Raw genomic sequence first — 56392 nt, 5'->3', positions numbered from 1 at the left:
GGATTTACAGTTTCATTCTGTGGTTGCTGACGGCGGCCTTTGTCGTCGTATTTGGCGGTGACCTTGAGGACGCCAGCCTGCTGCGCCCTTACCGTTTCGAAGGGGCCGGGCTTATCGGTTTTGCCGCCGGCCTGGTGGTGCTCTATGCGACCCTGGCCATACAGGTGAAACGCTGGCATGATCGTAACAAATCATGGCTGTGGGTACTGATTACCCTGATCCCGTTTATTGGTTGGCTGTGGGTCTTTATCGAGTGCGGCTTCTTTGAGGGTACACGCGGTGCCAACCGTTTTGGCCCATCGCCAAAGGACTGAGTTTTACGCCCTGCCGGAATGACTACTCAGATGTTCCGGCGATATACCAATGGCCTTTAGCGCTTTCTGCCAGATCAGAGACGGATCGCGGGCAAAGATAATGTCATGGCTGGCGGGGGCCACCAGCCATGTATTTTCACGAATTTCAGCCTCAAGCTGGCCCGCACCCCAGCCGGCAAACCCCAGCGCCACGACCGCCTTGGACGGCCCCTTGTCTTTGGATAAATCCTCTAGAATATCGCGCGATACCGTAAGCCCCAGACCTTCGCTCAGATCAAGGTCTTCGGGACTGACATTCAGCGGCAAGGTAACATCATCAAGGAAGTAATCGAGGCTGTGCAGGACGAAACCCCGTTCGTTCTGCACCGGCCCGCCGCTGAAAATCCGGCGTTGATTGACGTGATCGTGCGGACTGGGGATGCCGAGTTCCTCAAGCATACGCCCGAAATCAAGCCCGATAATCGGCTGATTGAGCACAAGGCCCATGCTCGATTCGGCGTCATGTTGACACAGATAGATGACGCTGTGATCGAAGTTCGCGTCTTCGAGACCCGGCATGGCGATCAGCAGCTTGCCTTGCAGGGAGTCCGGTTCGAGGGTGGGGGCAGGTGTCTCGCTCATGCCCCTAAGATGGGGGCATAAGATGACGCTGGCAAGGCGAAACATAACGCAAAGAAGGTAATCAGACTTCATCTTCATACTTCCCCATCTGTGATGGGGAAGGTGGCTTTGGCATCGATTGATGCCAAAGACGGATGGGGGTTCTGGCTTACTTGTTATAAAGTCAGCCCCCCAGCACCTGAAATATTATGCTGCCAACTCGCCCTTTATGCCCTGATCCAGCAGGGCAATGGTGCGCTGAAGGCCGAAGATGGCCACAAACGAGCCAAAACGCGGCCCCTGTGATTGCCCCAGCAGCACCTCATAAAGGGCCTGAAACCACGCCCTGAGTGGCTCGAAGCCATGTGCCTTACCGACCTCGAACACAAGGTTCTGAATGGTTTCGGCATCGCGGGTTTCGGGATCAAGCGCGGCAAAACGGTCGCGCAGGTCAACCAATGCCGCTTTTTCCTGATCGCTCGGCAGACGGAAGGTCTTTGAGGGCTTCACGAAGTCCTCAAAATAGTTGAGCGCATAACCCGCCAGACGATCCAGCACCGGCTCGGAGTCCGGCGTCGCCCCCGGAATATAGGCCTTGAGGAAGCCCCACAGGGTGTCCTTGTCGGAGGCATTGGCCGCCGACACCAGATTGAGCATCAGGCCAAAGGTCACCGGCGGAGATTTAATCGCCGTATCGCCTTTCAGGACAAACCACACCGGATTTTCGATCTGCTTGGCCGGTTCCTGATTAGGATAGGCGTCCAGTTGCTGGAAAAATTCGTCGGTCGCCCGCGGGATGACGTCAAAATACAGCTTTTTGGCTGATTTCGGCGACTGGAACATATAGTAGGCGAGACTTTCCGGTGCGCCATAACGCAGCCAGTCTTCCATGGTCAGGCCATTGCCCTTGGACTTGGAAATCTTCTGACCGGCCTCATCGAGGAACAGTTCGTAATTGAAGCCTTCCGGCGGGGTGCCACCCAGGACCTTACAGACCTGAGACGAAACCTTGACGGAATCGATCAGATCCTTGCCGGCCATTTCGTAATCGACGCCCAGAGCCGCCCAGCGCATAGCCCAGTCAGGCTTCCACTGCATCTTGACGTGGCCACCGGTAACCGGAACTTCAAAGCGTTCGCCGTTTTCTTCAAACACAATCGTACCCTTCGACAGATTGCGTTCTAAGGTCGGCACCTGAAGCACATGGCCGGTCTTGGGCGAAATCGGCAGGAAGGGTGAATAGGTGGCGCGACGATCCGGCCCCAAGGTCGGCAGCATGACCTTCTGGATATCATCGAAACGCTCAAGCGCCGTTAGAAGCGCCTGATCGAACTCACCGGACTTATAGCTGTCGGTCGAGGACTTGAACTCATATTCAAACCCGAAACCATCGAGAAATGCCCTGAGCCGTGCATTGTTGTGCGCACCAAACGACTCATGCGTGCCAAACGGATCACGCACCACCGTCAGAGGCTTATACAGATCCTCATGCAGGATTTCAGGGTTAGGGATGCCTTCGGGCACCTTGCGCAGACCGTCCATATCGTCGGAAAAGGCCACGAGGCGCGTCGCCCAGTGTCCGCCGGTCAGAAGCGTAAAGGCCTGACGCACCATGGTTGTGCGGGCCACCTCGCCAAAGGTGCCGATATGCGGCAGACCCGACGGGCCATAACCGGTTTCAAACAGAACCGGACGGTTAAGCCCCTCAAAGGCCTTGAGCGCCTCATCGGTTTTTCCGGCCTCAATCAGGGCCTTGGCCTGTTTCTGGTCTTCAAAGCTTTTCAGACGCGTTTTCAGCAGGCGCGCAATCAGATTGCGGGCTTGCTCGTAAGGCCATGCACGGCCTGTTTGCGCGAGAAGGGTAAGCTCAGAAGACATGAAAAAAGCCTGATCTTTCTTTGAAAATGAAAAGAAGGATCAGGCTTTAAGCTTTGTGTTGCGCCGCGTCAATTCCATTGGGGCAAAAGCGCATTACCCGCTTTATCTTCTCCCTCCTGCTCTGCGGGAGGGTGGCGCCTTGCGTCAGCAAGGTGACGGAGGGTTTTATACGCAGGAACGGGGGGCTAAGCTTAAGCCTCCACAATGCCTTTCTCGGTCAGGAGCGTCTTCAACTCACCTGACTGGAACAGTTCGCGCACGATGTCGGCACCGCCGATAAACTCTTCCTTGATATAAAGCTGGGGAATGGTCGGCCAGTCGGTATAGGCCTTGATGCCTTCGCGTAAGCCTTCGTCCTGAAGCACATCCACACCGGCAAATTCGACGCCTAAGTGATCCAGCACCTGCACCACAAGTGACGAGAAGCCGCAGCGTGGCTGATCAGGGCTGCCCTTCATAAACACGACGACCGGATTATTCTGGACGGTCTGTTCGATGAACTGGCGGATTTCAGGCTGAATGTCTTGGCTCACGACGGTTTAACTCCGGCAAAGGTTTTGTCCGATATAGGCGTCGCTGCTAGTGAAATCCAGAGGCGTTAGTGTCGCAGATCAGCCTTTTTGCTTTTTTATCGGCTGTATCACGTTTGGGTCACGGGTTCTGGGCTGAGAACCGCGCCATTTCGATCTGGGCCGGAACACTGGGGGGCATGTTACGTTCGGTCACCTCTGCCAGCGCCTGAAGCGCCTCAGGCGTCTCGGGGCTGATGAGCACAGAGGTCAGGCACGGCTGGCTTAAGGTATAGGCCAGACAAAGTTCTTCCGCATTCCAGGCGGGTGTCTGATGCAAAAAGGCATAGGTGCCGCTGCCGGCCAATGGATCGGCCGCCTTGAAACGGAACAGACCGCGCCGTGCCCCGCGAGGCACGATATCCGACGCCCTGTGATAGGCCTGCGGGAAATAGTCATGGCCAATGATGTTCATGCTTTTGGATATGGCGTGATCGAGCAGGTGGCGTTTATCCCAGTTGGTATCAAGATCGAAAACCGTTTTCAGTATATCGAAGCGCCCATGATCAACGACGGCCCGTATGCGGTCGGTATTGGCCGACGCCCCCAGATAACGAATCAGACGGGCGTCCATAAGCCCTTCAAGAAAAATCCATGAAGACTCAGGTATTTTATCGAAACCGTTCGCATGGAACATTAACAGATCAATGGTGCCAAAACCATAATCCTGCACCAGTGCCCGCAACCGTTCGCGCAGGGTGCGCAGCGCGTAATCACTCACCGGGTCCTGACTGAGATCGGCATGGGCATTAAACGACAAAAACAGAAGCTTGCGGTCAATCCCGTCAAAGGCCTCGGCCACGCCCCTGAGGAAGTCCGGCTCGCTACAGTCAAAATGATAGGTATTGATGCCGTTCTCAAGCGCCGCCAGTATCAGCTTCTGGACATGCTGACGCCCACGGCCAAAGGCCTCCGGCCCAAGGCTCAGGCCCAGACTGGACAGGGCGGTGCCTGATTGTCCCAACGGGCGATAGCGCATGGTTACGGCGCGCGGGTTTCAAGCGCCAGCGCGTGCAAGGCCCCGCCCATGATATCACTTAAGGCGGCATAGACCTTCTGATGCTGCCTGACCTTTGGCATTCCGGCAAAACCGGCATCGGAAATATAGGCCTTGTAGTGGTCACCGTCTCCCGCCAGATCCTCGACGACAATATCCGCTTCGGGGAAGGCGGCTTTCAAACGGGCTTCCAGTTCGCTTTGGGCAACAGGCATGTCAGGCTTTCTAAACAAACGCGATGAATACGAACCTTACCATACCAAGGTTTAGAACTTGGTTAAACGCCCGTTTGCGCTGTAATTAACAGTCCGGCTGTCAAATGGGGCAAGTTGGGTTACTATGCCGCATAACTGAGGGGACGGATGTTATGAACGGTATGAAAACCATCGCCATAGCCACGATAGTGTCATTCATCGCGCAAGGCTGCGCCGCGCAAGGCTGTGCGCCGCCTGAAACCACGCTTGATAGGGCCATAACTCAGACACGTGACGCTGTGCGCTTGGGCCAAACGCAGGATTTCCTCACGCTTATCGGCCCTGACGGTCTTACAATTGGTTCCGAAGGCGGCGCCTTAAGCCAGACCGACCTTGCCACCGAACTGAATAACCGTCAGGGTCTCTATTGTGATCTGTTTAGCTGCAATGGCCGTAAGGGGCGCCTGAACAGCCTCATGACATCGGGTAATGCCTCCAAGGTCATCAGCAAGGCGCGCAACGGCGATGTTTTTGCCGTAGTGACCCTGCACCGCGGACATGCGACGGATGAGACGGAACTGCACTATGCCTATGTTGACTGCCGCTGGCAGCTTCTGGCCATTGGTACATTATAAGGACTTTTTACGTGGCCCTGACGGACGAACCCATAAAAAAGAAACGCCCCCTGATGACGGTGCTGAAAATCACGCTGGTGATCATCCCGACGGCGCTGTTCAGCATCTGGGGCTATCAGCAATATGAGAGATACAAAGGCGTTCAGGTCTATAAGACGGCGTTTCAGTATGAACTGGAATATGCCGAACTGGGGGTTCTGAACTCACAGGTCTTTGTGGCGCGCGCCTATGACGAAGGCTTCCAGACCGAGATCAACAAGGCCGAAGCCGTCAAATGGTACACCAAGGCCGCGACCCAGAGCCATGCCGAAGCCCAGTACCAGCTGGGTCAGCATTATCTGAATGGCGAAGGTGTGCCGCGTGATGACCGCGAAGGCTATATCTGGGTACAGCGGGCTTCCTTTAAGGAATATGCACCGGCAGAATACCGTCTGGGGCAATTGCTGTGCGAAGGGCGCGGCATTGAAGCCAACTGCGCCGATGGCATAAAACAGATCGAAAAAGCTGCCGGTCGCAACTATCCGGCGGCGCAGATTGAACTGGCGGAACGGCTGGAAAAAGGCGAGGGGATAGAGGCCGATCCGGTCAGGGCCTATGTGCTCTATGCCCTGGCCCATGATGCGCGCCATGCCGATGAAAAAACGCTGCCGCCGTCACCGGACCTGCAACGGCTAGAGCTTCGCCTGACGCCGGAACAACTGGCCGCTGCCCAAAGCGAATTTGAAGCCAGGCGCCTTCCGCGCAACGCAAAAAGACGCTTCCTGTTCTAAACCCGCAATTGAAGACGCCTTATACCTCGGGGCTAACGGGTGCAGGGCCTGAGGCCCTGCTAGTAATTCCGCGAATATCTGAGATTTACCGCCGTCCCTGAAGTCGATCCGGTCTGGGTCAGCACACTCAAGGTGCGTGACAGGGCGATCTCAAGCTGCGTCGCCGTGAAGCCCTTGGCGTCGGTGACGATCTCAATATAGATATTATTGGTCAGATACTGACCCGCCGCCAGTGATGTACCGCGCCCCGCCGCATCATCGGCCCCCAGCACCCTGAGGCGATCAATCCCCGTAGCGGTCCTGAGCTTGCCCAGCGGATTAAGCCCGCCACCGCCACCCTGAAGGCTGTTGAGTGACGCCGCCAGTTGCAGGGCCTGAGTGGCCGACAGGTTGGTGACGCTTTCCCCGAACAGAATACGCGCCAGCACCTCATCCTGTGGCAGGGACGGTATGGAACCAAAGGTGATCTGCGGATTCTGTGCCAAACCATCAATATTGATAGTTCCGGTAATGTCATCGACTTCGGCGGTCGCCAGTATCTCGATTTTCGGATTGGTCAGATTGCCGCCGTCAAAGGTGATTTCACCCTTTTCAATATCAAACTCCCGTCCGCCAAAGGCATAGGTGCCGCGCACGACAGTCATATTGCCGGCGACGCGCGGGGTCACGGTCGTGCCCCTGACGCGCATATCCGTCTTCCATTCGGACTCAAGGCCCATGCCATTGACGAAGATCTGGTTATCGGCACGAATACGTATATCGAGGTTCCAAAGTTGCGGTGCGCTTCGGGTTTCGGTCTGACGCGGCGGCTGTGCGCCACGGATGCGCACGCCCTCAAGCTCGGACACCTGCGATGCGCTTTGCAAAACCACCTCATAACGCAACTCAGGCAGACGCAGATCGCCCCTGATCCACGGGCCATCCTGTGTCGAATTGGTGATGTCGAGGTTCCCGGAAACGGTCGAACTGATGGCCTCCGAATTGGCGATGCGAGCATTATTCAGCTTGGCATTAAGCCGCAGCGGGAAGTCATCGGCAGCCGCCAGACTGATGAAGCCAGACGCCTCAACCGTACCTTCGCCCGCGCGTCCATCAAAGCGTTGCAGATCAAGCTGATCCTGATTGAAACGGCCCTCAAGTGTGATCTGGCGGATGCGTGTGCCAAAGGTCAGGTTTTCATAGGTCAGGTTGTTGCCGCGCACCTGTCCATTAAGGCGAGGGGCATTGATCGACCCTGAGACATCCGCCGCCAGAGCGACATTGCCGCTCATCTGCTGATCGGCCAGACCGGCCAGTGAGAACAGGGCCGAGGCGGGGCCATTAAAGCGCAGGCCGCCGCTCAGGCTGCCTGACATCAGTTGATCAACCCACGCCCCTTCACCACCCGGTGCAATAGTGGCGTCAAATCGGCCAATGGCTGAACCCCGTTGACGCAGGACACCACGGGCGCGGGTACGCTCTCCATTGAGCGTCGCCTCAAGCTGCATATCAAGGGGCGTGGAAATACTGCCGACGGTGGCGCGGGTCAGATTGTCAAAGCTCAGGCGCACCTGTCCGGTCGGGAAGGCGTTGCCTCGCTGGGTGTAATCGACGCTGCCCGTCGCGGTGCCGCTAATGCCCAGATCAGGCCTGACCATATTGGCGAGGCTCAGATCAAAGCTGTCGAACCGCGCCTGAACCTTAAGTTCCTCACCGAAACGCCCGGCCAGATTGACCTTGCCGCGCGGCGTGGCCAGAACAGTCGGGGCCAACACCCAGTCGTCGCCACGCTTGACGATGCGGGCCGGTTTCTCCAGCGAGAACGGCACGCCGCTGGCGTCGCCTTTGGCAGCCACCGTGATGACATCCCCACTGAGACGCGCATTGGCCGCCAGATCAAACGGCGCACCCTTGTCGCCGCTGGCCACCATCTTGATAGTGCCGTCGGTGCCTTTGAGGTCGATTTTCGCACGGCCTTTAGACAGCCACATATCCTGATAGCTGACTTCCGCCAGTTGCACATCGGCGGTAATCAGCGCCTGATCCTCAAGTCGGGCCGTGGCCTCAATAATGGCGCGACCGACGACGATTTCGGTTTCGCCCGGTGTACGGAAATTAGTGGCACGGGCTGATATTTTCGCACCCTGCACCTCACCGAAGGCCAGCAGGTTGGCCGTGCCGTTAATACCCGTCCCCGTAAGGGTCAGGGTGCCGGTGAAGGGGCCGGTATTGCTCTGGACAATGGTGCCTGCGGCATCAATCCCGGCAACGCGGGCCTGAGTGACATCAATGGTCAATGGCCCCTGACCGGTGCGCACCAGCACGTCAGCCAAAAGCGGACCATAGGCAGACTCACCTTCGGCGGTCACGTGATAGCCGTTAGTCTGGGTCTCAAGACGCGCCACCAGATTTTCGATCTGAAGCCCCAGCCCCGGACGCTCGGCACGCAATACGGCCGTCGGCGCTTTAATATTGCCGCCGACCTCAGCCGCCAGAGGGCCATAGGCCTCAGACTGCGCCGTCAGATTGAACCGCAAATTGCCATTCTGGAAATAACGTCCGCTGGCCGAAGTGAGTCTGAAATCCGGCGCATTGAGCGTCAGTCGTTGCAGAATAATGTCACCATTGGCGGCGGTATTGACCGCACCGGAGAACTTCGCATTCCCTCCAAGGAAACCGGCAAGGCCCGAATTATCGATGCGCACGGTCTGGCCATCGACCTTGCCCACCAGACCAAAGCCGCCCCCCGGAAGGGTCTTCAGATCGGCATCGATCACAAGATTCACAATGCCTATGCCATCAATCAAGTATTGATTAATGCGGCCTTTCAAGGCCCCCTGATAGATGCCTTCGCCCAGATCAGCGATCACAATGGCCGTGGCATTGATCTTGTCCGAACGTATCCTAAGATTATCGCTGAGTAGCATATCGCCATCCAGCGCCAAATCACCGTCAATCGTGACATTGCTGACCAGGGATTCCGCAGCGGCATTGAGACCCGTAATATGTTTGGCACGCGCTTTGACCGGAATTTTGACATGGTCACCATCAATGCGTGAGCGGCCTTCGGCATGCAGTTCGTGCACGACGATGTCATTAAAGCCGATGGTCTTCGCATCGATCTTGTAATCAATCAGCGGGCGTTTGAACGGGCCATCGAGATAAAAATCAGCCGAGACATCATTGCCATTAAGGCCCTTGGTGATCGTGGCGGGCTTGAGGACATCGGCCCGAAGCGTCAGTTTGTCGAAACGGCTTTTCCCCAGATCGACCGCGCCTTTGGCCGCCAGTCTCAGACCGTCGGACGCCAGTGACACCTGACCATCGGCACGGCGATCCTTGAAGGTAGTCGATAAGTCTATGGCCAGAGCCGGTGCAAACAGCGCCTGCATCGACGGCCCCAGAATACGGTCGGGATGGGCAATGCCCTTGACGCCAAACAGGCCATCACGCGCCGTCAGCGTCAGGTCCGCCAGAGACTGTTCCCCCAGAGTGCCGAGAAGCTTACCATCCCAGCGCTTCCAGTCACCCTTGCCCTCAAGCGAGGCATTCAGCGGGGCCTCAAGCTTCAGAAGCGGCACAATGGCCCCGTCAGCAGGCGCGTTAATACGCGCCGACAGATCAAGCCGGTTATCATCGGGCGCAGCATCGAGTTTCAGTACGGCGCGATCCCCGCGGTCCCCGTTAAGGGCGGCGTCAATCTGAGCGCGGCCTTTCTTAAGGTGCGCGTGGCCGTTAAGCGTCAGGGTCTGGGCTTCACCGGTCACCGCTTGGCCGAGATATATCTGTTTGATCTCGACCTTTTGCGCATCAATGCGAATATCCGGCAGCTTAAACGGTTCGGACTCTTTCTTTTCCGAGGCAATCAGTTCGGGCAGACGCAATAATTCCACGCGATCCGACGATAACTCGCGAACATCGACATGCTTGCCCACCAGCGCAAAGGGCCGCCAGTCGAGCCTTATGGCTTTGGATTGAAAAAACACCCCGCGCGGATCGGACAGCTTCAGATCACGCACGGTCATGTCGCCATAGATCGACCCGTCTATGCGCCCGACCGCGATCTTCAGGCCATTGGCTGGCTTTTGCGACGCGACCATATTGACGATGAAGCGCTTGCCCGGTGCCGTATCCAGCGCCACAAGCCCGATAGCCGTCAGCCCCAGAAGCCCACCCACAATCCCGCCGCCCCACATAAACGCTTTTTTCACCGGAAAGCGCTTTTTCGGCTTTTTTTCCGGCTCACGCTTCGGCGCGGGCAGATCGTCTTCAGGGCCAGAGGCGGGGGGAACAGGGGTCAAGGTGTCGTTATCGGTCATGATCAGAAAGCCTGTCCTATACCGACATAAAGCGATACCGGTGATTCCCCGTCACGGCGGCTGATGGGGGTGGCAATATCGACGCGCAAGGGGCCGAAATTGGTGTAATAACGCGCCCCGATGCCGACCCCGAAGCGGATGTCTGAAAATTCGGGGAATTCGGCGTGATAGACCTGACCGGCATCAACAAATGGCACAATGCCTAAGTTACCGCCCAGAAAATCCTTGAAGCGATAACGCACTTCGAACGCCAGTTCGACGGCACTGCGCCCGCCGGTCGGGTCATTATTGATGTCACGCGGGCCAAGCTCCTGATAGCCGAAGCCGCGCACCGAACCACCGCCACCGGCATAGAGCCTCCGCGATGGCGCAATCGCTGTCAGATCAGCTCCATAGATCGACCCAAGTCGGGCGCGAGTCGCCAGAACCAGTTGCGGAGATACCTCGCGGTAATAGCTGATGTCACCGACATTAACGAAGAAATTGCCGCCTCCGCCACTCAATGAGACAAACGGCGTTGCCTGCACACCGGCACGGAAACCACGCGACGGATTAAGCAGGTCATTGGTGACATCATAGCCAATTTTGGTCGGCAGCGAGGCATAGAAATAGTTGTCGCGCAGGTTCTGCGTCGTATTCAGGTCAAAGGCTTTTTCCTGCGTCGCCAGAATTTCCGCCCCATAGCTCCAGGTCCATTTCTTCTGCCAAAGGGGCGTAGAGACGCGAGACACACTGCCACTCAGCGACAGTGTCATGGCCTCATAGGAATCATAGGTCTGATTGGCAAAGCTGAGGCCCGCCTGCACCGTGCGGTCACGACGCTTGGCATTTGAGCGACGGAAAGACGCCCCAAGCCCCTGTTCCTGCGTCCCCACCACGGCGCTGAAGATCACCGCACCCTCAGGCGGGAAACGGTTTCTGTGCGTCCATCTGACTTCAGTCCGCAGACCCTGACCGGTCGAGAAACCGATATCACCCGCCAGCGTGCGCGGCTTACCGGCATTCTGCGTCACCTTAAGCGTGACATAGGCCGTACCATCTTCGGCGGTTTCACCCGACAATTCCGGCTCAACCCCGACCGAGGCAAACAGGCCGGTGGCGGTCATGGCTTCCCGCAGGTCATCGACCATGCGCACATCATAAAGATCGCCGCTCTCAAACCGGCTTAAGGTGCGAATATGATCGGCCTTGAAAACCGGATCACCCTCCAGCCTTATGCCATTAAAGCGGCTGCGCGGGCCGGTGGTGACCGGCAGCGTATAGTCACCCTTACGGGTCTGTGGATCGATCACCACATCCCTCAGCCCCAGTTGCGCAAACGGATAGCCCTGCTGCGGCAGGGTCAGGGTGACATTGGCCTCGGCGGATTTGATGAGATCGGCATCAATGGCGTCCCCCGGATTTAGCGGCAAGGCGTCACGGATCAGAGTGGGCGGCTCGGTCGGATCAGCCTCAATAGCGATAGACGACAGCGTGTAGATTTCGCCGGGGACGACCGAAATGACCGCCGTTGCGCGGCTTTCGGGATTATCGGCACTCGGCAGGTCGATGCGCGAACGAACCACAGCATCATAATAGCCATGCGATTTCAGCAACCGCAGCGCCAGAATTTCATCTTCCTGTAAACGGGCGCGAAGCTGGCTCAGATTACCTGCCGTACCCTTGCCATCCCTCAGAACACTAAGGTCTTTGAAGGCACGGTCGATATGAGTGGCATGAAAACCTTCGAAGCGCGTGTCATACCGGACCGGCGGCGGCGTATCAGAATCATTATTGGCCACGACCTCGGCGTCCGGTGCCGCCGTCAGGTCATAGGTCTCAAGCGGCGGCAGGGCGGCCTCAAGCGCCGGATCACTGAGTGGCGGCGCTTCAGGTAATTCAAGATCAGTTAATTCGGCGGTAGTCTCATCTGTCGGTGGCAAAAGCGCATCGACCGGCGAAGGGGTGGTGTCAAGCCCATCATCTGTCACCAGATCCGTTTCCGGCTCCAGATCGGGAAGTGCCGCCTCAAAGCTTTCGTCATCAAGGATCGGGGTTTCCGGCTCGGCATCGGTAACCGCCCCGGAATCAGTCCCGGAATTAGTAACGTCCAGTGGCGACGCCGATTGCGACTGTGCCCCTGCCGGAGACAGGGCGGAAACGATCAGACAGGCCAGTATATACGCGCGCAAGATGATATTACCTGATGAGTTCAGCCCGAAACTTAACTGGATTCTTTACATCCACCTCTGAAAAAGGACGGATAGGGTCTGAGGTCAAATAAAAAAATGATGGGAATTGCAAGCCTGACCCGCCGCAACGCCCTTAAATTATCTAACTATAGCGCGCCAAACTCAGGTCAGCGGTCTCGATCTCAGGTGTCTGACCGCTCACCAGATCACTTAAGACCCGCCCCGAACCGCAGGACATGGTCCAGCCCAGCGTGCCGTGGCCGGTATTAAGATAAAGGTTATCATAAGCCGTGCGACCAATCACCGGCGTACCGTCAGGCGTCATGGGACGCAATCCCGTCCAGTATTCCCCCGCTGACAGGTCCGCCGCGCCTTCAAACAGATCATTGACGACATAACTTAAGGTATCGGTGCGCGCCTTCGGCAGATCATGGCTGAAACCGGCAATTTCAGCCATGCCGCCCACGCGCACCCTTTGCCCGAGACGGGTCATGGCTACCTTGTGCGCCTCATCCATGACGGTTGATACCGGCGCACGCGCCTCATTCAGCACCGGTGCCGTCAGGGAATAGCCCTTGACCGGATAGACCGGCAGCCTGAGCCCCAAAGGCCTGATCAGGCGCGGCGTATAACTCCCCATACAGCCGACAAAGACATCGGCCTCTATATCGCCTTCCGAGGTCTCAATCGCCCTGATGCGCCCGCTTTCCGTTTTGAACCGGTGAATATCGACGCCGTAACGAAACGACACACCCCGTTCCACGGCTTTTTCCGCCAGCGCATTGGTGAACATAAAGCAATCGCCGGTCTCATCTTCCGGCAAACGCAGGCCACCGACAAGCTTGTCTTTGGCAATGCCGGGTTCGGCTTGCAAACAGCCATCGGCATCAAGGATTTCAAACGGCACACCCCGCTGACGCAGGACCTCCGTGTCCTTCGCCATATGATCGAATTGCCTCTGGGTGCGGAAAACCTCAAGCGTCCCTAAGGCGCGATGGTCGAACTGAATACCGGTTTCCTCGCGTAAGGCTCTGTGGCAATCCCGCGAATAGTCGGCAATGCGCACCATCCGGTCTTTATTGACGGCATAACGGCCTGCCGTACAGTTGCCGAGCATCTGCAACAGCCAGCCCAGAGTGCGTGGATCAAGCGTCGGACGAAGTATCAGCGGGGCCCGCTTCATGAACAGCCAGCGTATGGCCTTAAGCGGCACATCCGGCGCCGCCCAGGGAGACGAATAGCCGTAGGACAGTTCACCGGCATTGGCGAAACTCGTTTGCAGGGCGGGGCCTGCCTCGCGCTCAAGCACGGTGACCTCATGACCGGCCTTGGCCAGATACCAGGCCGAGGTCACACCGGTAACACCGGCCCCTAAGACAACGACCTTCATGACACCCCTCCGCTGTACTGACGCTGATAACGTCGCCCCAGTCCGGTCAGTATCTCATAGGCAATCGTACCGGCATCCGCCGCCAGTTCATCAAGGCTCTGATGCGGCCCGATCACTTCGACATAATCCCCTATGCCCAGCGCACCTTCGGGCAGGGCGCTGATATCAACAATGATGCTGTCCATTGATACCCGGCCTGTAATCGGCAGCCTGATGCCATTAAACCAGACGCTGCCCCTATTGCTCAGGGCGCGCGGCAGGCCATCGGCATAGCCCGCCGACAGGGTTGCCAGACGCATTTCCGTTTCAGCCGTCGCCGTACCGCCATAGCCGATTTGCGTCCCCGCGGGTACCGTGCGGGTCTGGATAACGGCGACATGCAGGCTTATGACCGGCTTCATGGGTGAGGGCCGCTCTGCGTTGGGGGCGCCGCCATAAAGCGCAATGCCCGGCCGGACGAGCGCCTGACGATAATCACCCCCCATAAAAATCCCGCCGGAATTGGCAAAACAGACCGGCACGTCCGGAAACAGGGCCGTCATTTCGCCAAGCACACTCAACTGCGCATCGTTTGCCGGATTGTCCGGTTCGTCGGCACAGGCCAGATGGCTCATCAGATAGCGCAGATCGAAATATTTGAGGACGTCAGGGCTTTCGGCCAGAGCGTGGGCCTCATCTGGTGACAAACCAAGCCGCGACATGCCGGTATCAAACTGTAAAACCGCAGGCAGGAACTTGCCGGTATCCCGCGCGGCGTTTGCCCAGTTTTCAATCTGCTGTGGGCTGTTGAGCACGGGAATAAATCCATGTTCAGCACAAAGCGTTTCCGATCCGGGCAGCAGGCCGTTGAGGATATAAATATGAACATCATCCGCCAGCAAAGGATGCAAATCGAAGGCTTCACGGGCGATGGCGACAAAGAAATCGCGGCAACCGGCCTCATAGAGGGTGCGTGTCACTTCCGACGCCCCCAGACCGTAGGCATTGGCCTTGACGACCGCACTGGTTTTCGCAGGCGCGGCACGTTCTGACAGGGCTATGTAATTGTCGCGCAAAGCCCCCAGATCGATACCGAGATATCCCCCGGCACCGCCATTTAATTCAGCGGGTAATCCATCTGGCGTTTTAAGACTCATAGCCGTATTCCATTGTCGCACAAGGCGTGGGTGACTCTTCAGGGATATACCTCCCCATTTTAATGGGGAGGGGGACCGCGATCCGTGAGGATCGGGGTGGTGGGGTAACTTACTTTCTTCCGAAAGCAAGCCAGACTCGCCATCCGCCTTTAGTCGCCGCACATATTCGGAGCCATCCTACGCCTGAAACAGTCGTAAGTTACGGCATTTTACGCCTTATTTTTTCAGATTATCTGCTTAAGCGGCAAATTTAAGCGTGAAAATGACGGAATTTACCGCCCCTCAGACAAGGTCATCGCGCTCACGTGCCGTGGGCTCATAAACCTTTGTCCCCATATAGATTTCCGAATCGAACTCACCTTCGGTCTTGGCGACCGCCAGCGCCACCACCGCATCGGAAGCCACATTGACGGTGGTGCGGGCCATGTCCATGATCCGGTCAACCGGCAGGACAAAGGCAAGGATCATCGCCACCTGTTCGGGCGTGACGCCAAAGGTCGACATGACAATGGCCATGAGGAACAGTGAGGCCGACGGGATGCTGGCCGTGCCGATCGACACCAGCGACGCGGTCACAAGAATGATGGCATATTCCGCTGGCCCCAAGTGGTAGCCAAAGGCCTGAGCGGCAAAGCAGGCCAGTATGCCCTGATATAGCGCTGTACCATCCATGTTGATGACGGCCCCGAGCGGCAGGGTTGAACCGGCAATCGATTGTGGCACCCCCAGCTTCTGCGTGGTGCAGTTCATGGTGACGGGCAGGGCGGCGGAACTTGAGGCGGTGGAATAGGCCACGGCCTGCGCATCGGCCATGCCAAAGAAAAAGCGCCACAGCGGCAGTTTCAGCCACAGCTTGATAATGCCCCCATAGACCAGAAGCATATAGGTGATCAGCGCCAGATAGACACAGGCGATCAGCTTGAAGACCGAGGCAAAAATCTCAATGCCCTGACTGGCGACCGTATAGGCCATAAGGGCAAAAACCCCCAAAGGCGCAAACTCCATGACGATCTGGGTGACCTTCAGAATGGCCTCGGAGGCGGCGGTAAACACATCGGCTACCGGTATGGCTGACGGGCCACACAGGATGATACCGATGCCGAACAGGATCGAAAAGAAGATGAGCGATAAGACATCGCCCTTAACCATGGCTTCGACCGGATTTTGCGGCACAATAGCCAGAAGTCGCTCGGATATGGTCATTGGCTCAAAAGCCACCGCACCGGCACCGACATCCGTCAGCACCAGACCGCTGCCGGGTTGAAGAACCGTCCCAAAGGTCAGACCGATACTGACGGCAATCAGGGTCATGACCACATAGAGCAGCAGGGTTTTTACCCCGACCGTCCCCAGACGTTTCGGATCACCCAGTTGCACAATACCGGCCACCAGCGTGGTCATAATCAGCGGCACAATGATCATGCGCAACAGGCGGATAAACAGGTCACCAAACGGGCCAAGCCAGGTCTTGATCCAGCCTGCCGCCACGGCCTGCGCCTGATCCGGCGCGATACCGATATGCAGGCCCCATGCTTTCAGACCGGCCTGAAGCCCCAGACCGAGTACAATACCGGCCACCAGTGCCATAAAGACGCGTCCCCAAAGGGGAATGGCAAACCACCAGCGGATCATAGGGGGACTCCGTATTGAGACTTGGGCCACGATACTGCCTGAGCGGTTCTGGCGCGTCGAGAGGGGGAGGGGTAAAAAGCGTGCCTGCGCACAATTTTACCGGTCAGGCGTTCGGATGCTTGCGTGAGAAGATCCACTGCCTGTCATCTGACGCTTCCGGCACGAAGCGATAGCCTTCGTAATCAAAGCCCTTAGCCGCTTCGGGATCGGTAATACGATTGTCGATGACATAACGCGCCATCAGGCCGCGCGCCTTTTTGGCAAAAAAGGAAATCATCTGCGTCTTGTCGCCCTTGATCTCAAGGAATTTGACATTCACCACCTTGAGCTTAAGGCCCTTGGTCAGGGCGGCGCGGGCATATTCCTGACTGGCGAGGTTGAGCACCGTATCCGTACCGGCAGATTTGGCATCTTCGCTGAGTTGTGTGGCGATGCGCTCGCCCCAGAAGGCATAGAGGCTGTTACCTTTAGTTGTCTTCAAAGATGTCCCCATCTCCAGACGATAGGGCCGGATCGCATCCAGCGGTCGCAGGACGCCATAAAGACCGGATAATATCCGCACATGCTGCTGGGCGAAGTCCAGACCTGCGGCATCCAGTTCGCGGGCTTTCAGACCCGTATAGACATCTCCGTCAAACAACATGGCCGCCGGTGTCACCGCCTGATCGTCGAAATGGGCAAAGCGTGCGCGGTTCAGTTCGGCCAGATTGTCAGATATCCCCATCAACGCCTTTAAATCGGCTGATTTCAGCTTTTTTGTCACTTTTAGCAGGGTTTCTGTCTCTTTCCCCAGACGGGGTGCACTGGTGGAAATGTCTTTAGAAACAGGGGCTTCGTTAAGTGACTTGGCAGGGGACAGGAGGATAAGCATGTGTTTTGCACTATTTTAAAAAAGGTCAGGCAGATCAGGTGTTTAGTTGTATGATGAATTTAAAGACGTTTTTGCATCATTCGTATCGATTTTAACCAGAAACTAACCTCAGAGACCTATGTTACGTCAAAAGATGGGGCGAAACATATGTCAAGGGGTACAGTACTCGTACTGGAAGATAGCCGTGTTCAGGCGCAATTGATATCAAAGATGCTGGAAAATTGTCAGTGGTCAAGCGTTCTGAGCTTTGACCACAAGATGGCTTTTTCTACCCTAAGGTCCTGTCAGGTCGACCTTTTATTGCTTGATGTCTATGTCGAAGGCGGCAACACGCTGATGCACATGCCTGAGATACGTCAACTGGCACCGGGCGTACCTGTGGCCATTATGACCGCAGGCGGCGCAGGCGGTTCCGCGCTGAACGAAACGCTCAATGCCGCCAGACGCGCTCAGGCGGATTTCGTGCTGCAAAAGCCGTTCACGCCGGATGACATGCGCATCATCCTTGAGGAAGCTATCCGCATGCGCGGTGCGCCGATCAAGCCTACGCATGTGCTTGTCGTTGATGACTGTCGCGTGGTGCGCAAACTGGCCGGTATGGCCTTGGCCGCAAAGGGATATCGTGTGTCCGAGGCCCGCAGTATGGAAGAGGCTTTTGAGCGTATAGACATTGCCCATGTCGACATTGTTATCACCGATATTTTCATGCCGGGCATGGGCGGCATCGAGGGGATACAGATCATTCGTTCGACCTGGCCCGAGGTCAGTGTCATCGCCATGTCTGCCGGTATTGAGCAAAAGGTCAACCACACCCAGGCCCTGTCGGCGGCGCGTCATATTGGGGCCAATGCCCAGTTGCCCAAGCCGTTCACCGCTTCGGACCTGACCATACTGGTTGAGGTGGTTATGGCTGAAAAATATCTGGCGGCATAAGGGATTTGTGGCCGATTATGCGCTTTTCGACTCGTTAACACTCTCAGGATACAGTGTTATTCACAGGATAGTCCTGACGGGCATATCGGAGCAACTAAGAACGCCGATCCGTCACGGAAAAACCAATAATGCCAATTTCGGCAAGCGGTACAGGACAGGGGGCCGCAATATATGAGTTTGGGCAGCGTACTTGTCCTTGATAGTGACCGCGAACAGGCACGAACCGTTTCGCGTCTGCTGGGGCAGCAAAACTGGACATCTGTTCTGAGCTTCAATCAGGATATGGCCCTTAAACTGTTACGAAACAGTCGCTTCCACCTTCTGATGTTCGATTCCTATGTCGACGGGCAAAACATTATCAGCCACATCGACGCCATCAAGGGACAGGCGTCGGATACGCCTCTGGCGATCATGGCCCATGCCTGGCAAGGGGCCAAGGCGCTAAAGGCGGCGCAGGAAACCGCTAAGGCGGCAGGGGCTGATTTTATGATCACCAAGCCGCTGCATCCGGACAGGCTTAAGAACCTGCTTCAGGAAACCAACGCCTATCATCGGGCGCGTCGCACCGAATTTCATGTGCTGGTGATTGATCCGGATATTGACCTGCGTAACCATCTGGCGGCGGTGCTGAAACAGGTCGGCTATAAGGTCTCTGTCGCCGATAATATGGAAGACGCCTTTTTCGATCACAATCTCGGGCTGATAGACGCCGTTCTGACGGCCATTCTTATACCGGGTATTGGCGGCGTCGAAGGCATCGCTCAGATACGCAAGGATTTCCCGCACATACGCACCGTTGCCATGTCTCAGGGCATTGATGACAAGATCGGGGCCATGCATGTTCTGGCAGCCGCCAAGGAAGTCGGGGCTGAGATATTATTACCCAAGCCCTTTGTCATGCCTGAGTTGCTGAATGCCATGGCGACGGTATCGCGCGACAAGATTCAGGCCAAGGCCGCTGAGGTGGCTGGCACCTGATTTTTTTCGCGCCTTGCGCTCAAAGAGCGAAGCGTTAGCGCATCAAAAAAACCGACGCGCGTATCCGGTTTAGAACAGAACGTGCGGATTCATGATGCGCTTCGGATCAAGCGCGGCGCGAACGGCCTGCATGGCGGCAACCGCAGTCGGATCTTTGTACAGAAGCGCTTCCGCCGTTTTCATACGGCCCAGACCATGCTCTGCAGAAATCGAGCCGTTATATTCATTGACCAGATCATGCACGACCTTGGCACCGGCATCGCGCAGGTCATTGAAGGTGGCCGCATCCATGCCTTCGGGCACGATGACATTGAAGTGGACATTGCCGTCACCGACATGGCCAAACGTCACCAGACGCGCACCGGGCAGGAAGGCCTCAACGGCTGCCGCGCCTTTTTCGATGTAGTCGGCCATTTGCGACAGGGGCACGGATATATCGTGCTTCCATGCGGCCCCTTCAACCTTTTCAGCCGCCGAATGTTCCTCGCGCAGACGCCAGAAGGCCTCGGCCTGCGTTTCATTTTGCGCAATGGCGGCATCGAGGATCAGCTCTTCCTCAAAGGCCGCTGTCAGCAGGCGCTCCATCGAGGCCTCGGCTCCGTCCGGATCGCCGGAAGCAACCTCAATCAAGGCATACCAGGGATATTCGCCCTCCAGCGGTTCACGGGTGTCAGGGATATTTTTAAGCACCAGTGACAGACCATACCGGCCCATCAGCTCAAAGGCCTCGACCTGACCGCCGGTTTCCTGCTTGGCGCGTCCCAGAAGATCGATGGCTTTCTGGGCGCTGTCGAAGCCGACAATGGCCACGCTGCGCGAGTTCATGATCGGAAACAGCTTGAGCGAGGCAGCGGTGATGATGCCAAGCGTGCCCTCGGCACCGATAAACAACTGCTTGAGGTCATAGCCGGTATTGTCCTTGCGAAGACGCTTCAGGCCGTTGAAAATCTCACCGTTGGGCAGCACCACCTCAAGGCCCGACACCAGATCGCGGGTCACCCCATAACGCAGCACCGCCGTACCACCGGCATTGGTCGAGATCACACCACCGACCGTGGCTGTGCCTTCGGCAGCCAGAGACAGGGGGAAATAGCGGTTGGCTTTTTCAGCGATTTCCTGCGCTTCCAAAAGCGTAATGCCGGTTTCGAGCACCATGGTGTCATCCGTCGGCGCGACATCACGAATGGTGCGCATACGCTCAAGCGAAATGAGGATTTCGCCAAACGGAATCTGACCGCCTACAAGACCGGTATTGCCGCCCTGAGGGGTGATAGCCACACCGTTTTCGTAGCAAATCTTCACCACCGCCGAGACTTCCTCGGTTGTCTTCGGCAAAACGAGCAGGGGCGTGGTGCCCTTCCACTTGCCGCGCCATTCCGTAAGCTTGGCCGTGACGCGCAGTTCATCGTCTGACCATCCGGCGTCACCGACCACGGCCTTGATCTGAGCGATCACTTCAGCGGCAACAGGGGGAACTTCGGCGAAAACGGGCTGGCTCATGGTAACCAATCTGGGGTGAACAATCTGGAAAGGGTGCTAAGGAGGGTTTTCGGTTTCGTTAAGTGAGGGAGGTCATCAATGCAAGCCCCTAATACAGGTACGCCCAAGGTTTGTGTCGGCGTTGTCTGTATACGTGACGATAACGTCCTGCTGATCCGTCGCGGCAGGCCCCCCAGACAGGGGCACTGGTCCATTCCCGGCGGCAAACTGGAGTTTGGCGAAACCCTGCATGACGCCGCCTTGCGCGAGCTTCATGAAGAAACCGGCTGTACGGCCAGAATAGGTCGCCTCATTCAGGTCTATGAACTGATTGAGGAGGGGTTTCATTACGTGCTGGTGGATTATCTGGCGGAATATATTGAGGGCGAACCGCAGGCGGCCGACGACGCCTCAGAGGCACGCTTTGTCAGTTTTGATGAGGCCGAGGCTCTGATGATTGAACCTGACCTGAAGGATGTGATCCGTCGTGCCCGCACCCTGTCGCAAAAATGACGAATAATTTAAGTGGTGACCTTGGTGAAATACATTAAGGTGACCTGATTAAATCAATACTACGCATTCAAGGGGCTGCGCTTATGGAAATTTTCTCGACCTTTATCGTCATATTGCTGGTGCTGTTGTTCTTTATTGTCTCCAGCATCGTCAAGATTGTGCCGCAGGGCCGTGAATTTACCGTCGAACGCTTTGGCCGCTATACGCGCACCCTTAAGCCCGGCATTTCTTTCCTGACTCCGTTTGTTGAAACGATCGGCAAGAAGGTCAATATGATGGAGCAGGTCTTTGACGTGCCTCAGCAGGACGTGATCACCAAGGATAACGCCGTGGTACGCGTTGATGGTATCGTATTCATTCAGGTGTTTGACGCCGCCGCTGCCGCTTATCGCGTTGATAATCTGAACCATGCCATCACGCAGCTGGCCATGACCAACCTCAGAACGGTTGTCGGCTCCATGGAACTGGACGAAGTACTGTCGCAGCGCGATTCGATCAATACGCGCCTGTTGACCGTTATTGATCAGGCGACTTCCCCGTGGGGCGTCAAGGCGGCGCGTATCGAGATCAAGGATCTGCGTCCACCGCTGGATATTACCGATGCCATGGCCCGTCAGATGAAGGCCGAACGTGAACGCCGCGCTCAGATCATTGAGGCTGACGGTGACCGTCAGGCAGCGATTACCCGCGCCGAAGGTCAGAAGCAGGCTGCCGTCCTTGAGGCTGAGGGCCGTAAGGAAGCCGCCTTCCGCGACGCTGAGGCGCGTGAACGTTCAGCAGAAGCCGAAGCCAAGGCCACCCAGATGGTGTCTGATGCCATTGCGTCAGGTGACACCAAGGCCATCAATTACTTCGTCGCCCAAAAATATGTCGAAGCCTTTGGCAAGTTCGCGAGTTCTAACAACACAAAAACCCTTATCCTGCCTGCCGATCTGGCGTCATTGGCCGGTACGGTCGGTGGTGTGGCAGAACTGATCAAATCCGTCAGTGAGAACGGCGACGCCACACGCAAGACCCGATAAACCCTTGAACGGGGGAGACACGTATGACTGTGATTGATCTGTTGTTTGCCCACCCTGCAGGCTTTCAGGCCTTTTGGGTCTGGCTGGTTATCTGTGGTGTCATATTGGGGTTTGAAGCCCTTATTGGTACGCAGTGGCTGTTGTGGCCGGCGGCGGCTGCGGGGGTAGTGGCTCTGTTGACCCTGACAGGTCTGCCCAACTTGTTTGTGCAGATCGTCGTATTTTTCGTCCTGACCATGGGACTGGCGGTGCTTGCCAAGCGCTATCTCAAGGTCAAGGATCCGGTGCCCGATATTAATGACAGCCACTTACGGCTGGTAGGTCGTGAGGCCATTGTCATCGAAGCCTTTGATGACATCAGCGGGCACGAAAATATCGGACGGGTCATTCTGGATGGGGTTGAATGGCCTGCGGTCTACGAACATGCCTCTAACGATCAGGCCCCCATACTGCCTGAAGCCAAGGTGAAGGTTGTTAAGGTTTATGAGGGCAGACTTTTCGTAAAACCGGCCTGATTCGGTTTTGCGAGGGGGGCTCATGAGATCATTTTTACGATTATGTGTGGTAATATGCGCCGGAGGGTTTCCGGCGCAGGGTGTTGCGGGCGCATGGCCTCAGGAAATCGGCCACATACAGGTCATCAGCCGCGCCGAACTGGCCAGAGCCACTCAGGCCTATGACGCGCAGGGCAATCGCGGTGTTGAACTGGATGGCTGGGAAGAAAAGTCAGTGTCTGTTTTCGTTGACTATGGCCTGACCGAGCGCATCAGCCTGACGGGCAAGGTCAATTTTCAGGATTACCAGACCGAGTGGGAGTCTTTTTCCGGGCTGGGTTCCGTGGAAATCGGGGCCCGCTATAATTTCCTCCGCACAGAGAAAACGGTCCTCAGTCTGGGCATCAGCGCCGAAGGGCTGGGGCAGGGGCGGCGCAACGCCTTTGAGGACGGACGCCCCGACAGTACAGATATCGAGCTCAGGGGCTATCTGGGGCGTAATTTCACGTTCAGGGGCATACCGTCCTTTGTTGATATTCAACTGGCGCGACGTATGCGCAGCCACGATGCCGATCAGTGGCGCGGCGATGTCACGCTGGGGCTCAAGCCGAATGAAAAATGGATGGTTCTGGCGCAGGTTTTTGATGGCCGGACCGATATTGAAGACAATTTTCAGGCCGTATGGGTCAATGGCGAACTGAGTGTTGTCCGCGCCTTTGGGCCTGAAAATGACCTCAATCTGCAACTGAGCGCCCGCCAGACACTCTATGGAAAAAATGTCCCTGAGGTGAGTGGCGCAGCTCTGTCGCTATGGAAAGCGTTTTAGAGACTGTTTCAGGAGGTTGGAGTCTGTGGCGAAAAGACGTGTCTTCGAGAACCGAAGCACAGCGTACATAGGTACGTGAGCATCGGAAGCGCAGAAGATGCGGCTTTGCAGGCCAGAAAATGACCTTTTGAGACAGTCTCTTAAGGCTTTGGCGTTGTCTCAATCTTAAGCCAGGCAATCAGATTGTGGCGCTGCTGCTCATCCTTTATGCCGATAAAGCCCATCTTGGTGCCGGGCACTTCGGCGGAGGGCTTGGTCAGATAGGCATCCAGCGTGGCAAAGTCCCAGGTCTTGGCATAGGCCTTCATCGGCTCTGAATAAGTATAGCCTTCGTGGGTACCTGCCACCTTACCAAACACGCCATAGAGATTGGGGCCGACCATATTGGCACCGCCCGGCACCAGCGTATGACAGGCGCGGCACTTGTTCCACTGCTTCTGACCGTCAGCCAGATCGGCAGTGTTATAGGGAGCGGGCAGGGCGGCCTGAAGCTCAGCCTTTTCCTCAACCGAAAGGCCCGCAGGAACGGGGGCTACGGCAGGGGCCGGCGGCGTGGCAGCGGGTTGCGAACCCGTCGGCCCAGAAGGCTCCGAACCACAGGCGACCAGTCCGAACATAAGGCCTGTGACAACGGTTAAAGACATAATCCTGCGCATAGTCGCCTCCTTCAGGTGCAGCCAAGGGTCTACTAGAGTCCTAAAGACTTGGCGAGAGGTTAAGCGTCTCAAGCTGACAATCGCGCAGCGTAAAAGTGTCGCAGCCATAGGGATTGTCGTCCGTGGCCTTTTCATTGGCCACAACCTTGACGACCCTGACCGTGCCGTTGGGGTGCAGTTCATAGCCATAGGGTGTTGTCCCCAGTTCCGGCCCCTCATGCCATGTCACGCGGTCATCTTCCCTACGCGACAGATAAAGACGATTAACGCAGGCAAGGCGATTGCAGTCATCATCAGAGGTATCTTCTGTGACCGGCTCTACGCGATAGCAATAGGCCATTGTGGCATCAAGGCTCCAGTCAGCAATGCCGTCACCATTCAGGTCGGGGGTGCGATTGATAACGGCCTGACCGTCATAAACGCCGCCTTGGGCCACACATATCTGTTGCTGCTGCCTGAGGAAGGCAATCAGATCCGGCGGGGTTATATCGGCTTGGGTTTCGTCCCAGTAATGCCCCTGAGGCAGAGGTGCCGGTCGCACAACAGGGGTTTTCGTAAATCGGAAGGACCCGGTGATGATCCGGTTTTGAGGCGACCACTCAAATCCGTAGGCACAAGGGTCGGCCCCAAAGCTGCCGCAGGCTGTGCCGTGCAGATTGACCTCTAGCCACTGGTGCTTTTCACCCTTGATCGGTTTGAGCTTATAAAAGCCGATCTGATCGGCAAATATCTGCCGGTAGCTGCCGCTGTCGTCCGCGGCCCATATCTGTAAAGGACAACCGCCGGTGCCACACAGGCTGCCGCTGGGCGCGCGTTCGACATCTATCATCCAGTCAGGCTTGGCGCCACCGGTCAGATTTACCGTCCGTAGAACCTTTTGCCTGAGCCATATATCGGCCTGATTGGGCGCAGGACGGGGCGCATAGGCGGCGTCTTCGGGATCGGAATAATCGTAATCGCCGAAATAAAGGTCTATGGCCTCCGCGACCACTTCAGGCGGGGGTGCGGCCTGAGCGCCCGGACCCGTAAAGGATATGGCGGCAAGTGCAAACACAATACAGGCAGATTTGAACCCCATAATGACCCCCTTGGTGACAGCGCTATGAGACTAGCGCTGAAACTGAGTCGTGCCTATGGGCGAAACGTCAGTCGCCATCCGCATCACCTGTATTCATATGTTGTTCGGTCCCGTCTATATAGATGTCATAGCTATTGCCGGTTTCGACAACTTTCTGGACAATGGCTGGGCCACCATAGCGCTCGATCAGTTCGGGATCGTTGATGTGATGCTGAAGAGCGGGCACGACCGCAAAGGCGAAATCATCTGAGGCGCTAACCTCTTCGCCCGTATTGTTGTCAATCAGACGAAAATTAATTTTAGCCATTTTGACCTCCTGTGGACAGGCACAAGTGTATGCTGACCGGGCTAAATGACAATGGGCGTAAGGTCGCAGCCCATAAAAAAAGCGTCTCCGGTAAACGGAGACGCCTTCTGTAAAAACCGGAAGGGATCAGGCCTTATCCCACAGAAGCTTATAGATTATGCCCCCGATTGCGGCACCGATCAGCGGCGCGAGCCAGAAGACCCACAATTGCGGCACGGCGGCAGTTTCAGCAAAGAAGGCGACCCCCGTTGAGCGGGCCGGATTGACCGAGGTATTGGACACCGGAATGGAAATCAGGTGAATAAGGGTCAGCGCCAGACCAATGGCAATCGGCGCAAAGCCTGCCGGTACTCGCGCAGAGGTGGCCCCCAGAATGATAATCAGAAAAAAGGCCGTTAATACAACCTCGGCAATCAGTACAGCGGTCAATGAAAAGCCGCCCGGTGACAAGTCACCATAGCCGTTGGTGGCAAAGCCGCCGATGCTGGCGTCTGCCTTACCTGTGGCAATCAGATACAGAACCCCACCGGCAATAAGGCCGCCGACCACCTGAGCGACCCAATAGGGGATAAGGTCTCTCCAACTGAATTTTCCGGCAACCGCCAGACCCAGTGATACCGCCGGATTAAAATGACCGCCGGATATGCCGCCCAGTGCATAGGCCGCCGTCAGAACCGTCAGACCGAAGGCCAGCGACACACCAACAAAGCCAATCCCCAGTTCAGGAAAACCCGCCGCCAGTACGGCACTGCCTGCGCCGCCGAAAACAAGCCAGAATGTGCCGAAGGCTTCGGCGCTAAGTTTCTTGATCATGTATTTCCTCCCGTTTGTCATCCTCAGGATGATTGGATGCGACTCACCCATTGGGTGAGCCTGCCTTCCATGCTACACCTGAGCGCGTACTTGTCCAAATAATGCGCAAGGAAACTGAAATGACGGGAGGGGGATGGGATGCGATTGATAGCTGTTGTTTCGGCCTTAGGCGGCCTCACGGGATGCGGGCCGCAAACACTTACGGATGTGGATTTTGGGCCTTTGCTTATTGCCAGTCTGATATTGCTCATGCCTTTTTTGCTGCTTTTATACAGCATGGGGAAACCCAGAGACAAAAGGCATGAGAACACATGGATCGATCCCGATTACGGGCGCAAGCGCGATCGGGATGATTCTTCGGATAATGATACGGATGGCGGTGATGTCTAGCCTATTGGCACACCGGAATGCGGATGCCGCGCGGAGCAATGGTGGAGCGGTCGCCGCAGGCCTGATCCATCTGGGACTGGGTGATGCCGCGTGCCGAACCCATCTCGGCACCTGAGAAGTTCACACCTCTGAGGTTCGCGCCGGAAAAGTTTGCGCCCTCAAGATAGGTGCCGACAAAGCTGGCATTAGTCAGGTTGGCATTGGCAAAGTTTGCATTGGAAAACAGACCGCCAAAGGCATTGACGTCCCTCAGGTCACCACCGGAAAAATTGCTGCGGTTGAAGGTGCCGAGGCTCAGATCAGCCTGACGCAGACGTGCGCCGGAAAAGTTTTTGCCGCTTAAGGTGCGGTTTGAGAAATCAGCCTGAAACAGATTGCAGCCCGCGCAGCTTGAGCCGCCGCGCGCCTTGTTGATCTGTGCGGCATTCTGGGCCAGAGCGGGCGTGGTCGCCGCGGCGATAAGGGCAATAGCCAGAACAATGGGTTTCATCTTGGGACACCTTGCAATAATCTGCCCGACTATAAGCAAATTCTGCGCCTTAGGCTACCGTCCGGTGCGCGGTTACTCGTTATTGGCTTCGTTAAGGTGGTCTGGCTCGCGGGGCGTTTCCGGTTTGCGGTTGAAGGGGACAACGACCAGATTGTCCGGTTGCCCGCGCATAAAGCCTTTGGAAATGAACTGTGAGGCGGCCATGGCTTCGCCGTCACCTTCCTCCTTAAGGCCGCTTCCGTGACCCTGCCCCAGACCATCGGCATTGAGCGCATCGGGATCGGCATTGGCCAGATCGTCGCGGCCCATATAGGAAATGGCCAGTTCACGGAAAATATAGTCAAGAATCGAAGTGGCGGATTTGATCGAGTCATTACCCGATACGGGGCCTGCTGGCTCAAAGCGCGTAAAGACAAAGGCATCGACAAATTCATCGAGCGGCACGCCATATTGCAGGCCAATCGATACGGCGATGGCGAAATTGTTCATCAGCGATCGGAAGGCCGCGCCTTCCTTGTGCATATCGATGAAGATTTCGCCCAATGCACCGTCGTCATATTCGCCGGTATGGATATAGACCTTATGGCCGCCGACACTGGCTTTCTGGATGTAGCCCTTACGCCGGTCAGGCAGTTTCTGACGGCTGCGGTCGCGTTCGACAATTTTTTCGACAATCTTTTGCACCGGTTCGGCAGGGTGCGTGGCCTCGGGCAGACTCCGTTTCGGTGCGTCTTCAAATTCAGGAATATCGAGTGGCTGGTTCACCGGTGCCGGTCTATGGACAAAACTGACGGCCCCGAGACCTTCGGCAGCGGCCAGTGCCATAAGCTTGAGGGCATCCGTAGGCGTCTGATCCCCGTTAAGCCTGATGGGCACAGAGGCGGGGGCACCTGTAAAGGCCTCAAGGGCCTGACGCATATGCAGGCGCATCTTAAGCGACGGCGGCGACAGAACCGCCTTAAGACCGCTGTCGAGCTCAAGGCCTTCAATAGTGTCATGTCCGAAGATATGGGCTTCGGCGGCGGCGATTGCCTCAGGCTCAAAGCCCATCAGGCTCAGGAGGCTGAAATCGGGTGCCTCAAGAGCCTCATCATCTATGCCCCAGATATCCTTTATGAAATCGGCATCAAGCACAGCGGTTGAAAAAGCTGATTGCAAATTGAAAGCGGTTGTCAGGGCGGCATCAACCTGACCGATTTCAACCTCGCTCAAACCCCTGGCCTTGAGGCTTTGAGCGTTGATATGCGGCGCATCATAGAGGCTGCGGCTACCCAGAACATGCAGGCGCAGTCTATCGAGCGTGTCTGTATCGCTCACGGCCTTGCGCACTGCATCATGCAGGATGCGCACTTCTGCGACGTCTTCGCTCTCCAGCGTCGCCGTAAGCCTTGTGACCGGGGCATCGCCTAAAGGGCGACCGATACGTAAGCTCAGGTCTTCGTCGGCAAACAGGGCGGCAATCTGGGTGTTGCGCAGGCCGGTCGCTTTGGCCAGTTTCAGGGTTTCCTGCGCTGCCGTCAGGCAATGCGCCTTGATCTGGCCGGAGCCTTTGAGTGCGCCAAGCCGATAGGGTTTTTGCGACAGGCCATGAAGGTAATGGTCGCGCTCAGAACTAAAGCCCTTACAGGCCCCAAGCCGCACCGCCAGATGCGCCGAGGTCAGCAGGCATTCGCTATTCATCAGGGCCATCAGGCTTGTGGCAAAGTCGATCCCGTCTGCATGGCCATAGCTCAGGTTCTGCGCCATCAGGCAATCACTCAGACCGGCTATGGTCAGGGCCAGAGGCCGTTGACGCTTCAGAAGGGCGGCGGCGGTGTGCGAGGCGCTATAGGCAATCGACGCCTCAATATCGAGGGCAATGGTCCACAGACGCACACAGGCGCTGAAGCCGTCGATGTCAAAGCCGTCATCTGTCAGAAACGCATAGGCGTTGATAGCGGCACGCGGGGCCATGAGGCTGGCCTCAAGCGCTTCGGCGGCCTGAGGATCAAAACAAAGCCATAAACGCCCGCTTTCAAAAGCGGTCTGCGCCGCCAGACGCGCAGACGGATCACCGGCGGCAATCATGTCCCGCGCGGCCGTGACAATGGTTGGTGCCGAAGCGGCACTCTCAGGGGTGACGTGTTTTTGCGACCAGTCGGGCAGGGGCGTGTCTTCACCGAGATTGCGGCTTGACTGAATGGTCAGCTGAATGAGTGAATCGGTGGCCCCAAGTTTACGGGCCTTAAGGGCGGCACGGGCCAGAGCCGGATTGTGTTGCAAGCTCAGGCGTTGCGGCCCGTCTGTGCGGGCAATGGCGGCGGATATATCGGACAGGGCGGCATGAAGCTGATCAGAGGCGGCCTTGGCGATGGTTTCGGAACGCGCCGTCACCAGAAGATTATGCAGGGCCGCCGTAGTCGCATGATCATCAAGCGCCAGAAACCGGCTTTCGGTCGGTTCCGGTAACTGGTCTTCGGCTAGTGGATGTAACCGGTGGCCGCCGCGCAGGCTTTGTGCCGGTGCGGCGAAACCCAGCAGCAGAGACGCCCTGAGTTCACGCCAGAAATGGCTGGCCTCAGGGGCGTCTGTGAAGTAGCCGAGCGCCTTTCCCCAGGCGCTCAGACGGCTTACATAGGCATCAATGGCCCCTTCGAATATATCGCTGAAGGCGTCAGGGGCGTGAGCGTCCTTATCCGTACCCTGAGGTAAATCGGCGGGCAGGGCGGACGCCCAGTCAAGCCAGGCTTCGGCCTGCGCCTGCGTCCAGTCACGCGGGCAGAGAATCGTTTCAAAATGCCCCAGGCGTTCAATCTCACGCACTTCCGGCGACAGGTTGAGGTTCAGTTGCTGTGCGAAATCTGAGGCAGGAAGATAAGAATCGCTGCGCATTTTTCTTCAAGGCTCCTGTGGGGCACCGCCATATTATCATCAGTTTAAGGGTTAATTGCCTTTTGCGCAATAAATCTGGTGGTGCGTGTGAATTTGATCCACAATATGTTGATTGTATGCCGCGGCGTTTATCCCGTGGTATTGCTTGCGTCTTTGGCTTGCCTTGGGGGCGTTTTGGACTTACAAGCGGCCTGATATCTAGTGTTTTAAGGGAAAAAACCCGTGTTGGATAAGGCATTCACCTGGTGGAACGGCGCGACCTTAGGGACGCTGTGGACCATTTTTCGTTCCGCCAACCACGTGGGCACCGATGAGTTCGGCAACAAGTATTACGAAGCCCGTACCCTGAAAGAAAGCTATGGCGACAAGAAGCGTCGCTTTGTCATCTATAAGGGCTATGCCGACGCCTCGAAGATCCCGCCCGACTGGCACGGCTGGATGCACTATATGTACGACGATACGCCGACCGAAGCTGCCCTGCCGAAAAAAGCATGGGAAAAGCCGCACCTGCCGAATTTTTCCGGCACACCGTTTGCCCGTTTCCCCAAGGGGTCACTGAACGCCGAAGCCGAGCGTCAGAAGTCGAGCGGCGATTACGAAGCGTGGAAGCCGTAAGCACATGGCACGGATGCGGATGACGGTTGTAAAATCGGCGCTGCTGCTGGCGGGGGCAACGGCCCTTGCCCTTCCGCTATATGCTCAGAATGCGGGTCAGAATAACGATTCTGAGGTCTATTATATTGACGGCGTGGAATATCGTCCGTTTGTGCCGGATGCCCAGAAACCGGCGCAGCCGTCTCAGGCCTCATCCAATACACCGTCTCAGCCATCAGCCCCTGCTACGGGTTCAGCGACCTCTGTGTCGCCGGGCGGCACGCCCTATGTGACGCCGGATCGTCCGGATGCGTCGGCCGCGTCTGCGGCTGCAGAAAAGCCGGAAACCCCCAAAGCCCCTCCGCCGCCGCCGGAAAAGCGCATTCGCTATGGCTCTGCGGTCATTCAGGCCCTCGATAAGGTGACCGCTGAGACTATGCGGTTTGAGGTCAAGGTCGGGAAATCCGTGCGCTACAAAGGCCTTGTTTTTACGGTGAAAGCCTGTGAAACCAGCGCCCCGGAAGAACCCATGTCGGATGCCATGGCCTATCTTGAGGTGCGCACCAATCCGGCTCCGTCAGCAGCGGGGGTAATCCCCAAACCGCGTCAGGTATTTCAGGGCTGGTCCTATGCCTCGTCACCGGGGCTGAATCCGTTTGAGCATCCGGCCTATGATGCCTGGGTGGTGGCCTGCAGGGCGCCCTTGCCGGTGACTGTGGCCGGTAAGGAATAGAAATCGCCTTCGGTTTCCAGCGCGTTAGCCAGCAGAAACCGGTAATCGTCACGCGGAATTTCAATTACACCGAACTGTTTAAGGTGGTCCGTCTGAAACTGACAATCGAGCAGTCGGTAACCCCCGGCCTTCAGCCGCGCCACCAGATGCACCAGCGCGATTTTTGACACATCGCGGGCGCGTGACACCATGCTTTCGCCGAAAAAAGCCCCGCCAATGGCCACGCCATAAAGCCCGCCCATTAAGGTTTCGCCGTCCCAGACCTCAACGCTATGGGCCAGACCACGGGCGAACAGGGCCTCATAAAGCGACTGAATAGGATGGCTAATCCAGGTATTGTCCCGGTCAGCCGCTTCTTCGGCACACAGTTCAATGATCTGTGTAAAGGCTGTGTCGATTTTGACGGTGTAATCATCTCTGGCCACCGTGCGCTTCAGACGCGAAGGGATGTGAAAACCATCCAGCGGTAATATCCCGCGCATGGGCGGGTCGACCAGAAACAGATAGTCGTCATCGCGGGCATCCGACATCGGGAAGATGCCGGTGCGATACGCCGCGATAAGATCATCAAGGGTAAAACTCTCAGCCATGCAGGGGCTTAGCCCCCGCACCCGATTGACCCGAGGTAGAAGGCCCTGTCCATTGCCCTAAGCCCCTGCTGTCTGTGCCTTAATCCAGTTTTCCAACCAGTGGATATTGTAATCCCCGTTCTGGATGTCTTTTTCATTCAGAAGGTCAAGGAACAGCGGGATAGTGGTTTCAATACCCGTAATAACCGTTTCCTGAAGCGCACGCTTAAGGCGGGCCAAAGCTTCGGGCCGGTCACGACCGTGCACGATCAGCTTGCCGATCATGGAATCGTAATAGGGCGGAATGGCATAGCCATTATAGACCGCCGAATCGATGCGCACCCCAAGCCCGCCGGGAGCGTGGAAATCGGTGACCGTGCCGGGGGAGGGTACAAAGGTACGGGCATTTTCCGCATTGATACGGACTTCGATCGAGTGCCCTTTGAAGTCGATATCTTCCTGCGTAAACGACAGGGGCAGGCCAGCGGCGATGCGAATCTGTTCGCGTACAAGGTCAACGCCGGTGATGAATTCAGTCACCGGATGCTCGACCTGAAGGCGGGTGTTCATCTCGATAAAGAAGAACTCACCGTCTTCATACAGGAACTCGATCGTGCCAACCCCGAGGTAACCAATCTTTTTCATCGCCTCGACAACGATGTTGCCGATCTTTGAGCGGGCGTCGGCATCAATGGCGGGCGAGGGGGCTTCTTCAAGTACCTTCTGGTGGCGACGTTGCAGTGAGCAGTCGCGTTCACCCAGATGTACGACATTGCCGTGGCTGTCGGCGATGACCTGAATTTCAATGTGGCGCGGCTTCTGGAGATAGCGCTCCATATAGACCGTGCCGTCACCAAAGGCGGCAGCGGCTTCGGACTGGGCGCTCATGACCGCTTCGGCCAGAGAGTCCGCATCCTTGGCGACCTTCATGCCGCGACCACCACCACCGGCAGCGGCCTTAATGATCAGCGGGAAGCCGATGGATTTGGCTGCCTCAATGGCTTCTTCAACCGTGGCCACACCACCGTCAGAACCGGGAACTACGGGGATGCCGGAATCTTTCGAGGCCTGTTTGGCCGTAATCTTGTCGCCCATCAGGCGGATATGCTCAGGCTTCGGACCAATAAAGGTCAGGCCGTGCGCGCCGATGATTTCGGCAAAGCGGGCATTTTCCGACAAAAAGCCATAACCCGGGTGCACGGCCTGCGCACCGGTGATTTCGGCGGCGGCAATGATCGACGGGATGTTCAGGTAAGACTTGGATGCCGGTGCAGGCCCGATACAGACGCTTTCGTCTGCCAGATGCACATGCAGCGCGTTACGGTCGGCCTCGGAATGGACGGCCACGGTGGCGATGCCCATTTCCTTACAGGCGCGGATAACGCGCAAAGCGATCTCGCCACGGTTGGCAATAAGAATCTTTTCAAACATTCGGCTTACTCGAAAGCGATCAGAGGTGCGCCAAATTCAACCGGCTGGGCGTCGGAGACGAGGATTTCAGCCACCACGCCGTCTTTCGGTGACGGAATGGGGTTCATGGTCTTCATGGCTTCGATGATCAGAAGCGTCTGACCGGCCTTAACGCGATCACCGACCTTGATGAAGTTGGCCGCGCCCGGCTGAGGTGCCAGATAGACCGTGCCGACCATAGGCGATTTCACCGCGTCCTTCGCGGCGGCAGGTGTAACTGCCGGAGCGGCCTCAGCCGCAGCCACAGGGGCCGCCGCAGGCGCTGCCACAGGGGCAGGAGCGGCCGCATAAACGGCTGCCGGTGCCGCCGTCAGTTGACGGGCCACACGGATTTTCAGGTCGTCCTGTTCGACTTCGATTTCGCTCAGTTCGGTTTCCTTGAGGATGTCCGCCAGCTTGCGAATCAGGTCGGGATCGATGGAATTACCTTTGTTAGACGACATGCATGTACCCTGAGAAATATAAAGGCGTGTAAGTTACTGATCTAACAGGCGAAGGCCTGCGTCAATAGCGAGTTCATAACCGATGGCCCCGAAACCGGCGACAACTGCCTTAGCCGCTTGCGACACATAGGAGTGACGACGGAAAGGTTCACGGGCATGGGGATTGGACAGATGGCATTCGATGACCGGTATGCTCAGGGCCTTTAGGGCATCAAGCAGGGCCACGGATGTGTGGGTATAGCCAGCCGGATTGATGATCAGGAATGACGCTTCGGTACGCGCTTCCTGAACCCAGTCGATAAGCTGGCCTTCGTGGTTGGTCTGGCGAAACACCACGGATGTGTTTTTGGAAGCTGCCAGCGTTTCACACCGCGCCTTGATGTCCTCAAGGGTCGTGTGGCCATAAATTTCCGGTTCCCGCACCCCAAGCAGGTTGAGATTTGGGCCATTAAGGACATATATGGGCTTGGACATCTATCCTCAGCGCGCAACCAGTAAAAAGCGGTCTTTTATCGCCTGTTGCCGTCGCTCACAAGCTAAAGGGTGCAAAAAGCGAAGCTCATGTCTGAAATTGACACAAAAACAGCGAAAATTCTGCTGAATGGCGAGTCTGTCGAGGTCACGGTGACCACTGTGCGGCAGTTATTAGAGTCTATCGGGCTGGATGGTCGCAAGGTCGCCGTCGAGCGTAACCTCGAGATCGTTCCGAAATCAGCCTATGACACCACTCCGATTCTTGAAAGCGACCGCATTGAGGTTGTTCATTTCGTCGGCGGGGGATAATTCGGGGCGGCTAATCGCCTACGACTTGCTCTCGTCGTGCGGATTGGCGCGGTAATAGTCAAATCCGCCCGGATTGAGATTGGTAAAACTCGGCAGGTTTTCCAGCCATTGCTCCGTGCCGGCGGCAGGTGTCAGGGTCAGGCCGCGGGTGTCCGTGACACTGAGGTCAATATCATCACCTTCGTGAATATTCAGGGTATTGATGATATCTTCGGATAAGATAACGGCTAACTGATCGCCCTGTCTGATGACTTTCATTTGGTTCCTCACTTTTTTATAGCTGTTGGTTTTGCATAGCATGCCCAAACGCGACGGGCCAGATGTGTCAGCTTGTCGCTTTGGGTGGTTTTAGGCTGGTCATCATTGCCCAAGGGGCTATATGAGACGTCAGATATAAGTCACAGGATTTTCAAATCATGAGCGATAGCTGGAGCGTAGCGGGTCGAACATTCACATCACGTCTGATAGTGGGAACGGGTAAGTATAAGGATTATGCGCAAAACGCCGCTGCCGCTGAGGCCTCAGGCGCGGAAATCGTCACTGTAGCCGTGCGCCGCGTTAACCTGTCTGACCCGAACCAGCCGATGCTGATGGACTATGTCAAACAGGATCGTTTTACCTATCTGCCCAATACGGCAGGCTGCTTTACCGGTGAGGATGCAGTGCGTACCCTGCGTCTGGCGCGTGAGGCCGGAGGCTGGAATCTGGTCAAGCTTGAGGTTTTGTCCGACCCCAAAACGCTTTATCCGGATATGGAAGAAACCCTGCGCTCGCTTAAGCTGCTGGTCAAGGACGGTTTCGACGTCATGGTCTATTGTTCGGACGATCCGGTCTATGCCAAAAAGCTTGAGGAGGCGGGGGCCTGCGCCATCATGCCTTTGGGCGCGCCGATCGGGTCGGGGCTGGGCATCCAGAACCGCGTGACGCTGCGCATCATTATTGAAAATGCCAAGGTGCCGGTGCTCGTGGATGCCGGAGTTGGCACGGCTTCGGATGCCGCCGTGGGCATGGAGCTTGGCTGTGACGCCATATTGATGAACACCGCCATTGCCGAGGCTAAGGACCCGATTCGCATGGCCGTCGCTATGAAGCACGCCGTCATCGCCGGTCGTGAAGCCTATCTGGCCGGTCGTATGCCGAAAAAGCTCTACGCTGATCCGTCTTCGCCTCTCGCGGGCCTGATTTAGGCTTCGGCTCGTACCGCAGGTTTCCGCTTGCCGCGTCTGCGGCGGCGGGGCTTCTTGCGCACCATAGACAGCAAAAGCCCTTCGCGTAAGCCGCGATCCGCGACCCTTAAGCGCTGACAAGGCCAGAGATTCTGCACGGCCTGCAAAATAGCTGCGCCCGCGAGAACCAAATCCGCACGGTCACGCCCGATACAGGCTTCGGCTTCGCGTCCTTCAGGCCCCATGATCAGCAGGCGCTCAATGACATCACTGCATTCGGTGTCGCTCATCCACAGGCCATCGACGCGTGAGCGGTCATAGCGTTCAAGCCGCAGATGCAGACCGGCCAGCGACGTAATCGCGCCCGACGTGCCGACAATATAGGCATCCTGTGCGTCAAAGTGCGGTCTCAGCGCCTCGGGGGCCTTAAACGAAGACAGGGCCGATTCGACATCGGCAGTCATGGTGTCGAACCAGACCTGTTTGTCGCCGTTCGCCGGTTCTGGGAATCGTTCCGCCAGACTGACGACCCCTGTGGGGATGGAAATCCAGTATTTCGGCACCGGCGGACGGCTGGATACATTCAGCCCGTATCTTGCGCCTCTTATGGGTGGCGCACCTTCAGGGGCTTTGTGTTTTTCCAGTTCGACCCATGATATTTCCGTTGAGCCGCCTCCGACATCCAGCACAATCGCCGCCTTGGCCGGGGCATCAAGTAATGAGGCGCAGCCAATCACAGACAGGCGCGCTTCTTCCTCAGGCGTGATCAGTTGTAGTTTCAGACCCGTTTCAGCCTCAACGCGGCGAATAAATGCCTGACCATTACGGGCAATGCGACAGGCCTGCGTGGCGACGGCCCTGACCTTGACGACCTGACGGCGGGTGATTTTCTCGGCGCAGATTTTCAGGGCGGCCACGGCGCGTTCAATGGCGCGCTCCTGAAGCTGCCCATTTTGCGACAGGCCTTCCCCCAGCCTGACAATGCGCGAAAAGGCCTCGATGATGCGAAACTGACCGTTAGCATAGGCGGCAATCATCAGGCGGCAGTTGTTGGTGCCCAGATCAAGCGCCGCATACAGAGGGGCGTGATCTGGTGTGATGCCACCGGACACGGCTGTGGCCTGCGCAGGGCGCGATGGTCCAGACCGTCTGACGGCCTGGCGGGCTGGCTGGCCAGCCTGAGTTGAGGGAGCCTTACGCATGTGGCTCATACCGCTTATTAATAATGGAAGCGACACGCTGAAAAGCTTATCGCAAGTTGCGTTCACCCTAATAGGGGCAGGGGGGGATGAAAAGCCTTTTGTAAGCAAGCCCCTGAGATATTCCGGACAATCTGTAAAAAAACAGCTCCGGAATTATGGCTACGGAGCGCGGGCGGGGACGCGGCTCTCGCCTGACGATGTAAATTCCTCTGGATAAGGATCAACTAAAGGGGGAAGGGTAATGGCGTAATGGCCATAAGCCGTTACAAATAGCTTCAATCGAGTCCCTGTGTGCTGACAGGGGCTTCTGTTGGGGGGATACGCATGCAACACGTCGGTGATATATCTATGAACCCGTCATCAGACCCGTCAATGCGCGCCGCGCGATTCGTTATCGGTCAGGTCGTCCGGCACCGCTTGTTTGATTTTCGCGCTGTGATCTTTGATGTCGACCCGACCTTTGCCAATGCGGAAGAGTGGTGGCAGGCTATTCCCGCATCTGTAAGGCCGGATAAAAACCAGCCGTTTTATCATCTGCTGGCTGAAAATGGTGAGGAATGCTATGTCGCCTATGCCTCGGAAGCCAACCTCAGCGCCGACACTACGGGTGAGCCGCTGCGCCATCCGCAAACCGGTCTTATATTTGACCGTTTTGAAAACGGACGTTACCTGCCTAAGGGGCGCCTGGCCAATTGATCCTAAGATGATTGTGGGTTGATCGGAACTAATGGTTGACACGATGGTTCGTATTTATGTAGATGCCCGCATCTCTCTTTGAGAGCAGTCTGACTGCGTTCGGATATATCCCAAAGACAGAGACAGCCACGGAGCATTTGAGAGCGGATTTGGCAAAATAATGCTTGATCAAATTCTCACTTGTCTGTAAGTGGTTGAAACAATTGATTAGTTTCAATTGAGCCCGTAGCTCAGTCGGCTAGAGCATCTGACTTTTAATCAGAGGGTCCTGGGTTCGAGTCCCAGCGGGCTCACCAATCTTTCAAAAGATTGGTGAGTTTTTTTTGCCCAAAAAGCGACGTCAATACCATAAATCAGCATAGCTTTGTCACGGCTGTGCGAACGGGCGCGATCTCAAAGCGACATTGAATTTTGATACCATAAGACGGACACAATCCTGTGGCCCCTATGACGTATTCGAGGGGCTCTGGTTCGGATATTTCGGATATCCGAAATAAGCTGTTTGAATATATGGTTTTAAGATTAAGATGAATTTTTGGGTACCGGAGGGGTCGTATGCGTAAGGTGAACCGGCAATGGAGACTATGGGCAGGCGCTATGTCCGGTCTTATCTGTATGAGCCTGGGGGCCTGCGCCAGTAAACCTGATCGCGTCAACATGGTTGAGTCTCATCCGGTCGATGCAGGTGATCCCAAGGTCGAAGACGACGATGCCTCATTCACCGAAACGGTAAGAAAAAGCGCCGGTGATGTCAGGGGCGGTTTTAGCGATGCGGTTTCCGCACCCTTGGTGGACCTCAATCTCAAGCGTAAGGAAATCCCGCCTGTGCTTTTGCGGGCCGTAGCCAATACCTATGACCTCGGCGGGCTATATCAGTGTGAGGAAATGGCCGCCGAAGTCAGGCAGCTTGATGCGGTTCTGGGGCCGGATTTTGATGAACCGCCTGCGCCGAACGAAATCGACACCTATACCGAACGCGGCGGTCAGATGGCCTCGAAGTATACGCTGGATGCGGTACGTGGTGCCGCCACCGACATTATTCCCTACCGCAGCGTTATACGCAGGCTCTCGGGTGCCGAAAAGCACCACAGGGCCTATGAAAAGGCCGTGGATGCCGGTCATGTGCGTCGAGCCTACCTCAAAGGCATAGGCATGCACAAAAATTGTGCGCCGCCAGCGGCACCATCGTGGTTTGTTCCGACCGCTGAGACGGTAAAGGCCGAAGTTCCAGCTCCGGCGATACCTGCCCCAACGAAAAAGCCAGCACCGCGTAAGAAGTAAGGCTAGGCCTTCAGGTGACGTGCGCGGAAATCCTTGCGGAAGGCTTCAAAACGGCCTTCGGCAATCGCCTGACGCATGCTGATCATCAGGGCCTGAAAGAAGGCGATATTGTGCCAGCTCAGCAGCATCTGCCCCAGAATTTCCTCGGCACGCACCAGATGATGCAGATAGGCCTTGGAATAGTCGCGGCTGGCCGGACAATCACTGTTGGCATCCAGCGGTGTATCGTCCTCGGCAAAGCGGGCGTTTTTGATGTTGATCGGCCCGTCCCATGTCCACACCTGACCATGACGGCCGGAACGGGTCGGCAAGACGCAGTCGAACATATCGACGCCGCGTGCGACGGCTTCGACCAGATCAATCGGCTTGCCGACCCCCATCAGATAGCGCGGACGATCCCACGGCAGAATGGGCGCGGAATAATCAAGCGTCTCACACATGGCCTCATGGCCTTCACCGACCGCCAGACCACCAATCGCATAACCGTCAAAGCCGACCTCAAGCAGACGGTCGGTCGATTCGCGACGCAGGGCTTCAAAGGTTGATCCCTGCTGAATACCGAACAGGGCCTGAGTGTCGCGTTCGCCAAACGCCTGTTTGGAACGCAGACCCCAGCGGGCCGAAAGCTGCAACGCTTTCTGGGCGCGGGCTTCTTCGGCAGGCCATGACACGCACTCATCAAGCTGCATGACGATATCAGACCCTAACAGGTCAGCCTGAATTTCAATCGAGCGCTCCGGCGATAGGATATGTTTTGAGCCATCCAGATGGCTGCGGAAGGTGACCGCCTCTTCGGTGACCTTGGAAATCTGCGACAGGCTCATGACCTGAAAGCCGCCGGAATCGGTCAGGATCGGCCCGTCCCAGCCCATGAATTTATGCAGCCCCCCCAGACGTTTCACCCGCTCCGCCGTCGGGCGCAGCATCAGGTGATAGGTATTGCCAAGGATGATCTTGGCATTAGCCTGACGCACCATATCGAGCGTCAATGCCTTAACCGTGGCGGCGGTGCCAACGGGCATAAAGATCGGGGTCGGTATATCGCCGCGCGGCGTTTTCAGGACTCCGGTGCGGGCCTGGCCATCGGAAGCGGTGATTTCAAAAGGAAAGCGTGCCATGCGCGCCTCATAGCGGGCTTGGAGCGGCACGTAAAGACTGGGCACTGGTGCTAAAGGGCGAAAGGCGTATAAGGCCCCTATGACGCAGGACATTGCCCCGTTTTACACCATTGAAATCAGCCGTCTTGCCCATGACCTCAAGGCGCAGGGGCGATCCATAATCCATATGGAGTTCGGTCAGCCGTCAACCGGTGCGCCCAAAGACGCCATCGATGTGGCGCATCGCGTTCTGGATTCTGAGGCTATGGGCTATTGGGAAAGCCCCATGCTCAAGCAGGGGCTGGCGCGCTATTACGCCGATAGCTATGGCATTCAAGTTGATCCGGAGCGCTTTATTCTGACCTGCGGGGCCTCACCGGCACTTGTGCTGGCCTTAAGTGCCGGATTTAAGGCCGGTGCGCGCATAGCTCTGGCAAGACCCGGCTATGTGGCCTATCGAAATGTCCTGAAAGCGCTCAATATGACGCCGGTTGAAATCGGTTGCGGGCCTGAAGTGCGTTATCAGTTGACGGCGGATGCGCTGGCGGCACTTGATCCTGCACCGGACGGCGTGATTATCGCCAGTCCTGCCAATCCGACCGGTACGATCATCGCGCCGGATGAGCTTAAGGCCATTGTCACGGTTTGTCGGGAACGCGGCATTCAGATCGTCTCGGACGAAATATATCACGGCCTGAGCTATGCTGACCCCGCGCATTCGCTTTTGGAATATGCGCCTGAGGCTTGGGTGATCAGCAGCTTTTCCAAATATTTCAGCATGGTCGGCTGGCGTCTGGGGTGGTGTCTGGCACCGGAATCCCACGTCGCGGTGGCCCGCGCCTATGTGGGGAACATGTTTCTGACGGCACCTTCCCTAAGCCAGCATGCAGGCCTTGCGGCATTGGGGTGTCGTGAGGAACTTGAGGGCCATGTCGATACCTATCGCCGTAACCGGCAGATTTTGCTTGAGGCCTTACCGCGCCTTGGCCTGAAGCAGATCGCCCCGCCGGACGGGGCCTTTTATGTCTATGCCGACATCAGCCATCTAAGCCATGACAGCCTGTCTTTCTGTAAGCAACTGTTGCAGGAGACCGGCGTCTGTACGGCCCCCGGCATAGATTTTGATCCCGTCGACGGCACGCATTTTATCCGCTTCAGCTTTGCCGTCTCCATGCCTCAGGTTGAGGAAGCCATTGAACGCATGGTGCCGTGGTTTCAGGCTTACAGCTGAATCTATGACCGATTAGTCAGAAAACAGGCATCGCCATAGGAGAAAAAGCGGTAGCGGTTTTCAATCGCGTGCGCATAGGCGGCCTTCATGGCCTCGGTGCCGGCAAAGGCGGAAACCAGCATAAACAGGGTCGATTTCGGCAGGTGGAAGTTGGTCCACAATATATCCGCTGACCTGACCTTAACACCCGGTGTGATGAAGATCGCGGTTTCTGCGGCAAAGGGGTGAATGACCCGCTGATCGTCACAGGCGCTTTCCAGCAACCGCAATGCCGTGGTGCCGACACAGATAATGCGGCCACCTGCGGCACGTGCCGCATTGATGCGGGCCGCAGAGTCAGGGGTAATGATGCCAAACTCAGCATGCATCTTGTGGTCTTTGGTGTCGTCAACCTTTACAGGCAGGAAGGTGCCTGCGCCGACATGCAGGGTGATTTCCTCGGTCAGGACGCCCATATTGGCCAGTTTTTCCAGCAATTCCGGCGTGAAATGCAGTCCCGCCGTAGGTGCCGCCACTGAACCTTCGGTGCGGGCGAAAACCGTCTGATAATCGTTCAGATCCTGCGCATCTTCACGGCGTTTGGAACGGATATAGGGGGGCAGGGGCATGCCGCCCAGCCGATGCAGGCCGTTGATCAGATCAGCGGGCGACTGATCAAACCGCAGGACGTAGATTCCGTCTTCGCCCTTATCGGTGACGATAGCGGTCAGGGGATCGGTGTCACCAAACCGCACACTGTCACCCTGACGTATCTTGCGACCGGGCTTAAGGAAGGCCTCCCAACTTTGGCCATCAAGGGATTTGATCAGGGTGGCCTCAAAGCCTGCATCCTGCCCGTCACGATGACGCATACCCTTAAGCTGGGTCGGCAGGACGCGCGTATTATTGAGCACAAGCATGTCACCGGCGCGTAAAAGCGCGGGCAGATCCCCCACGCTCAGGTCGCGTCGGCCTTTTACGCCATCGACGACCAAAAGGCGTGCCGCTTCCCGCGGCACCATAGGGCGCAGGGCAATTAAATCTTCAGGAAGGTGAAAATCGAAATCTGAGACAAGCATCACCGCTTAAGAAGCGAGATGCACGTAAAAATCAAGAGGCTAAAGACGGGGTCTCATGGGCGGCGGCACCGGAAATCCAGGCCGAGGTCTCGCCGAAATCCTTGAATACGCGAAATTCGCGGGTGGGAAATTCTTGTCTGTAGGCGGAAAAGCGGGCCTGAACCAGCGGGTCTTCGCTGATGATGGCCACCTTGCGGCCCTTGTCTCGGCCCTTGGCGATTTCGGCCCAGTTCATGGCCAGTAAGGTAAGTTCTTCAAAGGGGACAAAGCCTTCGAAACGCCGCATGTCAAATACCATGTCATAAAGCCATGGCGCGTCCATGGATTTCAGATTGGCCGACAGGGCTTCCACGATCTCATGCCCCGGAAGGTTCCCGATATATCGGATAACCACCAGTTTTTGAGAGTCATCAATATTGAAGCTAAGGCGCGGACGCATAGGGGCGGGCTCTGGCTCTCTGTACAACAACTGAAACGTTTTCTATCTATCGTATGACATATGATAGTTAAGAAAAGCCTTAATGGGTTGCACTTTGTTGCAAAAGCCCGCCCTGATAGCTTTTTATTCAGCGTCAGCAGCGACCTTCATGGATACGATCTTGCCGGGGCTACGGGGTGGTTCGCCCTTAGGCAGGGCATCGACATGATCCATGCCTTCGATGACTTCACCCCAGACCGTATACTGGCCATCAAGGAAGCGGGCATCATCAAAGCAGATGAAGAACTGGCTGTTGGCCGAGTCAGGGTTCTGCGAACGCGCCATCGAGCAGACGCCGCGCACGTGCGGTTCGCGTGAAAATTCGGCTTTCAGGTTTGGCTTGCTTGAGCCGCCAAAGCCCTGACCCTGAGGATCGCCACCCTGAGCCATGAAGCCCGGAATCACGCGGTGGAAGACGATGCCATCATAAAAGCCTTCGCGTGCCAGTTCCTTGATGCGGGCCACGTGGTTAGGGGCCAGATCGGGGCGCAGCTTAATGGTTACGGGCCCGCCTTCGAGTGTCAGGATCAATGTGTTTTCGAGGTCTTCGGACATGAAATGTCTCCACAAAAGGGAAAAGGGTAAGGGGTATGTACGGGAACGAGGCGCAGATTTCAAAAAAATAAAGCCATGCCCTGCGCAAAAATCAGCTATAGTGAGCGGATGAGTAACGAAGACCTGAATGATCTCCCGCGCCGCAAGATGGTAAAACCGCCCACCGGTGGTGAGGCAACCAGCCGTGCCAAGGGCCATACGGCCGTCAAAACGGCCAAACGCCGAACGCAATCCTCGGCCAAATGGCTTGAGCGTCAGCTAAATGACCCGTTTGTACAAAAGGCCAAGGCCGAAGGTTGGCGCTCACGTGCCGCCTTTAAGATCATGGAAATTGACGATCAGCACCGCCTGTTTAAAAAAGGCTCACGCGTTGTTGACCTTGGTTGTGCGCCCGGCGGGTGGGTGCAGGTCGCCCTTAAGCGCGGGGCGACGCATGTGGTCGGTATTGACCTGTTGCCAGTTGATCCGATTGCCGGTGCGGATCTGATCGAGGGCGATTTCACTGATCCGAAAATTGCCGAGCAGCTTGAAGCGCTCATGGGCGAAAAGCCCGATGTGGTCTTATCCGATATGGCGCATAATACGATTGGCCATAAGCAGACCGATCACCTTAAGATCGTTGGCCTGATTGAAATTGCGGTTGATTTTGCCCTGCGTAATCTGAAACCGGGTGGCACCTTTGTCACCAAGGCGTTTCAGGGCGGTGAAACCAAGGATATCTTGCTGACGCTGAAAACGCATTTCAGAGAGGTCAAGCACTTTAAGCCGAAGGCCAGCCGCGCTGATTCTTCCGAGCTATATGTCGTGGCGCTGGGTTACAAGGATAAGGGACCGTCTTGAGTTCAGATTTTAGCCGTCCGTTTTTTCTCTGGTGGAATGTTGCCGAACGTACCAGCCGGATGATGTTTGATTCTGCCGAGGTCATTGAATGCCGTTTGGGGCAGATCGCGGAGGCGAAATCAACGCCCGCCGAGATGATGCTGATGGGGCAGGAAAAAATCGAAGCTGCCACAGAATCCTTTACGGGCATGGGCCTGTACTGGATGGATATCCAGCGGCGTCTTGGCCAGCAGACCCTTAAAACGGCACTGGATATCGGTCAGGATGCCCTGTCGCTCTCCATGAGCCGCACGCCGTCTGAATATCTTACGCATCAGGCAGCCCTGAATCAGAGCCTGTTTAACGGGGCCCGTCAGGTGTCAAAACTGTCGGGGGAGACGGCGCACCTGACCGGAAAGGCGCTCAAGCCAGTACGCAAACGTACCTCGGCCAATGTTAAGCGCTTACGCAGCGTCAAAAAGCGCGGATAATCGTGAAGGTTCGGATCAGGTCTGAAACAATATTTTCCTGCAAAAAGTAGATCCATGCCCTTTACGTGGCGGGCAGTTTAGCCTAGTGACAACCCGCAAAATGGAGAGTCCCCGATGGAGATACGCGAAGGCTTAACCTTCGACGACGTTTTGCTGGAACCCGGCCCCTCAGAGGTCGTTCCGACTGAAGTCGACACGAAAACCCGCTTTACCCGCACGATCAACCTGAACATCCCGCTGGTATCCTCAGCGATGGATACGGTGACCGAAGCGCGTCTGGCGGTCGCTATGGCGCAGGCCGGTGGTCTGGGGATTATTCACCGCAATCTCAGCATCGAACGTCAGGCCGACGAAATCCGCGAAGTGAAGCGTTATGAATCGGGCATGGTCATCAATCCGGTGACGATCCATCCGGATACAACGCTTAATGAAGTGCGTGACATTGTGGCCCGCCGCAATATCTCAGGCTTTCCGGTGGTCGAACGCGACACCAACAAGCTTGTGGGTATGCTGACTCACCGCGATATTCGTTTCGAATCCGACGGTTCCAAGACGGCATCCGAACTGATGACGCGGGAAAACCTCATTACCCTGACGCAGGGGGCTGACCCATCTGTGGCCCGTGGCCTGATGGCCAAACACCGCATTGAACGTATCATTGTTGTTGATGACGCCTATCGTGCCATCGGCCTTTATACCGTTAAGGACATCGAAAAGGCACAGGCCTATCCTCTGGCGGCCCGTGATGAGGCCGGACGGCTTCTGGCCGGCGCGGCTTCGACGGTGGGTGACGCCGGTTATGAGCGCTCTGTCGCCCTGATCGAAGCCGGTGTGGACGTGGTGGTGATCGACACCGCGCATGGTCATTCGTCACTGGTATCTCAGGCGGTACTTCGTTTGAAAAAAGAATTCCCCAACACGCAGATCGTGGCCGGTAATGTGGCGACCTATGAGGCGACCCGCGCCCTGATCGATGCGGGCGCAGACGGTGTTAAGGTCGGTATCGGGCCGGGCTCCATCTGTACGACGCGCATGATTGCCGGTGTGGGCGTGCCTCAGTTGACGGCAATCGTTGACAGCGTACGTGCCGCCGAAGGGACAGGCGTGCCGATAATTGCTGACGGCGGTATCAAGTTCTCTGGTGATCTGGCCAAGGCGCTGGCCGCCGGTGCTTCGACCGCTATGCTGGGGTCAATGTTCGCCGGTACCGAAGAGGCGCCTGGCGAAGTTATCCTCTATCAGGGCCGTTCGTACAAATCCTATCGTGGCATGGGCTCGGTTGGGGCTATGGCGCGCGGCTCTGCGGACCGTTACTTCCAGAAGGACGTGCAGGATTCGATGAAGCTGGTGCCGGAAGGCATTGAAGGTCAGGTGCCCTACAAAGGCCCGATCGCGCCGGTTCTGCATCAGCTTGTGGGCGGTCTGCGGGCCTCAATGGGCTATGTCGGTGCTCCGACCCTGCCTGAGTTCCAGAAGCGCGCCAGATTTGTGCGCATCACTAATGCGGGCCTGCGTGAAAGTCATGTCCACGACGTGATGATCACCCGCGAAGCCCCGAACTATCGCCAATAAAGGAACAGGCACATGACGCAGGAACTATGGGTACTGGTTCTGGCGGCGATCTGGGGTCTGATACAGATTCTGGTCGCTGCAGCGTCACCCATGACGCAAAAAGGCTATTGGGAATGGAATGCTAGCCCGCGCGACACGCCGTTTGATCTGGGGCCTGTGCCCGCGCGTCTACGTCGGGCCTATCAGAACTATCTGGAAACCTTTCCGTTTATCGCCGCCCTGATCGTCGTGACGGCGATTGTCGGACATTCCGACACCCTGTCGCAATGGGGTGCATGGCTTTATCTGGGGGCGCGTCTGTTGTATTTTCCGGCCTATGGGGCGGGGACTAAGTTGCGCAGCCCGTGCTATCTGGTCTCGCTCGTGGGGATAGGGCTGGTAGCTGTTTCTGTGATCGGGAGTGCCCTTTGACCCCTGCTGCCCGCCTGCAAGCTGCTGCCGATATCCTTGATCTGTTGAAAAATTCGCGCCGACCGGCTGAGGAAATCCTCAAAGACTGGGGGCGGAACAACCGCTATGCTGGTTCCAAGGATCGCCGTGCCATTGCCGATAAGGTCTATCAGGCTACCCGTGCACGCGAACGCTTGTCTTTTGCAATGGACAACGGTTCCGGTCGGGCGCTGGTGCTGGGGGCGCTGCATTTCCTTGATGGCGTGACGCTTGAGGAAATCGATGCGCTCTATACCGGCGAAGGCTATGCGCCGCAAAAATTATCCGTTGCAGAGCGCAAGCGACTTGAGGCCGGTGTCGGAGAGGCCCCTGAATGGCTTGAGTCCGGTCTGCCTGCCTTTGTCGTCGAGCGACTGAAGGCGGTTTATGGTGAAGGTGGATGGCTCAAAGAGGCCGAGGCTCTGATGCTGCCGCGCGCGCCGATTGATCTTCGGGTAAATGGTGATCGGACATCGCTGATCGAGGGCCTGAAAATGCTTGGCTATAAGGCTGAGCCAACGCCCTTTTCTGCCCATGGCATCCGCCTGCCTGCTGATCCGCCGCCCAATGTGCGTGCGCTTCCAGCCTTCCGTCAGGGGACGATCGAAATTCAGGACGAAGGTTCGCAACTGGCCGGTTTTCTGGCGGGGGCACAGCCGGGCATGACCATTGTTGACTATTGCGCCGGTGGCGGGGGCAAGACGCTTGCCCTGCTTCAGGCCATGAGCGGTGCCAATGGGGAAGTATCCGGCAGGCTAATTGCTTCGGATGTCGAAAAGACCCGTCTGAACAATATCAAACCACGCCTGAACCGTGCCGGTCTTGAGGCGGATTTACGTCAGCTTGGCCCCGAAGGTGAGGGCCTTGAGGACCTTGAAAATCAGGCCGATCTGGTGCTGGTCGATGCGCCCTGTTCCGGTTCCGGTGTCTGGCGCCGCAGGCCCGAAACCGCGCATCGCCTCGAGGAAACCGAGGTGCGCCGCCTGCATGAGTTGCAATCGGCCATTCTGGCGCGTGCCGCAAAGCTGGTGAAGCCCGGCGGTATGCTCGCCTATGCCACCTGTTCCATCCTGCCGGATGAGAACGAAGAAACAGCAGATCGGTTCGAAGCCGCTCACCCCGAATTTACACCGCGTCCGCTCATTGAGGCGCTGAATAATCCCCACATCACCCCACAAGGGGCAGAGGCGCTGGGTTGGCTGTCGCAAGGTGGCCACCGTTTGCGCCTGTCGCCGGAAACCTCTAACACCGATGGTTTCTTTGTCGCGCTCTATAGGAAGAAAGCCTGATCATGTCGCCCCATGAAAAAGTCCTGATTATCGATTTCGGATCGCAAGTGACGCAGCTCATTGCCCGTCGCGTGCGTGAATGCGGCGTCTATTGCGAAATCCACCCGTTCACCAAGGCCGAAGAGGCGCTGAAGAACGTAGCGCCCAAGGCGGTTATCCTGTCGGGCAGCCCGCACAGCGTCGTTGATCAGGGACCAAAGATCGATAAGGCCTTGTTTACACTGGGAGTGCCGGTTTTCGGTATCTGCTATGGTGAGCAGCTTATCTGTGACCTTCTGGGCGGTAAGGTCGAAAGCGGCCATGACCGCGAATTTGGCCGCGCGGAAATCAGCATCACCGCTGATACACCTTTGTTCAAAGGTCTGGCATCGGTTGGTCAGACCGAAACCGTCTGGATGAGCCACGGCGACCGTGTGACCTCGATCCCCGAAGGCTTCAAGGTTATCGCGACTTCGGAAGGTGCGCCTTTTGCCGCTATTGCCGACGAAGACCGCGGTTTCTACGCCGTTCAGTTCCACCCCGAAGTGGTGCATACGAAAAACGGTACGCAGATTATCAAAAACTTCCTGTTTGAGGTGGCGGGCCTGACCGGCGACTGGACGATGGCCGCGTTCCGTCAGGAAGCCATTGAGAAAATCCGCGCTCAGGTCGGCTCTGGCCGTGTGATCTGTGGCCTGTCGGGTGGTGTGGATTCGTCAGTTGCGGCGGTTCTGATCCACGAAGCCATTGGCGAGCAACTGACCTGTGTGTTTGTTGATACCGGCCTTCTGCGTAAGAACGAAGGCGAGCAGGTCGTTTCCCTGTTCCGTGACCACTATAACATCCCCCTGATACACGTTCAGGCGCAGGACAAGTTCCTGAGCGCGCTTAAGGGGGAATTTGACCCTGAGAAAAAGCGCAAGACCATTGGTCGCCTGTTCATCGAAGTGTTCGACGAAGAAGCTGCGAAAATCGACGGCGCGGAGTTCCTTGCACAAGGGACGCTCTATCCGGACGTCGTCGAAAGTGTGTCGCCGCATGGCGGGCCCTCGACGGTCATCAAGAGCCACCACAATGTCGGCGGTCTGCCTGACTATATGAAGCTGAAGCTGGTTGAGCCTTTGCGCGAGTTGTTCAAGGATGAAGTCCGCGCTCTTGGGCGTGAACTGGGCCTTGATGCCGCCTTTGTCGGTCGTCATCCGTTCCCCGGGCCGGGTCTGGCGATCCGCATCCCTGGCGAAGTCACCCCTGAGAAGGTCAAAACCCTTCAGGATGCCGACGCCATCTATCTGGATGAAATCCGTAAGGCCGGTCTGTATAACGACATCTGGCAGGCCTTTGCTGTGCTTCTGCCGGTGAAAACCGTAGGCGTAATGGGGGATGCGCGCACCTATGAGGACGTTCTGGCGCTTCGGGCCGTGACGTCATCCGATGGTATGACGGCAGACTTCTATGAGTTCCCGTGGGCGGTGCTTGGCCGTTGCGCCACCCGCATCGTCAACGAGGTGAGAGGGGTCAACCGCGTCGTCTATGACGTAACCTCAAAGCCCCCCGGCACCATCGAGTGGGAATAATTTGGCGTCCGGTATAATTGGGCAGTTAATGCACCGATAAATGGTCGCGAGGACTATGTCAGAAGTGGAATTTATCGCTATCAGACTTGTTTTCCGTTGGGCCTTTGGCTAAACAGCGCTTCTCCATACTCCATATGGATATGGTTCCGGTTCGGGGAGTGGCGCAGCCTGGTAGCGCACCTGCTTCGGGAGCAGGGGGTCGCAGGTTCGAATCCTGTTTCCCCGACCATTTAATCAAAAAAGGGATGCCCTAAAGGCATCCCTTTTTTGATTAAAATCTGGCGTCATGTATTCGAACCGTGAAAGGTTCGACGACAAGCAGGTAAATAGTATGCGTCAGCATACTATTTACGCGCAGACGCGGCGGAGCGTAAGCATAGCCAATCCTGTTTCCGGCGCACGTCTTATCTTCCCCTTGGTAACGTTTTGCTGAAGCCAGTGCTCATCGCTTGACGCCTGATGGGGGCGGTTGTACGTTTACGTAAACGTCAATTGCGTGTCCTTATCCAAAAGGACGCCGCCTCAGGACACAGGGAGTCTCATATGGATGCCCGAAGCTACACTATCCGCCAGCTTTCCAAGGAGTTCGGGGTTACGGCGCGTGCCTTACGTTTTTATGAGGATAAGAACCTGATATCGCCTGAGCGCAAGGGGCAGACGCGTATCTATTCGGCCCGCGATCGCGCGCGCCTCAAGATCATTTTGCGTGGCAAGCGCATGGGGTTTTCTCTGGTGGAAATCCATGAAATCCTTGATCTCTATAACCGTGAAGACCGTGGTGTCGCCCAGATGCGGGCCACGGTTGCCAAATATCACAGCCAGATTGAAACTCTGAAACGCCAGCGTGAAGACATAGATCAGGCTATCCGCGACATGACCGAGGGCTGTGAGTGGATGGAAGGCGAAATCGCCGCTTACGAAGCCGCGAATACCGGAAGCCCTGCCTGAAGAAGCGCCTGAAAACATAGGACCTTAAGATGACCTACAAAGCCCCCGTGCGTGATTACCAGTTCCTGTTCAACGATGTGTTTCAGGTCGAGCAATATAATAATCTCAAAGGGTTTGAGGAGGCGTCATCCGATGTGGTTTCAGCCATTCTTGAGGAAGCGGCAAAGTTCACCGAAGAGGTGGTCGCGCCGCTGAATGCTTCCGGTGACAAGGAAGGCTGTACGCTTCATGCCGACCATTCGGTTACCGCGCCCAAGGGTTACAAGGAAGCCTACCGGCAGATGGTTGAGGCGGGCTGGCCCGCGCTGGGGGGGGATGCGGACTATGGCGGGCAGGGCCTGCCACACTATGTGAATATGGCGTTTTCGGAAATGCTGACCGGTGCCAGTTCGGCCTTTGCCATGTATCCGGGGCTGACGGACGGGGCCATTGCCGCCCTGACGGCGGGGGGAACGGATGCGTTGAAGGCGCTCTATCTGCCGAAGCTGATTTCCGGTGAGTGGTCGGGAACCATGAACCTCACCGAGCCGCACTGCGGTACGGATTTGGGGCTTTTGCGGTCTAAGGCCAAAGATAATGGCGACGGCACCTATGCGGTTTCCGGTCAGAAAATCTGGATCAGTGCCGGTGAGCATGATTTTACCGACAATATCTGCCATCTGGTGCTGGCGCGACTTGAGGGGGCACCCGAAGGGGTGAAGGGGATTTCCCTGTTCCTCGTGCCGAAATTCATTCCTGATGCCGAGGGTAACCCCGGTGAGCGCAATAGCCTGCATTGTGCGGGGCTTGAGCATAAGATGGGCATTCACGGTAATGCTACCTGCGTCATGATCTATGAAGACGCAAAGGGCTGGTTGCTTGGGAACGCCCATGAAGGCCTCAAGATCATGTTCTACATGATGAATAATGCCCGTTTGGGCGTTGGTTTGCAGGGGCTGGCCATTGGTCATGCGGCCCATGTGGCGGCGGTGGAATTTGCCAAGGATCGTTTGCAGGGGCGTGCGCTGACGGGGCCTGAGGCACCGGATAAGCCCGCTGATCCTATTCTGGTTCATCCTGATGTGCGCCGGATGTTACTGGAAAGCCGTGCGTTGATTGACGGCGGGCGGGCGTTTCTGACTTGGGTGGCGTTACAGGCCGATCTGGCCAAATCGTCTCCTGATGAGGCAGTGCGTGAAAAGGCCAATGATTTTGTCGGGCTTCTGACCCCCGTGGTGAAGGCATTTCTCACCGAAAAGGGCCTGAAGATCACACAGGATTCCATGCAGGTGCATGGCGGGTCGGGCTTTACGGAGCATTTTCCAGCATCGCAATATATGCGTGATGTCCGCATTACCCTGATCTATGAAGGCACGAACGGGGTTCAGGCGCTTGATCTGGTGGGGCGCAAGCTGCCGTCAAAGGGCGGTCGTGCGCCGATGAGTTTCTTTGCAGAGATCGATGCTTATGTTGCCGAACATGAAGCGTCATCGCTAGTGCCGGAATTTGTCGAAGGCCTGAAATCGGCCAAGGCCAAGTTACTCGATGGCACTATGTGGCTGATGCAGAACGGTATGGGAAACCCGAACGCGGCGGCGGCGGGGTCGCTTGATTATCTGCATATCTTCGGTCTGACGGCCCTGAGTTATATGTGGGCACAGATGGCGCAGGCGGCGAAGCAAAAGATCGATGCCGGTGATACCGATCCCTATTATGCCACTAAACTTAAGGTCGGGCAGGTGTTCCTTAAGCGCATACTGCCGGAAATCGATTCGCACCTGCAGCGCATGAAGGCCGGATCGGAAGACCTGTTCGCCCTCAGCGAAGATGAGTTTTAGGCAAGGGCAGGGTCGCGGACCCTGCACCCCTATGCCCCGAGGTCTTGGGAATCTTCCATGGTTAAGGGGGGAGGGAAGTTCAGTATGGAAGGCGTTTCACACCTCGGGTCTAACGGGTGCAGAGCCTGAGGGCCTGCCTATTGGCTGGCCCAGACAATGCGCGCGATCCATATAAGCTGGGCGCGTTCGATGACCCTGTTGGGAAATTGCGGGTTCAGGGAGCGTAGCTCGACCTGTAAGGCGGATTGACGCACCAGTTCCTTGGCCATGACCTCGCCTTCGGCGGTTTTTAGGACAACGCGGTCGCCGCGACGCAGGTTCTGTGTGTGCGGATCGACAATGATGCGGTCGCCGTCCCGATACAGGGGCAGCATGGAATCGCCTGATATTTCAAGCGCATACAGGCCGCTGTTCTGACCGGGGAAACGGATTTCATCCCATCCCTGACCCAGCGGATAACCGGCATCATCAAACAGGCCATCGGAACCGGCCTGCGCCAGACCGATCAGGGGGATGCCTTTAGCATTGTGCCGGTTTTCGGTCAGGCTGGCAAAATCGGAAAAACTTAAGGCGGTAGCTTCCAGCAGTTTGGCCAGACTTTCGGTCGAGGGCCAGCGTGGTCGCGGGGTGGCCTCAGGCGAAAAGCGCTTGGATTTATTGAAGCTGGTCGGGTCAAGACCTGCCATGCGCGCCAATCCCGAAGGCGTGGTATTTAGCCGGTGGGCAAGGGCATCTATGGCAGCCCAGATGTCGCTATGGGTGAGGGTCACGTGATTTGCTTGTGAGAGGATCTGATCCGAATAGAGGAAAATAAATCTATGTATAGGAAAATCAACCTATATTGGGACTATTATCCTTTTGGCTTCTGTGGCGTGCGGCATAAACGGTGCCTGCCAGCAGACTGAACAGAACGATATAGATGGAAATCAGCTGAATTATGTCAGCAGTGGTTGCGGTGATCCGGGGATTGGTCAGACGAAGAACGTGCCCCATAATCGCCATGCCCTGCGCCGCAGCGGCCCACAGGGGCCAGAGATGCGAAGATTTCCAGCACAGGGCAACGAAGCCTGTCAGGCAAGCTATAGCCGTGAATATCAGCAGGCCATCAGTCGCATACCCGCTGTTGTTTGCCAGAAATATATTTACGCCTGACACGACACCAAAGATCAGCGCACCTTTGCGTTCACGGTCCGCGCCCCATATCACTGCCAGCAGACAAACGAGCGCTATCATTATGTAAGTCGTCTGAACGAGATGTGTCACGGTTCAACTCCAAACCTTTGATAACGGGCGAGGCAAGGTATACACAATTATAAATTGTGCAAATAGAAAAGCGCCCTGAGGTTGTCTTGTCATTGCGCCCAAGTCAGCCGATCAGAAAATGCGCCTGTAAGAGCGCGACCGGATTTTCACGGGCATCCTGCCAGGCGCGGGCCTCGATGTTGGCGATGGTGCGACCGACGCGGTTAATATGGGCTTCGGCATAGGTGCTGACGGGTTTGGCGGAACGCAGATACTGCACGCTGACGCCAACGGGCTTGGGCGTTTGCTCAAGGTTTTCAGCTACGGCCAGTTGCACCATAGCGGTCATTTCGAGAAAGGCCCCGATAACGCCGCCATGCAGGGCAGGAACAAGCGGATTGCCAATCAGGTGAGGCGCGAACGGCATGTGTGTACGCAACTCGGTTCCGGCTATATCCAGCTCCAGATTAAGGAAGCGGGCGAAGGGGATCTGCGCAAACAGGTGTTCGGGCGTTATGGTGGGCTGAAGCGTGATCATGCGGAGGCCTTCTGGTGAGATTTGAGGCTCGGCTTGGAGATAATGAAGGCTGACTGCGCCGCGGCGACCGGATCATGGATGTCGCCGTCATGGGCAAAGGCGCGCACAAAGCCTACGGAGCGGGTCAGCTTGTAACAACTGGCGGTGATGATCAGATCAAGTTCGGGCGTTGCTGGACGCATATAGTCTATACGCAAATCCATCGTGGCTATGGGTTTGAATTCACCTACCGCGTCCCAGACCGCCAGACCGCAGCCGTGATCGAGCAGGGCGGTGACCACACCACCGGCAATGACGCGCGTATGCGGATCACCGATCAGGTCCTCACGGTAAGGTAGTTTCAGGCTTACGCCTTCGGCGTCGTGGCCCAGATAGCTCGCGCCTATAGCTTTCATGTAGGGGATGGTTTCAACCAGTTGCTGGAGTATATCGTCGGAAAGGTGAGGCATTTTTTTTGACACAACTCTCTGAATTAAAAATAATTTTAGAAAAAGGTTTGCCTTAAGTAAAAAGGGGGCTGTTGGCACATATTGCGCCTTGGGGCGGCGGGCGTCAAAAAAAAAACAGTCAGACATGCCGGGAGGGATGCGTTAAAAGCCTTGCAAAATCAGCCAAAAGCCGCATCTACACGTTTTCGTGCTATGCGTTTGTGATGCTTTGAGGAAAAGGTTTTTCCCATGACTGTTACCCTGTCTCAACCGGATCATGTGCCCGCTGACCGTTCGGCGCTGGTGCTGTTTTCAGGCGGGCAGGATTCGACCACCTGTCTGGCGTGGGCTCTGGCGCATTTTGATCGCGTGGAGACGGTGGGCTTTGACTATGGCCAGCGGCATAATGTCGAGATGCAGGTGCGCCTTAAGGTGCTGGAGCGCCTGCGGGAGGTGCATGAACCGGCGCGTCTCAGGCTGGGGGAAGATCATGTGGTCGACCTCAGGGGCTTTGGGGCCGTAGCGGAATCTTCGCTGACGCGTGATCAGGAAATGAAGATGTCCGAGCGCGGCTTGCCCAATTCGTTCGTGCCGGGGCGCAATCTGGTGTTCTTTGTCTATGCGGCGGCGGTGGCTGACCGGCGGGCCATAGATCATCTGGTGGGCGGGATGTGCGAGACCGACTTTTCCGGTTATCCCGATTGCCGCAAGGATACGCTTGAGGCGATGGAGAACGTCCTGAGGCTGGGGATTGAACGCCCCTACGTGATTGATACGCCGCTGATGTATCTGACCAAGGCCGAGACCTGGGAAATGACGCACGAACTGGGGGGCGCGGCGCTGGTGGAGCTTATGCTGGAGGAGACGCATACCTGTTATATGGGGGTGCGCGATAAGCGTCATGACTGGGGCTATGGCTGCGGCACCTGTCCGGCCTGTGAGTTGCGGGCAAAGGGTTTTGCGCAGTGGCGGGGCAAACATGGTCTATAGTCTCAAGGAAATTTTCCTGACCCTGCAAGGTGAGGGTGGTGAGGCCGGACGCGTGACGGTGTTTGCGCGCTTTGCCGGTTGTAATCTGTGGAGCGGGCGGGAGCAGGATCGTGCTACGGCGGCCTGTAGCTTCTGTGATACGGATTTTGTCGGTACGGACGGGGAAAATGGTGGCAAGTTTGCCAGCCCTGCCGATGTGGTGGCCGCACTTGATACGCAGTGGGGCGGGCTTGATCCGGCGCGTAAGGCGGTGGTGTTTACCGGCGGGGAGCCGTTTCTTCAACTCGATGCGCCTCTGATCGCGGCGGTCAAGGCGGCGGGCTATTTTATTGCAGTCGAGTCCAACGGCACGATCAGGGCACCGGAAGGCGTGGACTGGCTGTGTGTTTCACCCAAGGGCGAGAACCGGCTTTATCAGACGTCAGGGCAGGAACTGAAACTGGTCTGGCCGCAGGAAAATGTCGATCCGGCGCAATTTGTCGGTATGGATTTCGAGCGCTTTTATCTGCAGCCGAAAGACCCGCTGGATCAGGATCCGGTGGTGCGGGCGGCGCACACGCAGGCGGTCATCGACTATTGCCTGAAAAATCCGCAATGGCGCATGAGCGTTCAGAC

Annotated in this window: 59 protein-coding genes and 2 tRNA genes (2 of these 61 only partly in view); 29 read left to right on the top strand and 32 right to left on the bottom strand. The window is 56.7% G+C overall.

Annotated features, from left to right (window positions below):
* Positions 1-314: the 3' portion of a DUF805 domain-containing protein gene (locus E5201_RS07530; RefSeq protein ID WP_140985446.1), read on the top strand. Its footprint begins 58 nt before the window's first position; only the last 314 of its 372 coding nucleotides appear in the window; its start codon lies beyond the left edge, outside the window; it ends in the stop codon at positions 312-314.
* A 3-nt stretch (positions 315-317) separates the two neighbouring features.
* Here the strand turns inward: E5201_RS07530 and E5201_RS07525 are convergent, their stop codons facing one another.
* The 5 genes from E5201_RS07525 to E5201_RS07505 form a co-directional block, all read right to left on the bottom strand.
* Entirely contained in the window at positions 318-935 is a 618-nt protein-coding gene (locus tag E5201_RS07525; RefSeq protein WP_140985445.1) for a YqgE/AlgH family protein, read from the bottom strand.
* 186 nt (positions 936-1121) lie between these two features.
* Positions 1122-2792, bottom strand: a complete 1671-nt coding sequence (locus tag E5201_RS07520; RefSeq protein ID WP_140985444.1) for a lysine--tRNA ligase — start codon at positions 2790-2792, stop codon at positions 1122-1124.
* Between the two features lie 191 nt (positions 2793-2983).
* Complete coding sequence (gene grxD / locus E5201_RS07515) at positions 2984-3325, bottom strand: Grx4 family monothiol glutaredoxin (RefSeq protein WP_140985443.1); 342 nt, start codon at positions 3323-3325, stop codon at positions 2984-2986.
* A 118-nt stretch (positions 3326-3443) separates the two neighbouring features.
* Positions 3444-4340 (bottom strand): aldo/keto reductase, encoded by an 897-nt coding sequence (locus E5201_RS07510; protein WP_140985442.1) that lies wholly within the window; start codon positions 4338-4340, stop codon positions 3444-3446.
* A gap of 2 nt (positions 4341-4342) precedes the next feature.
* The gene (locus tag E5201_RS07505; RefSeq protein ID WP_140985441.1) at positions 4343-4573 is read right to left on the bottom strand and encodes a BolA/IbaG family iron-sulfur metabolism protein; all 231 of its coding nucleotides are present in this window, start codon (positions 4571-4573) and stop codon (positions 4343-4345) included.
* 152 nt (positions 4574-4725) lie between these two features.
* Here E5201_RS07505 and E5201_RS07500 point away from each other — a divergent pair, with 152 nt between their 5' ends.
* A complete protein-coding gene (locus E5201_RS07500) occupies positions 4726-5187 on the top strand; it encodes a hypothetical protein (protein WP_140985440.1) in 462 nt (153 codons plus the stop codon).
* An 11-nt stretch (positions 5188-5198) separates the two neighbouring features.
* The gene (locus E5201_RS07495; protein ID WP_140985439.1) at positions 5199-5957 is read left to right on the top strand and encodes a tetratricopeptide repeat protein; all 759 of its coding nucleotides are present in this window, start codon (positions 5199-5201) and stop codon (positions 5955-5957) included.
* 59 nt (positions 5958-6016) lie between these two features.
* On the opposite strand, the gene E5201_RS07490 is transcribed toward E5201_RS07495, so the two are convergent.
* The 6 genes from E5201_RS07490 to yaaA form a co-directional block, all read right to left on the bottom strand.
* Positions 6017-10255, bottom strand: a complete 4239-nt coding sequence (locus E5201_RS07490) for a translocation/assembly module TamB domain-containing protein (RefSeq protein ID WP_140985438.1) — start codon at positions 10253-10255, stop codon at positions 6017-6019.
* 2 nt (positions 10256-10257) lie between these two features.
* Positions 10258-12426 (bottom strand): autotransporter assembly complex protein TamA, encoded by a 2169-nt coding sequence (locus E5201_RS07485; RefSeq protein WP_219993577.1) that lies wholly within the window; start codon positions 12424-12426, stop codon positions 10258-10260.
* A 142-nt stretch (positions 12427-12568) separates the two neighbouring features.
* Positions 12569-13816, bottom strand: a complete 1248-nt coding sequence (locus tag E5201_RS07480; RefSeq protein ID WP_140985437.1) for a D-amino acid dehydrogenase — start codon at positions 13814-13816, stop codon at positions 12569-12571.
* A complete protein-coding gene (alr, locus tag E5201_RS07475; protein ID WP_140985436.1) occupies positions 13813-14952 on the bottom strand; it encodes an alanine racemase in 1140 nt (379 codons plus the stop codon). Before alr ends, E5201_RS07480 begins: the two co-directional genes overlap by 4 nt.
* Positions 14953-15234: 282 nt before the next feature.
* Entirely contained in the window at positions 15235-16584 is a 1350-nt protein-coding gene (locus E5201_RS07470; protein WP_140985435.1) for a dicarboxylate/amino acid:cation symporter, read from the bottom strand.
* 103 nt (positions 16585-16687) lie between these two features.
* Positions 16688-17455 (bottom strand): peroxide stress protein YaaA, encoded by a 768-nt coding sequence (gene yaaA / locus E5201_RS07465; protein ID WP_140985434.1) that lies wholly within the window; start codon positions 17453-17455, stop codon positions 16688-16690.
* 147 nt (positions 17456-17602) lie between these two features.
* Between yaaA and E5201_RS07460 the strand changes: the two genes are divergently transcribed.
* Entirely contained in the window at positions 17603-18388 is a 786-nt protein-coding gene (locus E5201_RS07460) for a response regulator (RefSeq protein WP_140985433.1), read from the top strand.
* A gap of 171 nt (positions 18389-18559) precedes the next feature.
* On the top strand, positions 18560-19366 hold the full coding sequence (locus E5201_RS07455; protein ID WP_140985432.1) for a response regulator: 807 nt from the start codon (positions 18560-18562) through the stop codon (positions 19364-19366).
* Positions 19367-19435: 69 nt separating this feature from the next.
* Here E5201_RS07455 and E5201_RS07450 read toward each other — a convergent pair whose 3' ends face one another.
* Positions 19436-20866, bottom strand: coding sequence for an FAD-binding oxidoreductase (locus E5201_RS07450; RefSeq protein ID WP_140985431.1), 1431 nt, complete (start codon positions 20864-20866; stop codon positions 19436-19438).
* 78 nt (positions 20867-20944) lie between these two features.
* Between E5201_RS07450 and E5201_RS07445 the strand changes: the two genes are divergently transcribed.
* The 4 genes from E5201_RS07445 to E5201_RS07430 all read left to right on the top strand — a co-directional run bounded on the left by E5201_RS07445 (position 20945) and on the right by E5201_RS07430 (position 23700).
* Positions 20945-21358, top strand: coding sequence for an NUDIX hydrolase (locus E5201_RS07445; protein WP_140985430.1), 414 nt, complete (start codon positions 20945-20947; stop codon positions 21356-21358).
* Between the two features lie 83 nt (positions 21359-21441).
* Positions 21442-22380 carry an SPFH domain-containing protein gene (locus E5201_RS07440; RefSeq protein ID WP_140985429.1) on the top strand — a complete coding sequence of 313 codons (939 nt, stop codon included), beginning with the start codon at positions 21442-21444 and terminating at the stop codon, positions 22378-22380.
* A 23-nt stretch (positions 22381-22403) separates the two neighbouring features.
* A complete protein-coding gene (locus E5201_RS07435; protein ID WP_140985428.1) occupies positions 22404-22895 on the top strand; it encodes an NfeD family protein in 492 nt (163 codons plus the stop codon).
* 22 nt (positions 22896-22917) lie between these two features.
* A complete protein-coding gene (locus tag E5201_RS07430) occupies positions 22918-23700 on the top strand; it encodes a DUF481 domain-containing protein (protein WP_140985427.1) in 783 nt (260 codons plus the stop codon).
* 140 nt (positions 23701-23840) lie between these two features.
* Here E5201_RS07430 and E5201_RS07425 read toward each other — a convergent pair whose 3' ends face one another.
* The 4 genes from E5201_RS07425 to aqpZ form a co-directional block, all read right to left on the bottom strand.
* The gene (locus E5201_RS07425) at positions 23841-24356 is read right to left on the bottom strand and encodes a c-type cytochrome (protein WP_246050468.1); all 516 of its coding nucleotides are present in this window, start codon (positions 24354-24356) and stop codon (positions 23841-23843) included.
* 40 nt (positions 24357-24396) lie between these two features.
* Positions 24397-25434 (bottom strand): hypothetical protein, encoded by a 1038-nt coding sequence (locus E5201_RS07420; RefSeq protein WP_140985426.1) that lies wholly within the window; start codon positions 25432-25434, stop codon positions 24397-24399.
* A gap of 67 nt (positions 25435-25501) precedes the next feature.
* The gene (locus tag E5201_RS07415; protein WP_140985425.1) at positions 25502-25741 is read right to left on the bottom strand and encodes a hypothetical protein; all 240 of its coding nucleotides are present in this window, start codon (positions 25739-25741) and stop codon (positions 25502-25504) included.
* 126 nt (positions 25742-25867) lie between these two features.
* Positions 25868-26554 (bottom strand): aquaporin Z, encoded by a 687-nt coding sequence (gene aqpZ, locus E5201_RS07410; protein ID WP_140985424.1) that lies wholly within the window; start codon positions 26552-26554, stop codon positions 25868-25870.
* 138 nt (positions 26555-26692) lie between these two features.
* On the opposite strand from aqpZ, the gene E5201_RS07405 reads away from it, so the two are divergent.
* The gene (locus E5201_RS07405; protein ID WP_140985423.1) at positions 26693-26944 is read left to right on the top strand and encodes a hypothetical protein; all 252 of its coding nucleotides are present in this window, start codon (positions 26693-26695) and stop codon (positions 26942-26944) included.
* A 1-nt stretch (position 26945) separates the two neighbouring features.
* Here the strand turns inward: E5201_RS07405 and E5201_RS07400 are convergent, their stop codons facing one another.
* Positions 26946-27434: a pentapeptide repeat-containing protein gene (locus E5201_RS07400; RefSeq protein ID WP_140985422.1), complete on the bottom strand. Its 489-nt coding sequence runs from the start codon at positions 27432-27434 to the stop codon at positions 26946-26948.
* A 72-nt stretch (positions 27435-27506) separates the two neighbouring features.
* Positions 27507-30305 carry a TSCPD domain-containing protein gene (locus tag E5201_RS07395; protein WP_140985421.1) on the bottom strand — a complete coding sequence of 933 codons (2799 nt, stop codon included), beginning with the start codon at positions 30303-30305 and terminating at the stop codon, positions 27507-27509.
* Positions 30306-30527: 222 nt separating this feature from the next.
* Here E5201_RS07395 and E5201_RS07390 point away from each other — a divergent pair, with 222 nt between their 5' ends.
* Positions 30528-30920 carry an NADH:ubiquinone oxidoreductase subunit NDUFA12 gene (locus E5201_RS07390; protein WP_140985420.1) on the top strand — a complete coding sequence of 131 codons (393 nt, stop codon included), beginning with the start codon at positions 30528-30530 and terminating at the stop codon, positions 30918-30920.
* A gap of 19 nt (positions 30921-30939) precedes the next feature.
* Positions 30940-31632 carry a DUF2155 domain-containing protein gene (locus E5201_RS07385; RefSeq protein WP_181404563.1) on the top strand — a complete coding sequence of 231 codons (693 nt, stop codon included), beginning with the start codon at positions 30940-30942 and terminating at the stop codon, positions 31630-31632.
* On the opposite strand, the gene aat is transcribed toward E5201_RS07385, so the two are convergent.
* From aat to aroQ, 4 genes are read right to left on the bottom strand one after another with little or no spacing between them, the layout of a single operon-like run.
* Positions 31569-32222: a leucyl/phenylalanyl-tRNA--protein transferase gene (gene aat, locus E5201_RS07380; protein WP_140985418.1), complete on the bottom strand. Its 654-nt coding sequence runs from the start codon at positions 32220-32222 to the stop codon at positions 31569-31571. The genes E5201_RS07385 and aat overlap by 64 nt on opposite strands.
* A gap of 57 nt (positions 32223-32279) precedes the next feature.
* The gene (accC, locus tag E5201_RS07375) at positions 32280-33632 is read right to left on the bottom strand and encodes an acetyl-CoA carboxylase biotin carboxylase subunit (protein ID WP_140985417.1); all 1353 of its coding nucleotides are present in this window, start codon (positions 33630-33632) and stop codon (positions 32280-32282) included.
* Between the two features lie 5 nt (positions 33633-33637).
* The gene (gene accB, locus E5201_RS07370) at positions 33638-34114 is read right to left on the bottom strand and encodes an acetyl-CoA carboxylase biotin carboxyl carrier protein (protein ID WP_140985416.1); all 477 of its coding nucleotides are present in this window, start codon (positions 34112-34114) and stop codon (positions 33638-33640) included.
* 33 nt (positions 34115-34147) lie between these two features.
* Complete coding sequence (gene aroQ / locus E5201_RS07365) at positions 34148-34588, bottom strand: type II 3-dehydroquinate dehydratase (protein ID WP_140985415.1); 441 nt, start codon at positions 34586-34588, stop codon at positions 34148-34150.
* An 87-nt stretch (positions 34589-34675) separates the two neighbouring features.
* On the opposite strand from aroQ, the gene thiS reads away from it, so the two are divergent.
* On the top strand, positions 34676-34897 hold the full coding sequence (gene thiS / locus E5201_RS07360) for a sulfur carrier protein ThiS (RefSeq protein ID WP_140985414.1): 222 nt from the start codon (positions 34676-34678) through the stop codon (positions 34895-34897).
* Between the two features lie 18 nt (positions 34898-34915).
* Here thiS and E5201_RS07355 read toward each other — a convergent pair whose 3' ends face one another.
* Entirely contained in the window at positions 34916-35155 is a 240-nt protein-coding gene (locus tag E5201_RS07355; protein ID WP_140985413.1) for an AbrB/MazE/SpoVT family DNA-binding domain-containing protein, read from the bottom strand.
* 158 nt (positions 35156-35313) lie between these two features.
* Between E5201_RS07355 and E5201_RS07350 the strand changes: the two genes are divergently transcribed.
* Positions 35314-36084 carry a thiazole synthase gene (locus E5201_RS07350; RefSeq protein ID WP_140985412.1) on the top strand — a complete coding sequence of 257 codons (771 nt, stop codon included), beginning with the start codon at positions 35314-35316 and terminating at the stop codon, positions 36082-36084.
* Here the strand turns inward: E5201_RS07350 and E5201_RS07345 are convergent.
* Entirely contained in the window at positions 36081-37265 is a 1185-nt protein-coding gene (locus E5201_RS07345; RefSeq protein WP_140985411.1) for a Ppx/GppA phosphatase family protein, read from the bottom strand. The two genes, E5201_RS07350 and E5201_RS07345, sit on opposite strands and share 4 nt — an antisense overlap.
* A gap of 324 nt (positions 37266-37589) precedes the next feature.
* On the opposite strand from E5201_RS07345, the gene hspQ reads away from it, so the two are divergent.
* The 3 genes from hspQ to E5201_RS07330 all read left to right on the top strand — a co-directional run bounded on the left by hspQ (position 37590) and on the right by E5201_RS07330 (position 39242).
* Positions 37590-37961, top strand: coding sequence for a heat shock protein HspQ (gene hspQ, locus E5201_RS07340; RefSeq protein WP_246050466.1), 372 nt, complete (start codon positions 37590-37592; stop codon positions 37959-37961).
* Between the two features lie 219 nt (positions 37962-38180).
* Positions 38181-38257, top strand: a tRNA-Lys gene (locus E5201_RS07335).
* A gap of 259 nt (positions 38258-38516) precedes the next feature.
* Positions 38517-39242, top strand: a complete 726-nt coding sequence (locus E5201_RS07330; RefSeq protein ID WP_140985410.1) for a hypothetical protein — start codon at positions 38517-38519, stop codon at positions 39240-39242.
* Between the two features lie 2 nt (positions 39243-39244).
* Here E5201_RS07330 and tgt read toward each other — a convergent pair whose 3' ends face one another.
* Positions 39245-40360: a tRNA guanosine(34) transglycosylase Tgt gene (tgt, locus tag E5201_RS07325; RefSeq protein WP_140985409.1), complete on the bottom strand. Its 1116-nt coding sequence runs from the start codon at positions 40358-40360 to the stop codon at positions 39245-39247.
* 79 nt (positions 40361-40439) lie between these two features.
* Between tgt and E5201_RS07320 the strand changes: the two genes are divergently transcribed.
* Positions 40440-41570, top strand: coding sequence for a pyridoxal phosphate-dependent aminotransferase (locus tag E5201_RS07320; RefSeq protein ID WP_140985408.1), 1131 nt, complete (start codon positions 40440-40442; stop codon positions 41568-41570).
* A gap of 2 nt (positions 41571-41572) precedes the next feature.
* Here E5201_RS07320 and queA read toward each other — a convergent pair whose 3' ends face one another.
* The 3 genes from queA to E5201_RS07305 form a co-directional block, all read right to left on the bottom strand.
* Complete coding sequence (gene queA / locus E5201_RS07315; RefSeq protein ID WP_140985407.1) at positions 41573-42628, bottom strand: tRNA preQ1(34) S-adenosylmethionine ribosyltransferase-isomerase QueA; 1056 nt, start codon at positions 42626-42628, stop codon at positions 41573-41575.
* Between the two features lie 31 nt (positions 42629-42659).
* The gene (locus E5201_RS07310) at positions 42660-43067 is read right to left on the bottom strand and encodes a hypothetical protein (RefSeq protein WP_140985406.1); all 408 of its coding nucleotides are present in this window, start codon (positions 43065-43067) and stop codon (positions 42660-42662) included.
* A gap of 123 nt (positions 43068-43190) precedes the next feature.
* On the bottom strand, positions 43191-43661 hold the full coding sequence (locus tag E5201_RS07305) for a peptidylprolyl isomerase (protein ID WP_140985405.1): 471 nt from the start codon (positions 43659-43661) through the stop codon (positions 43191-43193).
* A 108-nt stretch (positions 43662-43769) separates the two neighbouring features.
* Here E5201_RS07305 and E5201_RS07300 point away from each other — a divergent pair, with 108 nt between their 5' ends.
* The 9 genes from E5201_RS07300 to E5201_RS07260 all read left to right on the top strand — a co-directional run bounded on the left by E5201_RS07300 (position 43770) and on the right by E5201_RS07260 (position 52579).
* Entirely contained in the window at positions 43770-44501 is a 732-nt protein-coding gene (locus E5201_RS07300) for an RlmE family RNA methyltransferase (protein WP_140986074.1), read from the top strand.
* On the top strand, positions 44498-44971 hold the full coding sequence (locus E5201_RS07295) for a hypothetical protein (RefSeq protein WP_140985404.1): 474 nt from the start codon (positions 44498-44500) through the stop codon (positions 44969-44971). The genes E5201_RS07300 and E5201_RS07295 overlap by 4 nt, the downstream gene beginning before the upstream one ends.
* A gap of 114 nt (positions 44972-45085) precedes the next feature.
* Positions 45086-46543: an IMP dehydrogenase gene (gene guaB, locus E5201_RS07290; RefSeq protein ID WP_140985403.1), complete on the top strand. Its 1458-nt coding sequence runs from the start codon at positions 45086-45088 to the stop codon at positions 46541-46543.
* A gap of 12 nt (positions 46544-46555) precedes the next feature.
* Positions 46556-46954: an MAPEG family protein gene (locus E5201_RS07285; RefSeq protein WP_140985402.1), complete on the top strand. Its 399-nt coding sequence runs from the start codon at positions 46556-46558 to the stop codon at positions 46952-46954.
* Positions 46951-48261, top strand: a complete 1311-nt coding sequence (locus tag E5201_RS07280) for an RsmB/NOP family class I SAM-dependent RNA methyltransferase (protein ID WP_140985401.1) — start codon at positions 46951-46953, stop codon at positions 48259-48261. The genes E5201_RS07285 and E5201_RS07280 overlap by 4 nt, the downstream gene beginning before the upstream one ends.
* A gap of 2 nt (positions 48262-48263) precedes the next feature.
* Positions 48264-49814: a glutamine-hydrolyzing GMP synthase gene (gene guaA / locus E5201_RS07275; protein WP_140985400.1), complete on the top strand. Its 1551-nt coding sequence runs from the start codon at positions 48264-48266 to the stop codon at positions 49812-49814.
* A 152-nt stretch (positions 49815-49966) separates the two neighbouring features.
* Positions 49967-50043 (top strand) — tRNA-Pro (locus E5201_RS07270).
* A gap of 314 nt (positions 50044-50357) precedes the next feature.
* Positions 50358-50762 carry a MerR family transcriptional regulator gene (locus E5201_RS07265; RefSeq protein ID WP_140985399.1) on the top strand — a complete coding sequence of 135 codons (405 nt, stop codon included), beginning with the start codon at positions 50358-50360 and terminating at the stop codon, positions 50760-50762.
* Between the two features lie 29 nt (positions 50763-50791).
* Complete coding sequence (locus tag E5201_RS07260) at positions 50792-52579, top strand: acyl-CoA dehydrogenase C-terminal domain-containing protein (protein WP_140985398.1); 1788 nt, start codon at positions 50792-50794, stop codon at positions 52577-52579.
* A gap of 137 nt (positions 52580-52716) precedes the next feature.
* Here the strand turns inward: E5201_RS07260 and E5201_RS07255 are convergent, their stop codons facing one another.
* From E5201_RS07255 to E5201_RS07240, 4 genes are all read right to left on the bottom strand, one after another.
* A complete protein-coding gene (locus E5201_RS07255; RefSeq protein ID WP_246050465.1) occupies positions 52717-53349 on the bottom strand; it encodes a S24 family peptidase in 633 nt (210 codons plus the stop codon).
* Positions 53350-53410: 61 nt separating this feature from the next.
* Positions 53411-53812, bottom strand: coding sequence for a hypothetical protein (locus tag E5201_RS07250; protein WP_140985397.1), 402 nt, complete (start codon positions 53810-53812; stop codon positions 53411-53413).
* Between the two features lie 133 nt (positions 53813-53945).
* Positions 53946-54359, bottom strand: coding sequence for a PaaI family thioesterase (locus E5201_RS07245; RefSeq protein WP_140985396.1), 414 nt, complete (start codon positions 54357-54359; stop codon positions 53946-53948).
* Positions 54356-54808 (bottom strand): PaaI family thioesterase, encoded by a 453-nt coding sequence (locus E5201_RS07240; protein WP_140985395.1) that lies wholly within the window; start codon positions 54806-54808, stop codon positions 54356-54358. Before E5201_RS07240 ends, E5201_RS07245 begins: the two co-directional genes overlap by 4 nt.
* Before the next feature lie 228 nt (positions 54809-55036).
* On the opposite strand from E5201_RS07240, the gene queC reads away from it, so the two are divergent.
* Positions 55037-55777, top strand: a complete 741-nt coding sequence (gene queC, locus E5201_RS07235) for a 7-cyano-7-deazaguanine synthase QueC (protein ID WP_140985394.1) — start codon at positions 55037-55039, stop codon at positions 55775-55777.
* Positions 55767-56392, top strand: the 5' portion of a protein-coding gene (gene queE, locus E5201_RS07230) for a 7-carboxy-7-deazaguanine synthase (RefSeq protein WP_140985393.1). Its footprint extends 25 nt past the window's final position; the window shows 626 of its 651 coding nt (coding positions 1-626); it begins with the start codon at positions 55767-55769; the stop codon falls past the right edge of the window. The genes queC and queE overlap by 11 nt, the downstream gene beginning before the upstream one ends.

Source organism: Asticcacaulis tiandongensis (genome assembly GCF_006475605.1).
Classification (GTDB): Bacteria; Pseudomonadota; Alphaproteobacteria; order Caulobacterales; family Caulobacteraceae; genus Asticcacaulis; species Asticcacaulis tiandongensis.
Note: the sequence above shows the minus strand (reverse complement) of the source record. Positions and strands in the feature narration are given on the sequence as shown.

Coding starts and splice junctions, on each gene's coding strand:
- E5201_RS07525 (WP_140985445.1), bottom strand. CDS start 935: ATGAGCGAGACACCTGCCCCCACCCTCGAACCGGACTCCCTGCAAGGC.
- E5201_RS07520 (WP_140985444.1), bottom strand. CDS start 2,792: ATGTCTTCTGAGCTTACCCTTCTCGCGCAAACAGGCCGTGCATGGCCT.
- E5201_RS07510 (WP_140985442.1), bottom strand. CDS start 4,340: ATGCGCTATCGCCCGTTGGGACAATCAGGCACCGCCCTGTCCAGTCTG.
- E5201_RS07505 (WP_140985441.1), bottom strand. CDS start 4,573: ATGCCTGTTGCCCAAAGCGAACTGGAAGCCCGTTTGAAAGCCGCCTTC.
- E5201_RS07500 (WP_140985440.1), top strand. CDS start 4,726: ATGAACGGTATGAAAACCATCGCCATAGCCACGATAGTGTCATTCATC.
- E5201_RS07490 (WP_140985438.1), bottom strand. CDS start 10,255: ATGACCGATAACGACACCTTGACCCCTGTTCCCCCCGCCTCTGGCCCT.
- E5201_RS07480 (WP_140985437.1), bottom strand. CDS start 13,816: ATGAAGGTCGTTGTCTTAGGGGCCGGTGTTACCGGTGTGACCTCGGCC.
- alr (WP_140985436.1), bottom strand. CDS start 14,952: ATGAGTCTTAAAACGCCAGATGGATTACCCGCTGAATTAAATGGCGGT.
- E5201_RS07470 (WP_140985435.1), bottom strand. CDS start 16,584: ATGATCCGCTGGTGGTTTGCCATTCCCCTTTGGGGACGCGTCTTTATG.
- yaaA (WP_140985434.1), bottom strand. CDS start 17,455: ATGCTTATCCTCCTGTCCCCTGCCAAGTCACTTAACGAAGCCCCTGTT.
- E5201_RS07460 (WP_140985433.1), top strand. CDS start 17,603: ATGTCAAGGGGTACAGTACTCGTACTGGAAGATAGCCGTGTTCAGGCG.
- E5201_RS07455 (WP_140985432.1), top strand. CDS start 18,560: ATGAGTTTGGGCAGCGTACTTGTCCTTGATAGTGACCGCGAACAGGCA.
- E5201_RS07450 (WP_140985431.1), bottom strand. CDS start 20,866: ATGAGCCAGCCCGTTTTCGCCGAAGTTCCCCCTGTTGCCGCTGAAGTG.
- E5201_RS07445 (WP_140985430.1), top strand. CDS start 20,945: ATGCAAGCCCCTAATACAGGTACGCCCAAGGTTTGTGTCGGCGTTGTC.
- E5201_RS07440 (WP_140985429.1), top strand. CDS start 21,442: ATGGAAATTTTCTCGACCTTTATCGTCATATTGCTGGTGCTGTTGTTC.
- E5201_RS07435 (WP_140985428.1), top strand. CDS start 22,404: ATGACTGTGATTGATCTGTTGTTTGCCCACCCTGCAGGCTTTCAGGCC.
- E5201_RS07430 (WP_140985427.1), top strand. CDS start 22,918: ATGAGATCATTTTTACGATTATGTGTGGTAATATGCGCCGGAGGGTTT.
- E5201_RS07425 (WP_246050468.1), bottom strand. CDS start 24,356: ATGCGCAGGATTATGTCTTTAACCGTTGTCACAGGCCTTATGTTCGGA.
- E5201_RS07420 (WP_140985426.1), bottom strand. CDS start 25,434: ATGGGGTTCAAATCTGCCTGTATTGTGTTTGCACTTGCCGCCATATCC.
- E5201_RS07415 (WP_140985425.1), bottom strand. CDS start 25,741: ATGGCTAAAATTAATTTTCGTCTGATTGACAACAATACGGGCGAAGAG.
- aqpZ (WP_140985424.1), bottom strand. CDS start 26,554: ATGATCAAGAAACTTAGCGCCGAAGCCTTCGGCACATTCTGGCTTGTT.
- E5201_RS07405 (WP_140985423.1), top strand. CDS start 26,693: ATGCGATTGATAGCTGTTGTTTCGGCCTTAGGCGGCCTCACGGGATGC.
- E5201_RS07400 (WP_140985422.1), bottom strand. CDS start 27,434: ATGAAACCCATTGTTCTGGCTATTGCCCTTATCGCCGCGGCGACCACG.
- E5201_RS07395 (WP_140985421.1), bottom strand. CDS start 30,305: ATGCGCAGCGATTCTTATCTTCCTGCCTCAGATTTCGCACAGCAACTG.
- E5201_RS07385 (WP_181404563.1), top strand. CDS start 30,940: ATGACGGTTGTAAAATCGGCGCTGCTGCTGGCGGGGGCAACGGCCCTT.
- aat (WP_140985418.1), bottom strand. CDS start 32,222: ATGGCTGAGAGTTTTACCCTTGATGATCTTATCGCGGCGTATCGCACC.
- accC (WP_140985417.1), bottom strand. CDS start 33,632: ATGTTTGAAAAGATTCTTATTGCCAACCGTGGCGAGATCGCTTTGCGC.
- accB (WP_140985416.1), bottom strand. CDS start 34,114: ATGTCGTCTAACAAAGGTAATTCCATCGATCCCGACCTGATTCGCAAG.
- aroQ (WP_140985415.1), bottom strand. CDS start 34,588: ATGTCCAAGCCCATATATGTCCTTAATGGCCCAAATCTCAACCTGCTT.
- thiS (WP_140985414.1), top strand. CDS start 34,676: ATGTCTGAAATTGACACAAAAACAGCGAAAATTCTGCTGAATGGCGAG.
- E5201_RS07355 (WP_140985413.1), bottom strand. CDS start 35,155: ATGAAAGTCATCAGACAGGGCGATCAGTTAGCCGTTATCTTATCCGAA.
- E5201_RS07350 (WP_140985412.1), top strand. CDS start 35,314: ATGAGCGATAGCTGGAGCGTAGCGGGTCGAACATTCACATCACGTCTG.
- E5201_RS07345 (WP_140985411.1), bottom strand. CDS start 37,265: ATGCGTAAGGCTCCCTCAACTCAGGCTGGCCAGCCAGCCCGCCAGGCC.
- hspQ (WP_246050466.1), top strand. CDS start 37,590: ATGCAACACGTCGGTGATATATCTATGAACCCGTCATCAGACCCGTCA.
- E5201_RS07330 (WP_140985410.1), top strand. CDS start 38,517: ATGCGTAAGGTGAACCGGCAATGGAGACTATGGGCAGGCGCTATGTCC.
- tgt (WP_140985409.1), bottom strand. CDS start 40,360: ATGGCACGCTTTCCTTTTGAAATCACCGCTTCCGATGGCCAGGCCCGC.
- E5201_RS07320 (WP_140985408.1), top strand. CDS start 40,440: ATGACGCAGGACATTGCCCCGTTTTACACCATTGAAATCAGCCGTCTT.
- queA (WP_140985407.1), bottom strand. CDS start 42,628: ATGCTTGTCTCAGATTTCGATTTTCACCTTCCTGAAGATTTAATTGCC.
- E5201_RS07310 (WP_140985406.1), bottom strand. CDS start 43,067: ATGCGTCCGCGCCTTAGCTTCAATATTGATGACTCTCAAAAACTGGTG.
- E5201_RS07305 (WP_140985405.1), bottom strand. CDS start 43,661: ATGTCCGAAGACCTCGAAAACACATTGATCCTGACACTCGAAGGCGGG.
- E5201_RS07300 (WP_140986074.1), top strand. CDS start 43,770: ATGAGTAACGAAGACCTGAATGATCTCCCGCGCCGCAAGATGGTAAAA.
- guaB (WP_140985403.1), top strand. CDS start 45,086: ATGGAGATACGCGAAGGCTTAACCTTCGACGACGTTTTGCTGGAACCC.
- E5201_RS07285 (WP_140985402.1), top strand. CDS start 46,556: ATGACGCAGGAACTATGGGTACTGGTTCTGGCGGCGATCTGGGGTCTG.
- guaA (WP_140985400.1), top strand. CDS start 48,264: ATGTCGCCCCATGAAAAAGTCCTGATTATCGATTTCGGATCGCAAGTG.
- E5201_RS07265 (WP_140985399.1), top strand. CDS start 50,358: ATGGATGCCCGAAGCTACACTATCCGCCAGCTTTCCAAGGAGTTCGGG.
- E5201_RS07260 (WP_140985398.1), top strand. CDS start 50,792: ATGACCTACAAAGCCCCCGTGCGTGATTACCAGTTCCTGTTCAACGAT.
- E5201_RS07250 (WP_140985397.1), bottom strand. CDS start 53,812: ATGATAGCGCTCGTTTGTCTGCTGGCAGTGATATGGGGCGCGGACCGT.
- E5201_RS07245 (WP_140985396.1), bottom strand. CDS start 54,359: ATGATCACGCTTCAGCCCACCATAACGCCCGAACACCTGTTTGCGCAG.
- E5201_RS07240 (WP_140985395.1), bottom strand. CDS start 54,808: ATGCCTCACCTTTCCGACGATATACTCCAGCAACTGGTTGAAACCATC.
- queC (WP_140985394.1), top strand. CDS start 55,037: ATGACTGTTACCCTGTCTCAACCGGATCATGTGCCCGCTGACCGTTCG.